Origin of the sequence: Citricoccus muralis (genome assembly GCF_029637705.1) — a bacterium.
Lineage (GTDB): Bacteria > Actinomycetota > Actinomycetes > Actinomycetales > Micrococcaceae > CmP2.
The window spans coordinates 286,774-344,444 of record NZ_CP121252.1 but is presented as its reverse complement, the minus strand read 5'-3'; the positions used below and the strand labels follow the sequence as shown (position 1 = coordinate 344,444).

Below are 57,671 nucleotides of genomic sequence, written 5' to 3'. Positions count from 1 at the left end.
TGAACTACACGCCGTCGGCGGTCTCGCAGCAGCTCTCCCTGTTGGAGAAAGAGACCGGCGCACAGCTCCTGGAACGCGTCGGGCGCACGGTGCGGCTCACCGACCGGGCACTGGCCCTGGTGACCCACACGGAGACGGTGCTGAGCACCCTGGAACAAGCCGAAGCCGAACTCGAAGCCTCCCGGGATCGGGTGGCGGGCACCCTGCGGGTGGCCTCGTTCCAGACGGCAATGGCGGTGTTGGCTCCACCGGCGCTCACCATGCTCTCGCATCAGTTCCCGGAACTACGGATCCAGCTCATCCAACGGGAAGTCACCACCGCGTACGAGGGGCTGCGCAACGGGGAGTTCGACCTGATTGTGGGCGAGGAATACCCCGGCATTCCGGAACCGGTGTACTCGAACATCGACCAGGCCGACCTCTACTTTGACGACCTGGTGCTGCTGGTGCCCCCGGAGGGCCCGTGGAGCACCCCGGCACAGCTCGCCGATCTGGCCGAGGCTTCCTGGGCGGTGGATCCGGCGAACATGGTGACGGGCGCCTGGGTACGAAACATCTGCCGCGACGCCGGCTTCGAGCCCATCGTGCAATACGAAACGACGGACCCTTTTCTCCAAGCCCATCTCGCGACGTCGGGGCACGCGGTGAGCATTGTTTCCGCGTTGATCGCCTCCAACTACGTGGATCGCACCCGGATGATGGGGCTGCCCGGGCGTCCGCAACGTCGCCTCTACACCGCGGTGCGTTCCGGGCGCAGCCAACTACCCGCGGTCAGGGCGTTCCGTCGAGCGCTGACGTTTATCGCGGCAGATATGGCCCCACCGGCTCCCCCGACGCGCCTCGACGACGCCGCGGTGAGCTAGGCCCCCGACGTCGCGGCAGCGGGCGTCAGCGACAACATGTTCTCTTCCACGAAGTCGAGGGCCAGCCGGACCGCACCGGTGACGACCGCCCCAGCCCCCAACCCCGAAACCTCCACCCGCGGCGGGTTGGGGGACAGTGACGCGAGTTCTTCGTTGATCACCGGAACCAGGGCGGCCGCCGACGTCGACACCGCGCCGGCAATCACGACCAGCTCGGGATCGACGACAGCACCGAGCGCGGCCATCACCCGGGCCATGCGGCGCGCAATCCGGTCCAGAATCCGCAGTGCCACCTCGTCGTGCTGGGCGGCGGCCTCGAAGACGAATCGAGCAGAAGCGCGGTGAGTGTCTGGACCCACCAGATCGCGGATCAGCGTCGGCTCCCCCTCGGCGAGGGCCGCACTTCCCCACTGTCGGGCGAGGCGCGCGATGCCGTCGTCGCTGATCACGCCCGAATCCAGGGGCAACATCCCCACTTCACCGGCCCCGCCATGTCGACCGTGCAGCAGCCGGCCCGAGGTGAGCACACCGGCGCCCAGACGCTCACCGGCCAACATCACGGCCAGATCATCGATCCCCTGAGCAACTCCCCGCCAGCGTTCCGCCATCGCCGCAAGATTGGCGTCATTTTCGAGCAGTACGTGCCACCCTCGGTCACCCCAGAGCTCGGTCCGCAGTCCGAGATCAAACAGGGGCGCCTGCTCGTAGCCGGCGGCGATATCTCCCTGCCGGTCCACCGCGGTCGCCACGCCGATCCCCACCGCGAGCACCGCGGTACTCTGCACCCCCGCTTCCTGCAGGGCTTGATCGACGGTGCTCTTGATCGTCTCGATGCGCTGTGCAGGTGTCGCGTCCAGGGCGCGGCCGGGAACACGCTGGGCCACGCGTGTCAGTTCCCCACCGTTGAGGTCGGCGACTTCTGCCGTGACCGTGGCGACACCGAGGTCCAGCCCAACCACACAGCCCGCGTGTTGATCAACGGTGAATCTCCGTGCCGGGCGACCTCGCCGAACGCCTGGATCTCGTTCGGGTTCGAGCTCGCGCACCCATCCCCGTCGAATCAAATCATCACAGACGGCGATGACGGTGGCGCGGGTGAGACCGGTGCGCTGAACGAGGTCCGTGCCTGTCAAAACCCCGCGGCCACGCATCACGTCCAACACGGTGGTCAGGTTCGCGTGACGCAGGGAGTGAGGTGCGGTGGTTTCAGAGTTCATCGGGTGCCTCTTGACGGTGAACGATGGCAGGGCAATAATACTAGTACCGTTTAAATTTAGATCCTAAATCAATAGGAGTCACCATGACCGCGCGCATTGCCATCAACGGATTTGGCCGCATCGGCCGCAACTTTCTCCGCGTTCTCCTACAGAAGGACGCAGACCTGGAGGTGGTGGCGATCAATGATCTCTCCAGCCCCGAGATGCTGGCGCATTTGCTGAAGCACGATTCCACGACCGGTCGGCTAGCCGAAGATGTTCGGTACCAGGACGGCCATCTGATGGTGGACGATCGGAGCATCGCCGTCTTCGCTGAACGCGATCCGGAGAACCTACCGTGGCGGGACCTCGGCGTCGACATCGTCCTGGAATCCACGGGCCTGTTCACGAATGCTGCCGGCGCTCAGAAACACCTCGACGCCGGCGCTCGCAAGGTGCTGATCTCGGCACCGGCCACGGGAGACGACCTCACGGTGGTCATGGGTATCAACGAGGGCGACTACGACGATGCCCGGCACCACATCATCTCCAACGCATCATGCACGACCAATTGCCTGGCCCCGCTGGCCAAGGTGCTCAACGACGCGTTCGGCATCCAGGGCGGGCTGATGACCACCGTTCACGCCTACACGGCGGATCAGAATCTGCAGGACGGTCCGCACCGGGACTTCCGCCGGGCCCGCGCCGCCGCGATGAACGTGGTTCCCACCTCCACCGGTGCCGCCAAAGCCATCGGCCGGGTGCTACCCGAGTTGGACGGCAAGCTGGATGGCTTCGCGATGCGCGTCCCCGTGGTCACCGGATCGGCTGTTGATTTGACCGTGACGCTGGATCGTGAAGTGACCGCCGAGGACATCAACGCGGCCTACCGGGAGGCCGCCGCCGAGGCGAATTGGGCGGGCATCCTCACCTACTCGGACAGTCCACTGGTGTCCTCGGATATTGTCACGGACCCGGCGTCGTGCGTCTTCGATTCTGGGCTGACGAAGATTCTCGGTGACCAGGTGAAGGTCGTGGCCTGGTACGACAATGAGTGGGGCTATTCGAACCGCCTCGTGGAGCTGGCCGAATTCGTGGCCGCCCACCTCGATCGGTCGAACTCGTCGGCAGCACACCGGCTGCCAGAGCTGGTGGGCTGAGGACTAGCGCAGCAGGAAGTCTCCCACCGGTGCCTCCGGGAGGTCTGTCGTACAGACACACGCCTCGTTGCCTTCGGCGTCGGCCAGCACCCAGAAGCCGGGTGCGTATGCGTCGGTGACCAGCCGGCCGCCGGCGTCGAGAGCTGCTTGAACGCGCGCTTCGGCTTGGTCGTGCGCGACGTAGACGTCCACGTGGGTGGTGGAGCGCTGCTCGCGCCGTTCCACGGAGGGCTGGAACCACAGTGAGGGCAGGATGCCGGAGGGATCGTCAAGGTAGTCGTCCTGGGTCTCGCGGTAGCCGGTGATGGCTTTCCAGAACGGCTTGACCGCGGAAATCTCGACGGCGTCGATGGTGATCACGGTGCCGCCGATGCGCTCAAGTTCGCGGATCAGACCGGCCTCTTCGACCACCGCGTCCACGGCGGCGGCAAATCGGGTGTCGCGGGCGGTGAGGGCTCCGACGTCGTGGCTGAAGACCCGCACTCGCACCCGGTTGTAGCGCAGGTCGACGTCGGGGTGGTGGTTCTGTTCTTCGGCGATCTCGGCCACGCGTTGCACGAAAGCGACTGCTTCGGTGAAGCTCGGCGCTTTGATGGCGGTTTCGAGGCGGCCGCGCACCACGCGCCACCCGGTAAGTTGCTGCTGTGTCATGGCCTCAGTGTCTCAGCCGGGCGCGGACAGAGTCGAGGGTTCGTGGGAGAACTACGATGCAGGTATGCGGAATTGGGTGAATCAGGGCGAATCCCTGGGCGCGGAAGCCGATCTGGACTACTCCTACCGGCTGTTGCGCGCGGTGCAGTCGGGAGTGTTAGAAGCGCCGCTGATCCGGGTGTACCGCCCGGAGCCCACCGTGTCTTTCGGACAGCAAGACACCCGGATGCCCGGTTTTGCGGCGGCGCAGGACCGGGCGCGTGAGCACGGGTTTGTGCCGGCGGTGCGGCGGGCCGGCGGCCGGGCGGCGGCCTATCACCGCGGCAGCTTGGTGGTGGATCATTGCTTCCCGGTGGCTGACGGAGACGATTCGTTCTCCGGGTTCCGCGAGCGCTTCGAGCACTATGCGGACCGATTCGCTGCGCTGTTACGCCGTCTGGGAGCCGACGCGAGGGTGGGCGAAATTCCGGGTGAGTACTGCCCCGGCGAGTTTTCGGTGCATGCGCGACGGTCCAGGTCCAACGGCAAGATCAAAATCATCGGCACCGCCCAACGCGTCACGAAGGGGGCCTGGCTGTTTTCGTCGTCGCTGGTGATAGAAGATTCTGCCCCGATCCGCGCGGTGCTCACCGACGTGTACGACGCTCTGGAACTGGAGTTGAATCCGGCCACCGCTGGCGCGGCCGACGATGCGGCTGAAGGGATCACGGTGGAGTCGGTGGTCGAGGCGCTGCTGGCCGATGAACTCGCCGAGGCGCACCTGGTGCCGGAGCCCGAGCCCGGGCTGCACACCCTGGACTTCGCCGAGCTGCTCGACCGGGTGCCGCGCGATCTCACACAGGAGGTGGAGAGATGAGTCGGATTCCCTCTCTGCTACCCGGCCGCGAAGACGAGGCCGCCCGGGACCTGGGCTGAGGCGTCAGTTCCGCGGGGTGGTCAGCGTCTCTCCGAAGTGGGCGCGACAGAACTCCTTGAGCCGGGCAGCGAGCTGGCGCAAGGTGGCATCCGCGTGATGGTCGTGGCGCCAGGTGGCAAACAATTCCACCCGCAGGTCTTGATCGTTGGCGCGCACCTGCAGCGGCACCAGATCGAACCAGGGGTCATCCGAGAGCACCGCCACCCCGCGTCCAGCGGCGGCAAGCGCCTGGGCCACCCGACCGTGCTGGGTTTCCACCACCCGGCGCGGCACCAGCCCGGCCACTTCAAGGGCACTGTCAAGCAGATTCCGCGCCCGGAACGAGGTGGAGGGCACCAGCAGGGTTTCGGACACCAGATCCTTCAGTCCCACCGTGCTGCGCCCGGACCAGCGGTGCCCTGGCGGGACATAGGCCCACACCGGCAGGGCGGCGATCGGCACCGAGCGCACGCCGGTGCGGGGGCGGCGGGCGCTGACGATCAGGTCCACGATCGGCAGGAGCCGGTCCAGGTCCGGAGCGCTGACCACCTCGCTGATGGAGGGCACCGGGTCGTCGTCGTCGAAGGTGGCCACGAACGGGGCGACGACGTCGATCAGGGTGGTTTCCGGGGCGGCGATGGAGATGGTGCTGAGCCGCCCCTCCACCAACTGCTGGGCCACCCTGCGGGCATGCTCCAGCTTCTGCAGCACCGCACGGGCGGCCTTGAGAAATTCCGTGCCCTCCGAGGTCAGAATCAGCCTCGAACCGGACCGGCGGAACAGTTCCAGCCCCGACGTGCGCTCCAACTGACGAATCTGTCGAGACAGGGCCGGCTGGGTGATTCCCAGCTCGGTGGCGGCTGAGGAGACGGTGCCCTCATCGACCACCGCCACGAACGAGCGAAGCAAACGTGAATCCATAACCGTAGAGCATACGCTGCCACACATATCGGCATTGGACAGTACCCAAGGGCATTAGTCAGGATCAGGGGTAAGAGAGATCACTTTTCGAACCCAGGAGTACCACCGTGCCCGTTGCCGCCCCCTCGTCCGCTCTCCCCCAGAGCCGCTCCCTGTTGACCACGCTGCCGGGCCCGCGCGCCCAGGAACTGCTGGAGCGCCAGCGCCAGGTGGTCCCCGCCGGGGTGGCCTCCACCATGCCGACCTTCGCAGTGCGCGCCGAGGGCGGGATCGTTGAGGATGTCGACGGAAATCGCCTGATTGACTTGGGGTCCGGCATCGCGGTGACCTCGGTAGGCGCTTCCGCTCCGCGCGTCGTCGCCGGCGTGCAGCAACAGGTCGAGCAGTTCACCCACACCTGCTTCATGGTCACCCCCTACGAAGGCTACGTGGCCGTGGCCGAAAAACTGGCCGACCTGACCCCGGTCCCCGGACCGCAGCGTACCGCCCTGTTCAACTCCGGCGCCGAAGCCGTGGAGAACGCCGTGAAGGTGGCACGCGCCTACACCGGCAAGCAGGCTATCGCAGCCTTTGATCACGCCTACCACGGTCGCACCAGCCTGACCATGGCACTGACCGCGAAGAACAAGCCCTACAAGAACGGGTTTGGCCCGTTCTCCCCCGAGATTTACCGGGTGGCCGGTTCCTACCCGCTGCGCGATGGCCTCAGCGGCGCCGAGGCAGCAGCCCGCGCCATTCACCAGCTGGACCGACAGATCGGCGCTAACAACCTGGCCGCCGTGATCATGGAGCCCATCCAGGGCGAGGGCGGTTTCATCGTGCCCGCCCCCGGCTTCCTCGCGGAGATCACCCGTTGGTGCCGCGAGAATGACGTACTGTTCATCGCCGACGAGATCCAGACCGGTTTCGCCCGCACCGGGCAGTGGTTCGCCTCCGAGTTCGAGGACATCCAGCCCGATCTGATCACCACCGCCAAGGGCATCGCCGGCGGCATGCCGCTCTCCGCCGTGACCGGCCGCGCCGAGATCATGGACGCGGCCCTGCCCGGCGGTCTGGGCGGGACCTACGGCGGCAACCCGGTGGCCTGTGCTGCCGCCCTGGGCGCCATCGAGACCATCATGGAGGACGGCCTGCTCGGCCGCGCCCGCGAGATTGAGCACGTGATCGTGGAGCACCTGACCTCCGTGCAGCGCAATGACGCGCGCATCGCCGAGGTCCGCGGCCGCGGCGCGATGGTCGCCTTTGAACTCATCAACCCCACGACCGGCGCTCCGGACGCCGCGCTGACCGGCGCGGTGGCTCAGGCCGCTCGCGACCAAGGCGTCATCACCCTGACCTGCGGTACCGATGGCAACGTGATCCGTTTGCTGCCTCCCCTCACCATTTCCAACGAGCTGCTGCGCGAAGGGCTCACCGTCATCACCGACGCCCTTGCAGCGACTACCATTTGACATCTTGATCGGCCCACCCCTGGGCCCCTCCGAGAGGACCTGTACATGACAACGACGATGGAGCAGCAGACTCACCACGCCGGTGAATTCAAGCGCAGCGTCAGCAAGGCCGGAATCTTCTTCCTCGGCTTCGGTTCCATGATCGGCTTCGGCTGGATCGTGCTCACCGGCGGCTGGATCGAAGACGCCGGCGCCGGCGGCGCGATCATCGCGTTCCTGATCGGCGGGGCGATCATGGCATTGGTCGGGTTGGTCTATGGCGAGCTGGCCTCCGCCCTGCCCTTCGCCGGCGGCGAGCACAACTATCTGATGCGTGGCATGGGGCCGCGCATGGCTCTGATTGGCTCTTGGGGCATCATCGGCGGGTACATCACCGTCTCGATGTTCCAGTCGGTGGCGGTGCCGCGCGCGGCGACCTACCTGTTCCCGCAGCTGCAGCAGATCCCCATGTACGAGGTGGCCGGTGAACCGGTGTTCCTCACGTGGGCGCTCATCGGCGCGGTGACCTCCGTCCTCTTGACCTGGCTGAATATCCGGGGCATAAAGAACTCGTCGCTGTTCCAGAACTCGGTGGTGATGTTCCTGATCATCGTCGCCCTGGTGATGGCCGTGGCCACCGTGTTCGGAGGCAAGGTCGAGAACGTGGAGCCCTTCTTCACCGGCGGCTCGGTGGGCATCGTTGCGGTGCTCGTGGTGGTGCCCTTCCTGTTCATCGGCTTCGACGTCATCCCCCAGTCGGCGGAGGAAGCCAACGTCTCCCCGCGAGCACTGGGCAAGCTGATTGTGCTCTCCGTGGTGATGGCGACGATCTTCTACATGTTGATCGTGACCACCACCTCCCTGGCGGCACCGACCAGCGAGATCATCAACTTCGACCTCGCCACCGGCGACGCCCTGGCCTACATGCTCGGCCACGCCTTCTGGGGCAAGCTCGTCATCGCCGGCGGTCTGGCCGGTGTGGTGACCACGTGGAACGCGTTCATGATCGGCGCCTCTCGCCTGCTGTGGGCGATGGCGAAATCCGGCATGATCCCCGCCTGGTTCGGCGTGATGCACCCGAAGAACGCGACCCCGGTCAACGCGCTGCTCTTCGTGGGCGCGCTGACCACCGTGGCCCCGTTCTTCGGACTGGCCATGCTGGACTGGGCGGTGGAGGCCGGCGGCCCGAGCATCGTGCTGACCTACATGATGGTGGCCATCGTGTTCCTGGTGCTGCGCCGCCGTGAACCAGGCCTGGATCGTCCGATGCGCGTCGGCCGCCCAGGCAACGAGTGGACCGGACGCATCGTGGGTGTGCTGGCTGTGGTGTCGACCGCGGGCATGCTGGTCCTCTACCTGCCAGGTCTGCCGGCCTTCATGGCACCGGAGTCGTGGCTGATTTTGGCCGGCTGGTGGATCCTGGGCATGCTGTTCGTGCTCAAGCTCCCGTCCGGCATCAAGGCTGGCCCCGGTGCCGAGGAGCGGTTGCTGGCAGCCTTGGCCTCGCGACGCCAGAAGTAGTAGCGGCCACCCGCTACCCCTCTACCCTAGCGGCGCTCGGTCTTCACGATCGGGCGCCGTTGCGGTTAAATGGCGCTCGCAGGAGAATCCTCACCTGTCCGGAATACCCCAAGGGGTATAATTTGTTAGCACCACGAACACCTAATAAACCTCGACAACAGCACATCAGGAGCGCACATGGCCGTCGGCAACGCAGAAGCTCAACGAAAGATCATCAATCGGCTGAAGCGAGCGCGCGGTCAGCTGGATGGCGTGATCAGCTCAGCGGAGAGCGGCGGGAACTGCCGCGACGTCGTCACCCAGCTCTCGGCCGTGTCCTCGGCCTTGGACCGTGCCGGATTCGCGATCATTGCAACAGCTATGAAGGATTGCATCGCCGACCCCGAGGGCACGAACCGAGAGGACAACATCACCGCGGAAGAGCTAGAAAAACTCTTCCTTACGCTGTCCTGACCCATACTCAACACACCCCCTCCTCCTGCACGGGCACCTCGAGCGCCTGAGCGGAAGGAGGGGGTTCTCCGTTGCACCTGGAATCATCCTGCCCCGACCCTATTCGAACCGAACTTGCAAATACCCCCATGGGTATGTCACGCTATCAATACCCCCGGGGGTATCTTCGGGCTAGGACATCAGGAAGGATCAGCCGTGCTACTTGAACGGATTTATGACGAGGACCTCGCTCAAGCCAGCTACTTCATCGGTTGCCAGGCACGGGGCGAAGCAATCGTCGTCGATGCACGCCGCGACATCACCGACTACCTCGACCTTGCCGAGCAACAGGGCATGCGGATCGTCGCGGTCACCGAAACCCACATCCACGCGGACTATCTCTCCGGCACTCGCGAATTGGCCGCAGCTACGGGCGCCGAGATCTACGTCTCCGGCGAGGGCGGCGCAGACTGGCAGTACGGGTTCGACGCGCATCGCCTCTATGACGGCAGCAGCATCACGCTCGGCAACATCACCGTCCAGGCGCGCCACACTCCCGGACACACCCCCGAGCATCTGATTTTCCTCATCACCGACGGCGCCTTTGCCGACGAACCTGGCTACATGATCTCCGGAGACTTCGTGTTCGCAGGTGACCTGGGCCGTCCCGATCTGCTCGATGAAGCCGCGGGCGGCGTCGACACCCGATTCGAAGGTGCCCGTCAGCTTTTCAAAAGCCTCCAGGAGGTGTTCCTGCCCCTGCCCGACCACCTCCAGGTCTACCCGGGCCACGGTTCGGGCAGCGCCTGCGGCAAGGCTCTGGGGGCGCTGCCCTCCACCACCGTCGGATACGAGCGCAGGCACGCATGGTGGGGCACGTACCTGGCGGACAACGATGAGAAAGGCTTCATTGACGAGCTCCTCGACGGCCAACCCGATGCTCACGCCTACTTCGGACGGATGAAGAAGGAGAACCGCGAAGGCCCCGCCCTCCTCGGCAAACGCGAGGCACTGTCCGAACTCCCCATCGAACAGGTCCGCGCCCAGCTGCAGCGCGACGCGATCACCTTCGTCGACACCCGCTCACCCGCTGAGGTACACCAGGGCACCGTGGCCGGTTCCCTCAACATCCCGCACGGATCCAAAACAGTCACCTATGCAGCGTGGGCATACAACCCCGAGACTGATGATCGGCCGCTCGTCCTGTTGGCCCCGAATCAAGAAACCGCCCAGTCCATCGCAGACAGCCTACTGCGCGTCGGCATCGATCAGACCAGCGGCTACGTCACCACGATCGACGGATTACCTGAATTCGTGCCGCCAACCATCGCTGTCGAGAACCTCGAGGACGTCGACAGGGCCGCCCTCCTGGATGTGCGCCAACGCGGCGAATTCGCGGCGGGCCATATCCCCGGTGCGAAGCAACTCAGCGCAGCACGCGTCCTGTGGCATCAGGACCAGTTGCCAGCGTCCGGCCCCATCGTGACGTACTGCCAATCCGGCATGCGCAACACCGTGGCGGCCAGCGCTCTGCGTCGAGCCGGCCACGACATCATCGAACTCGAAGGCAGCTACAACGCCTGGATTGCCCAGAACTCCACCCCGACCACGTGAAAGCAGAATCCATGAACAACAGTCAGCGCCCCACCCAACTCCCCTCCGTGTCGACCATCTCCGCAAAGGAACTGGTCGAATGGCGCAACCAGCACCCAGACGTGACGATTATCGACGTCCGCTCACCCGCAGAGTTCGAGTCAGCGCACATCCATGGCTCCTACAACGTCCCGCTGGATTCCCTCGCCGAGCACAGCACCGTGCTGGCCGACCGTATCGGGCCGCGAGCTGTGCTGGTCTGCCAGTCGGGCCACCGCGCCACTCAGGCGCAGCAGCGCCTCGCCGCGGCTGGCCTGAACACCGCCACCGTGCTGACCGGCGGGGTCCCTGCCTTCGAAACGGCGGGAGGCACCGTGGTGCGTGGGGCTCAGCGGTGGGGCATCGAACGGCAAGTGCGTTTCACAGCCGGCTCCCTCATCCTGATCAGCTTGCTCCTGGCTTTAATCTGGCCGTGGTCCCAGGTGGTCGCCTTCGGCGTCAGCGCCGGGCTGATCATCGCCGCACTGACCGATTCCTGCCTGATGGGTCGCGTCCTCTCATCGATGCCATGGAACAAGGTCAAGGCCAGCCCCAGCACGAAAGAGATGATCGAGTCCATCCCCATCGCTTCGAGTCGACTATGACACTCACGCTGATTGTCACCCTGGTTCTCGCGGGCCTCGTAGGCCTGAGCCTCGGGACACTGGGGGGTGGAGGCTCGATTCTCACCGTGCCGCTGCTGACCTATGTCGCTGGCATGCCAGCACGTGAAGCCATTGCGGCCTCTCTGTTCGTTGTCGGCATCACCTCGCTGTCCAGCCTGACCATCCACGCACGTCATCAGCGGGTGCGCTGGCGCACCGGAATCATCTTCGGAGCCGCCGGAATGGTAGGCGCTTTCGGCGGCGGGCTGATCGGTGGGCGTCTTCCTGGGACCGTGCTACTCGTGGCATTCGCCCTGATGATGATCGCTACCGCCACCGCAATGATCCTCAAGAAAAGTCGCACCAGCGACGCCCATGATGACGACAACCGGGCGACGGAGCCGATAAGGCAGCAGGACGCGACGCGCACGATCCCGGTCGTTCGCACCATCATCGACGGCGCGTTCGTCGGATTCGTCACAGGCATCGTCGGCGCCGGAGGAGGCTTTCTCATCGTGCCCGCGCTGGTCTTGCTGGGCGGGCTGAGCATGCCGGTGGCGGTGGGGACGTCACTGCTGGTCATCGCGATGAAGTCTTTCGCCGGCCTGGCGGGGTATCTCACCTCGGTGAGCCTGGATTGGCCACTGGTGCTCTCAGTGACCGTGATCGCCGTGGCCGGGGCGCTCATCGGGTCCAAGCTCTCCGGACGCGTCCCCGCGCAGACGCTACAGAAAGTCTTCGGAATTTTCGTACTGGTCACCGGAGGCCTGATTCTGGCTTCTGAGCTACCTCTAGCCGGGGCCATCGGGGTGGGCGTCGTTGCCGTGGTCGCCCTCGCCTCGTTCGCTGTCTGCCGCTTCACATCGATCGGCTGCCGTCTACCTAGACGGAGTATCAACTAGAACCGAACGGAACACCAGCCCACTGATCCAGAGAATCACGAAGAAGGGAAGAATCAACCATGTGCAGAGCAGCGAAGTGCAAAGAATGCGGAAGAACCACGTGGGCCGGGTGCGGCCAACACATCACCGAGGTCAAGCGATCCGTTCCCCCCGGGCAGTGGTGCCCCGGGCACGAACAGAGGGATGGCCACTCCGCAAAGAAAGGCCTCCTCGCCCGGCTCTTCGGCCGGTGATAAATGCGGAAAGAGGTCAAGGCCCCGGGCGCAGGCGATCTCACGCCGACAGGAAGACCCTCACCTCGTTCGACGAGCTCCATGACGAGCTGACTCACGGGTCCCCTGCGGGCTCAAGGCTACAATCACTACATGCCTACCCACGATCGCCCAGACAGCGAGCCGGGCTGGCGTGTCCACGATCTTCTCTCCAATGATCCCGATGGCCGATACATTGACCACACGTCACTCAGCCAGACGGACCGAGCCGAGATCGATGACATCATGGCCTCACTCGTGGCTCTGCGCGAGGCCGAAGCCGAGCTCTCAGCCGCTAGCCAACGCTACATGCGGCTGAACGCCACGGACATGAAGGCCATCCACTACCTGATCGCCGCTGACCATCAGGGTGAAATCGCCACCGCAGCCACACTGCGGGCACACTTGGGCCTGTCATCAGGCGCGACCACGAAGTTGCTCGACCGCCTGGAGTCGGCCGGCCATCTGCAAAGGAAGCCGCACCCGGATGACCGCCGCGCAGTGACCTTTACCGTGACGAACAGCACCCGCGAGATTGCCATGGAAACCATCGGTCGACAGCAGTTCGGAAGAGTCCGTGCTGCGGCTTCGCTCACCAGCCCCGAGCGGATCGCGGTGCGTCGATTTCTCGATGAGATGGCCCGCGCCCTCGCTCCGCGGGAGTCAGAATGGACGAAGAAGAACACGCGAAACAGTTAACTAGGAACGTTGCTCACTCGGTGAGATACTTTCCTGGTGACTACTTCTTCCTCGTCCTCGCGGCCGCCGCTCCTGACCAGACTCATCATCCCGCTGGCCCTGGTCCTCACATGGTTGGCAGTCTTCGGCGTTGGCGGGGCCAGCTTCGGCTCCATCAGTGACGTCGCCGATGACGACCGTTCATCCGCCCTTCCAGCCAGCGCCGAGTCGACGCAAGTCCAGAATCAGATCGAACGCTTCACGGACAGCGACTCGATTCCGGCGATCATCATCGTGGAACGCGAGAATGGTCTGCAATCCTCAGATCGCGACGCCGTCGAAAAACTAGGGGACGAGGCACAGACGGTCATTCCTGGGGCCGAGAGATCACCTCTCGTGGTCTCCGATGATGGCCGTGCAGCGCAGCTGATCGTCTTGCTCCCGGAGGACGTCGAGGTCGGTGAGGCAGTCACCGCGCTGGAAGTTCAAGCAGCCGAGATTCTCCCAGCTGATCTGAGTTCCTGGGTGAGCGGCCCCGCGGGCTTCACTGCAGACCTGCAGTCAGCCTTCGCCGGCATCGACGGCCTCCTGCTCATCGTCGCACTGGCAGTCGTCTTCGTGATCCTTGTCGCGGTCTACCGCTCTCCGTTGTTGCCCGTGCTCGTCCTGCTGAGTTCGATGACCGCGCTGGCCGCCGCGGTCTTCGTTAATGTTCTGCTAGCGCGTGCAGACCTGGTATCGATCAACGGACAAGTCCAGGGGATTCTCTTCATTCTGGTCATCGGTGCGGCCACCGACTACTCACTTCTGTACATCGCGCGATTCCGTGAAGAGCTCCGCGACAACGAGTCGGCGGCGCGAGCAGCCTTTGCGGCGGCCCGCGGCGTCATGGAGCCGATCAGCGCGTCAGGGGGAACCGTGATCGTCGGCCTCCTCTGCCTTCTCCTGTCAGACCTGGCCTCCAACGCCGCACTCGGTCCAGTCGCATCCGTAGGCATCGTCTGTGCCATGCTGACGTCGCTGACCTTTTTGCCCGCCATGCTGGCCATGGTGGGACGCGCCGCATTCTGGCCTCGCATCCCCCGCGCCGATAGCCCCCATCCCGCACTCACCGGACCGGAAGCACGCGGCCTGTGGGCGAAGGTCGGGCGCCTCGTCGCGGCAGCGCCCCGGAGGGTGGCAGCCGTCGTCCTCACCTTCCTGGTGGTCGGATGTGCCGGGTTGCTGACGTTACAGGCAAATGGCGTGCCCCAGAACGAGTTCGTGCTCGGAGAGAGCCAAGCCCGAGATGGCCAAGAGGCCATCGACCGTCACTTTCCCGGCGGCTCGGGCACACCCACGTACGTTCTGGCACCGGAGTCCGGGCGCGCCGACGTGGCTCGGATCATCACAGAGACGGAGGGCGTTGACTCCATCGAACTGATCGCCCAAGACTCACCCTCGGGAACACTTCCGGTGGATTCCGAGGGTGAAGTGCCACCGGAGATGGCTCAAGGACCGTTCGCCGGGATCGAACCCTCGGTCGTCGATTCATCCCTGCTTTTCTCCGTCACCTTGGACGCTCCGGCCGACTCCGCGGAGGCAGAGCGCGTAGTGCAGGAATTGAGGGAGTCGTTGGGCGATCTGGATGCCCTCGTCGGCGGGTCTACTGCAGTCGATCTCGACACAAACCAAACCTCGATCGAGGACCGTACCCTGATCATCCCCATCGTGCTCATCGCGATCACCATCATGCTGGCCCTGCTGTTGCGCTCGCTGGTTGCGCCACTGGTATTGCTTGCCACGACAGTGCTGAGCTTCGGCACCGCACTGGGCCTGAGCGCCCTGATCTTCCAGCTCATCGGCCAACCCAATTCGGATCCCTCGGTGCCGCTGTACGCCTTCGTCTTCCTGGTGGCGCTGGGGATCGACTACAACATCTTCCTGATGACGCGTATTCGCGAGGAATCCCTGGTCCATGGAACTCGGGAAGGGACTCTGCGCGGGCTCTCGGTCACAGGTGGGGTCATCACCTCGGCCGGTGTCGTGCTGGCAGCCACGTTCGCGGCGCTGGTCGTTATTCCGATTCAGTTCCTTCTCCAGCTGGCCATCATCGTCGCGCTGGGTGTGCTCATCGACGCGCTCATTGTCCGGTCGTTCCTCGTCCCCGCACTGACCATTGCGATGGGCGACCGGATATGGTGGCCCGCGAAGATCGCGCGGCTGGGGCCTGCCCGTGCCGCTAATTCGGACGCGAAGCCCTCGACGCCGGAGAAGGTGGCCGGCCGGGTCTAAGTTATGTGCGGGGCGCTCGCTTTCGCTCCGGGCCGCCATTGCCTCACTGCCACACTCCGGAGGCGCCGCGGCGATGGGAGCCCAGCAGGTGGGTGTCCACGATGCCGATGGCTTCCATCAGCGCGAACATGGTGGTGGGACCGACAAAGCGGAAACCCTTCTTCCGCAGGGCTTTGGACAGCGCCACGGATTCCGCCGACTGGGTGGGGATGTCTTCGATGGTGCGCGGCTGCGGGGTGGTCTCGGGTTGGAAGGACCAGACGAAGTCGGCGAGCCCGCCGTCCTCGCGCAGGGCGAGGGTGGCCTGGGCGTTGTTGATGGTGGCCAGGATTTTCGCCCGGTTCCGCACGATGCCGGCGTCTCCGAGAAGCCGGACGACGTCGTCGTCACCAAATTTCGCCACCGCATCCGGGTCGAACTCGGCGAAGGCGGCGCGGAAATTTTCACGCTTGCGCAGGATGGTGGCCCAGGACAGTCCCGATTGGAATGCTTCGAGGCTGATGCGTTCGAAGACGCCGTGCTCGTCACGGACGGGCATGCCCCATTCGGTGTCATAGTAGGTCTGCATCAGCTCAGAAGATGTGGCCCAGACCGGGCGGGCCAGTCCGTCGTCGCCGATGATGATGCCGGTGTCTGCCATGGTCTTGAGGCTCCTTAGGTGCTGAGTCCGGTCTCGCGCAGGGTGATGTTGATCCGGCCGGTGTCGAGGCCGCAGTGTGCGGGGGCGGTACCCGGGTACACCTGGGTGACGCCGTGATAGGCCAGCCGGGAGGGACCGCCGAAGACGAAGAGGTCGCCGGAGCGCAGCTCGAGGTCTTGGTAAGGCTTGTTGCGGTTTTCCGTGTTGCCGAAGCGGAAGCGGCACGTGTCGCCGAGGGACAGGGAGACCACGGGGGCTCGCGACTTTTCGTCACGGTCTTGGTGCATCCCCATGTGGGCGTGTTCGTCGTAGTAATTCGCCAGGGCGGCATCTGGTTGGTAGTGCGCGGCCGCAGCGGCGTCCCCTGTGGCCTCGGCGATCGCTTTTTGGCCAAGGCGGATCAGCCAGTCGGGGAAGTCCAGCACCCGGTTGCCGTTCACGTCGACGGCGTCGCGCGTGTATTGGTAGGGGCGCCAGTGCCAGCCGAGACAGACGGTTTTCACGCTCATCTCGTGGCCGCGAACGAGTGCTCCGCGCGGGGGCACCGGGCCCTGGGCCCACTCGAAGAATCGGTGCACCAACCAGCGTTGCTGTTCGGCGGTGAGCCAGCCCGGCAGGTAGTGGGCGCCCTCAGGGAGCTCGGGAACCGGTGGCGGGATGTCGGCGTCGTCGAAGAGGGAATTCATGCGGCGGATTCCAGGTCGAGCAGAGCGGTTTTGGCGTCGAGGCCGCCGAGGTAACCGCCGAGGCCGCCGTCGCTGCGCAGCACCCGGTGGCAGGGCAGCAGGATGGGGAGCGGGTTGGTGGCACAGGCGGTGCCGACGGCGCGCACTGCGGTGGGGCGGCCGACCAGCTCGGCCACGGCTTTGTAGGTGGCGGTGCGGCCGTAGCCGATCTCGGGCAGGTGCTGTTGCACGGACTGACGGAATCCGCTGGAGAGCCGGTAGTCCAGGGGCACGTCGAAGGTGCGGCGCTGCCCGGCGAAATATTCGCGCAGCTGGGTGGTGGCGGCGGCTAGGGGTTCCGGGGCGCGCAGGATGTTCGGGCCGATACGGGCGGCCAAACTATCCAGCACGGTGTCGAAATCCTCAGATTCAAAAGCGACCCGGACCACGCCGTGCGCGGTGGCGGCGACGAGCAGGGTGCCGATGGGGGTGGTGGTGAGGTCGTAGCTGACGTCGAGCTCGCCAGACTGCTCGGCGGCGGCGGCCAGGCGGTGACGCAAGCGGCTGAGGTCGGCGTCGCTGACCGGGAAGAGTGTTGCGGTGTCGTCGGTCATCTCGGGTCCTCCTGGGTCGTGTCGTGCTGCGGGGCGTAGACCGCGCGCAGTCGAGTCAGCCCGTCGGCGGCGGCGCGTCGAACTGCGGCGGGGGTGCTGCCGGTGAGTTCGGCGGTCTCGGTGTGCTTCAGCCCACCGAGGTAGTGGTACGCCAGGGCTTCCCGTTGGCGCAGCGGCAGGGCGGCGACGGCGCCCCAGAGTTCGTCGTCGTAGTGAGGAAATTCAGTGGCGTGCTGAGCTTGGTGAGAGCGTCGAGGCTGGGACAGCTCCTCGACCGGGATCGGACTCCGGCCTCGAGCGCGGTGCGCGTCAATGCACTTGCGCTGGGCGATGCGCACCAGCCAGGCCTCGACGTTGGCGGTGCTGTCGAGATCCGGCCAGGCCCGCAGTGCACCCAGGAAGGTCTCCTGCCAGGCGTCGTCGGCGTCGGCGGTGGGCCCGAGCATCGCGCGGCAGACCCGCAGCACGGTGGCTCCGTGCTGCTCGACGGCTCTCTCAAACGGCTCATTCATCCTCATCACACGGTAGACGACGCCAAGACGAGAAACGTGAGTATCCACAGGAAAATCACTTTCTGTGCGGCAGAAGCCGACGAGGTGCGGCCGACCATGCCGTCCGCCCTTACAAGAGGACGAATCCGATGATCCCGGCACCGATGACCGCAGCCCAGGCGGGCAGCTTCCAGTGGACCTGGGCGATGAACACCGCGACGGCCAGTGCAAGGGTCGCCGGTGAGGTAATGCCCTGGGTGAAGACCGGATCGTAGAGGGCCGCGGCCAGGACACCGACCACGGAGGCGTTGATCCCCAGCAGTGCCCGCCGCGCGATCCGCGAATGGCGCAGCCGCTCCCAGAACGGCAACGCACCCACGACGAGCAGAGTGGCGGGCAGGAATACCGCGACCAGGGCGATGGCGGCCCCAGCCCATTCGGTGACCTCGGCGGAGCTTGAAGCACCGAGGAAGGCAGCGAAGGTAAACAACGGACCCGGCACGGCCTGGGCGGCTCCGTAGCCGGCGAGGAAGGTCCCGCCGTCGACCAGACCGGTGTGCACCGTCTCGGCTTCCAACAGCGGCAGCACCACGTGGCCACCGCCAAAGACCAGAGCACCGGCCCGGTAAAACAGATCGGCCAACTCGAGACCAGGATGGGCTGTCAGCGCGGCGAGGACCGGGAACGCCACCAGCAACAACGCGAACAGCCCCAAGCAGAGGGCGCCGATCGTGCGGGAGACCCCGATCTCGAGATGCTCGCGACGCCCGCCCTCGGTCGTCTCGGCTCGCAACCAGGTCAATCCGAGAAGACCCCCCATGACGATCGCGCCAATCTGGGCTAGGGGGTGGCCTACGAGCAGGATCGCAATCATCGCCGCGGCGGCGATACTTGCCCTTTTCGCATCGGGTGTCAGAGATTTGGCCATGCCGAGCACGGCCTGGGCGACCACGGCGACGGCGGCCGCTTTCAGCCCATCCAGCCATCCTGTCCCCGCAGCGTCGCCGAAAGAGGCCATGCCATAGGCGAAGGCCACCAGCACGATGGCCGAGGGCATCGTGAACGCGAACCAGGCCGCGAACAGCCCGCCCATCCCGGCGCGTTGGAGACCGATGGCCATTCCCACCTGGCTCGATGCCGGCCCGGGCAGGAATTGGCACAGCGCCACCAGATCGGCGTAGACCGCATCACTGAGCCACTTGCGCCGTTGTACGAATGCCTCACGAAAGTACCCCAGATGCGCGACCGGCCCACCGAAGGAGGTCAGCCCGAGCCGCAGGAACACCCAGAACACTTCTGCGACCGAGCCCGCATGTTGACCGCCGCGACCTTCGGGCCCTGTTGATTCGTTCATCGGCACCATCCTGATCAGCCAGATTTCACTCAGTCATACAGTCAGCAAGTGAACATTGAGTGACAAGGGGCGTCCCTACACCTCGGAGTATCGTCTGCCAGGTCAAACGTGTTCCAGGCGATCACGCCAGCAGCCAGGGCGGCGACGTTCATGCGCGTAGGCGATGACCACAAGCTCGCCGTCTTTCACGCAAAAGATGAGATGGTACGGAGGCGCGCCGTCGGATGTTGGCGCCGCAGCAGCATCAGCGCCCGCGGCAATCTCACGCTCGTCAGGATCGAGCAGCTTGCCCGCCTCGATATAGTCCGCCCGTCTCGGAGTCCACCAAGACCCGTGGAACACCGATGCCTCAACTCTCAACGCCATGGCAGGAGACTGAGAGCTGAGGCATCGGTACTACGGTGGGCCCTGCGGGACTCGAACCCGCGACCAGCGGATTAAAAGTCCGATGCTCTACCAACTGAGCTAAAGGCCCGGTGGCCAAAAACGGCCGACCACCATGGTAGCGCACTGTCACGTTGCTCGGGAACGAAATGCACGGTGTCGGTGTTGCAGGTAGGGTCTGTGGTGCCCATCGAAAGGACCGTGCTTGAGTCACACCCGCTTCCACCGCCCCCGGCTGTACCCGCCGCAGAGCTTCGAACCCATCCCTTCAGGACCGGACCCCGAGATAGTCTCGGCGGCTGCCGCGCGCCTGGCGCACGCCTTGGTGAGTACCGCACATAACGAGCGAGATCGGCGCCATGCCGCACAACAACGCCCTGGACAAGACACCCCGACCACCGAGACACCCGACCACGTCGGCACCTTAGTGGATTTGGTGGAGGAAATCGGACTCGACACCATCGCTCAGCTCTGGTCCGATGCTCCTGCCGTCTCACTGGGCGGAGCACTCTGGCGACTGTACGCTCTGCGCACGGCCACGCAGCGCAACGGTGAACTCTGGGCGCGCTGGTATCGTGCCGGATTCGACGCCCAGGTGGCCCGCGCTATTGCTGGCGTCGTCGAACCCCCGGGGGCGCTCGAGCTGGAGCAGTTGACCGAGCAGATTCTCACCGGCGTCTACGACGGCGATTTCGCCACCGCCCTGGAACGAGCCGGAGCATATTGTCGTGTCACCTCGTTGGGCCAGGCCCATCATGCAGAGTCGCTGGAACAATCCAGTCCTGACCGATCACGAGATCTGTTGAATCGCGCCCGCCGTCTGCTGGGAACCGCCGAAGAATTGGAAGCATCCGCGAGCGCCTGGCGCAACGGCACCCTCGACTAAACCGGCACCTCACCGGTACGAAAAATTCGCACGGTCCGGCTGTTTACTTTGCGGCGGTATCCTGCACTCGATGAACTTCTCGTTTTCGCGCTTGTTGACTCCCGAGACCACCGGTTTGGACCATCTCGGGACGCTTGCTGACCTCATCAGCGAGTCCGTTGATCACCTCGGTCAGCTCATGGGTGCTGACCAAACATCAGCCGAACAGATCGAAACCCGGCTCGGCACCTTGGAAACCACTGCCTCCACCACGCATATGGCGTTGATGACCTCGCTGCGATCAGCTTTTATCACTCCGCTGCCACGAGAAGACCTCTACACCCTCTCCAGCTGGATGTCCCTGGTGGTCGGGCACGTGGCCACCACCGGGTTCGTGATCCGCAGCACCCAGCAGGTCAAGCTCACTGGCGACGCCATGGATCTGCTCGAAGTGCTCGGCCAGCAAGCGCGGCTGACCCAGCGCGCCTGCTCGCAGCTTCAAGAGTTCAATGATCTGGAGGAGACCTGGCTGGAGATGACCCGCCTATCTCGACGCTGCGAGCGGCTGGTCACGGCCTGGGTGTTGCAAGACGTCGAAGAATCCATGCCGCGCGCTTATCGCGGCCGCCGCGAGATCGCCCATTCCCTCGAGAAGACGCTGAACGCCTGGCGGCAGATGATCGTTCACCTCGGTGGGGTGCTGGTGCGGGAGTCATAGGCGGTGGAGCCGGGAACTCTCATTCTCTTTATTGCGGTCCTGATGGCCTCCAGTGCCTTCACCATGATCGCTGGCGGCCACGATGCCCCCAACGCCATCGCCCTACCCGTGCGTGCTCGCGCGCTGACTCCCCGCACCGCGCTGCTTCTGGCCGCACTGCTCAACGTGCTCGGCGTGGTGGTCGGATCCCTGATGATGGCTCATGTGGGCCGCGAATTTCTGGCCATTGTTCCCCACGGCCCCGCTGGGCTGATGGTGTTGCTGGCCGCGCTGATCACCGCCTTCAGTTGGGACGCGCTCACCTGGTGGCGCGGCGTGCCCACCTCGTCCTCCCATGCGCTGGCTGCGGGAGTGATCGGCGGCGGGGTAGCGCTGTTGAGCACCGACGTCGTTGAGATCGCCGCCCAGGAGATCACCACGGCCACCCTGTTCCTGCTGATTGCGTTGGTGCTCTCGCCACTCATCGCACTCAGCATGGCTTGGTTGCTGGTATTCCCTGCACTGTGGTGGACGCGAGACGCGTCCCCCGGCGTGGTCAACACCCCGGCGCGGATGGCGCTGTCCGTGACGGCAGCCGGCAACGCTTTTGGCCACGGGCTCCAATTCGGCCAACGCATGTACCTGGTGCTGGCCATCGCGGTTTCCGCGGCCGGAATCGAGCTGGGATCGGAATGGTGGATCACCGCGCTGACCGCGGCGATGCTCGGCGGGGGCACCCTTTTGGGTGGTTGGCGCATCGCGCATACACTCACGGATCGACTCGTGTTGCTGGATCCATTGCGCTCGGCCATCGCCTCGTTCTCCTCGGCCCTACTGATGTTCGTGGGATCCCTCGTATTTCACCTGCCCATCTCCTCTTCACATGCGGCCGCCGCGGCCATCATCGGTGCCGGGCAGAACCAATCGCACCATTCCGTGAACTGGCCGCAGGTGGCGCGCCTCGGCGTTTACTTCGTTCTCACGCTCGTGGTCTGTGCGGGAGTGGGCCTGGTGCTGACCGCCGCAATGACACCCCTGGTTCCCGGGCTGCGCGCCGGCTCCTGACCGGCCCCCGGAAGATGTCCGGCAGCGCCGTCGTCGCACTGGACAAACCCGGCGTGAACGCGTCACACTGGAAGCAGGTGTCGGGTCGCGGTACCCCCGGGCTCCAAACAATTTGCCGCCTAGAGCGGCCACGCGCCGTGAGGCGTCCCGACCCGGCACCCTCAGAACCCAACGACGCCCCGACCGGCCTGGTCGGGGCGTCGTTCTGCGGACCGAGCCGGATCAGCCGAAGCGGCCGGAGACGTAGTCTTCGGTCTGCTTGTTGGCCGGGTTGTTGAAGATGACGTTGGTCTCGTCGTACTCGATGAGCTTGCCGGGCTTGCCGGTGCCCGCAATGTTGAAGAACGCGGTCTTGTCGGCCACGCGTGCAGCCTGTTGCATGTTGTGCGTGACGATGACGACGGTGTAGTCGTCCTTCAGCTCGTTGATCAGATCCTCGATCGCCAGGGTAGAGATCGGGTCCAGGGCAGAGCAGGGCTCATCCATCAGGATCACGTCGGGCTCCACCGCGATGGTGCGGGCGATGCACAGACGCTGCTGCTGACCACCGGATAGCCCGGAGCCGGGCTTGTCGAGTCGGTCCTTGACCTCTTTCCAGAGGTTGGCGCCCTTCAGGGAGCGCTCCACGATCTCGTCGGCCTTCGACTTGGACATCCGAGTGCCGTTGAGCCGGTAGCCGGCCAGGATGTTGTCGCGGATCGACATGGTGGGAAACGGGTTCGGGCGCTGGAACACCATCCCGATCATGGTGCGCACCGTCACCGGGTCCACACCGGACTCGTAGATGTCCTCACCGTCAAGCAGCAGCTGGCCTTCGGCGCGGGCACCGGGCAGCACTTCGTGCATGCGGTTGATGGTGCGCAGGAAGGTGGTCTTGCCGCAACCCGAGGGGCCGATGAAAGCCGTCACGGAGCGGGGCTCGATGTTGATGTTGACGCCCTCCACGGCCAGGAAGCTGCCGTAGTAGACGTTGAGGTCAATGGCGTCAATACGCTTCGACATGGTCAGTCCTATTCTTGACGGTGGCTTTAGCGGCCGGTCTTCTTGGGGGCAAATGCTTGGGCGATCACGCGGGCGATCAGGTTGAGCACCATCACGATCACGATGAGCACCAGTGCCGCAGCCCAGGCGCGCTGTGCCGAGGGTACACCAGCCGCCGGGGCGGTCGGGTTGATGAGCTGGCGGTAGATGTACACGGGCAGTGCGGTCATCCAGCCGCTGAAGACGTTCCAGTTCACCGAGACGGCGAAGCCTGCGGTCACCAGGATCGGTGCGGTCTCACCGGTCACGCGGGCGATGGCCAAGGTGACACCGGAGGCGATACCGGAGATCGCGGTGGGGATGACCACCTTCATAATGGTCCGCCACTTGCGCACGCCCAGGGCGTAGGAGGCTTCACGCAGCTCGTTGGGCACCACGCGCAGCATTTCTTCGGTGGAGCGCACGACGACGGGGATCATCAGCACCGACAACGCGACCGCCGCGGTGAAGCCGGTCTTCACGGCCTGCAGCTGGGCCGGCGCGGAGCCGATGAACGTGGTCATGAACAGCGTCATGCCCGCGAAGGCGAACAGACCGGCCACGATCGAGGGGATACCAGTCATCACGTCCACGAAGAACCGGATGGAGCGGGAGAACAGGTTGTCGTTACCGTATTCCACCAAGTAGATCGAGGCCATCAGACCGATGGGCACCGAGATCAGGGTCGCCATCAAGGTGATCATCAAGGTGCCGACCAGGCCGTGCAGAATGCCGCCGGCCAGCGGGGCACCCTCATTCTGTGTGGCGATATCCGCGGCACCGGTCACGCCCGACATGTCGGTGGTGAAGATCCCGGGGGTGTTGATCAGCGTGGGCAGACCGTTGGCGAGCACCGTCCAGATCACCGAGATCAGCGGGATCAGGGCGATGATGAATGCGGTCCACACCAGATTGCGCCACAGCTGGTCGGTAGCGCGACGCTTGGTCTCGAGGATCCGGGTGGTCACGTACATGCCCACCAGGTAGATGATGGCGGAGAGCACGAGCCATCCGGCCACGTTGAAGTCTGCGGCACCACCAAGGATGGCGGTCAGACCGGCACCGAGGATGAGCGACGCCGCGGCGACAGCCATCCACACCCAGCCGGGCATCATGCCGGCTTTGAGCGAGTTCTTCGCTTTCTTCCGCTGAGGGGTCTCTGCGATAGCACTCATCAGTTCGCTCCTGAGAATTCTTTGTGGCGGCTGACGATCCAGCGAGCGGTCATGTTCACGGCCAAGGTGATGATGAACAGCATCAGGCCGGCAGCGATCAGCTCAGACTGGCGCATCCCGAAGGCCTCTGGGAAGTTCAGCGCAATCTCGGACGGGATGGTGGCGTGACGGCCGGAGGTGACCAGCGACCAGGTGAAGATGCCCGGGGAGAGCACCATGGTCACGGCCATCGTCTCGCCGAGGGCGCGTCCCAGGGCCAACATGACGGACGAGACGATACCGGCGCGGGCGAAGGGGAAGACGGTCATCTTGACCATTTCCCAGCGGGTGGCGCCCAGGGCCAGTGCGGCTTCTTCGTGCAGCTTCGGCGTCTGGATAAAGATTTCGCGGCAGAGCGAGGTGATGATCGGCAGGATCATCACGGCCAGCACCACGCCGGAGGTCATGATGGTCCGTCCGGTGGTGGTCACCGAGGGGTCACCGGCGAAGAACGGGATGAAACCGAGGTACTGGTCCAGCCAGCCGTAGATGGGAACCATCAGCGAGGCCAGCACCGTCATACCCCAGGCACCGTAGACGACGGAGGGGATGGCGGCGAGCAGGTCGATCACGTAGCCCACCGGGGTGGCGATCTTCCGCGGGGCGTAGTGGGAGATGTACAGCGCGATACCGACGGCGACCGGAGTGGCCAGCAGCAGCGCGATGATGGCCGCGATGATGGTGCCACCCATCAGCGGCAGCACATACTGCCAGATAGTGTCGGCGGAGTTGATCGAATCCTGCGTGGAGAAGAAGCTCGGCGCCAGGGCCGGCAGCGATTCAACCACCAAGAAGATGGCGACGAAGGCCAGCACCAGCAGGATGACGGCGCCGGCGGCCAGCGCCAGGCCGGAGAAGACCTTATCGCCGGCTGCGGCCGAGCGTCCGGCTTTCAAACCGGTGGACGGAGCCGCGTCGGTGGCGGTGGAACTCACAGTGACTCCCCTCGGAGTTCGATCATGGTCAGGGGTGGAGTGGCTACAACCACGATACCCGCAGACAGCACGCGGCAGTCGTCGATCGAGAGTCGCCCCTCGATCGACGACTGCCTACGGTGCTCTGTCTGGCGTCGTATCAGATCAGCCCTGGACGGAGATGGCGTCCAGGCGCTCGATCGCTGCGTCGCGGATGCCGTCGGTGATCGGAGCGTTTCCGGCCGACTCCTCAGCAGCGGTCTGTCCCTCTTCAGAGACAATGTAGTTGCCGAACTCGCGGACCTGGTCGGCGGTGGCCTGGTCCTGGTAGGAGTGGCAGAAGATGTGGTACGAAACCAGCACGATCGGGTAGACGCCGGCAGCGTCGGTCGCGCGGTCCAGCACCACAGCGCCCTCGGCCTCGGCGTCTTCCTCAGCGGAAGCAACGGCCTCAGCTGCGGCGTCAGCGGAGTAAGGAACGTAGTCCTCGCCCACACCCACGGCCACGGTGCCCAGGTCGCCGATCTGCGAGGCGTCGGCGTAGGTGATAGCACCCTCGGTGGAGGAAGCCAGGCCCACCACACCGGAGGTCTGCTGTGCGGACTCAGCGGTGATCTCGGATGGCCAAGCCTCAACCTCGCCGTAAGTCCAGGACTCGGAAGCAGCCTCGTCCAGGTAAGCAGTGAAGTTCTCGGTGGTTCCCGAGTCATCCGAGCGGTGCACCACGGTGATGGCGGTGTCGGGCAGCTCGGCGTCGTTCTGATCCTGGATCTGCGGGTCGTTCCACTCGGTGATCTCGCCGGCGAACACAGCGGCGATGGTGTCGGCGTCCATGTTCACGTTCTCGCCCTCGAAGTCGGGCAGGTTGTACGCCACGGCAACCGGGGAGATGTAGGAAGGAACGTGGAACACGCCGTCGGGGCCGCAGATGGCCTCGGCCTGGGACTGCTCATCGGTATCCATGGCGGCGTCGGAACCGGCGAAGGAGTACGCGCCGTTGATGAAGCCTTCACGACCGGAGCCGGAGCCCACCGGGTCGTAGGAGACGGTCAGCTCGGGGTTGGCCTCGTTGGCACCCTGGGTCCAAGCGGTCATGGCGGCTTCCTGCGAGGAAGCGCCACCGCCGATGAGGTTGCCCGAGGCAGCGGCGCCGCCGTTGCTGGCGGTGTCGGTGGTCTCCTCGTCGCCGTTGCCGCCGCAGGCGGTCAGGGCGAGGGCTGCGATGGACAGGACCGCTGCGGAGCGGCCAAAGCGACGAAGCTTCACTTCAGTGCCTCTTTCGAGATAGGTGACGAGTTCACGGATTCAAACCCGGTGGTTGTCGGTTCCGGACACGTCCTGTCGCGCGAACCAGGTTTCACGTTAAGGAGCCGACGTAACCTGATGGGCAGTTCGAGGTAAACAGAAGGTGAACACTTCGCATCATCCCGCGTTTTCGCTGTTATCTCTATCACTCGCGGCTCACAAGCGGTTTTCGTCCTAGGCTAGAACCATGACCACCTCCGGCCCACTCGGCGCCTCCGGCGACCCGCATGAGCACGACGGTCGTGCCCGTTCTCGCTGGGCACAGCTGACTCGCTTCGGCCGCCGCCGGGTGCGTTCAGGCGCCTCCCGCGCCCGGTCCGCGCTGGTTCCAGCCGCCACCTCCGCCATCGCGGCGGTGGGTGCCTATGTGTTTGCTGAGCAGGTGCTGGGCCATCACCAGCCCATTTTCGCCGCCACGGCAGCCCTGATCGCCCTGGGCTTCGGTCGTGATCCGCGGGTGCGCAAGGTGGTGGAGATCGCCGTCGGCTGCACCTTGGGCATTCTGATCGGCGATCTCATGCTCACCCTGCTCGGGGCGAACTGGGCCACAGCGCTGCTCGTGGTCTTCGTGTCCACTATTGTGGCGCGATTCCTGGATTCCGGGGTCATCTTCACCACCCAGATGTCCCTGCAGTCGGTGCTGGTGGTGTTGCTCCCGCTGCCCGCCAATGGCCCCTTCGATCGCAGTATCGACGCCACTGTGGGCGGGGTGATCGCCTTGGTCATCACGTTGCTCTTCCCGAAGAACCTGCAGCGCGAACCCGCCGAGGGGTTGCGCAGACTCTATTCCACCATCACCGAGGTACTGCGCGACTGCTCGATGGCACTGCGTACGCACGAATCCCGGCACGCGTGGATGGGGTTGGTCTCGTGTCGTGGTACGCAGAGCATCCTCGATGACCTGCGCAAGGACCTCAAGTCCGCCGTCGAGCTGGCCACCTACTCCCCCACCAAGCGGGCCTCCCGTCAGATTCTCGACGAAACACAAGACACCGTGGAAATGACCGATCTGGCCGTGCGTTCTCTGCGCATCGTGGCCCGCAGGGTCATCACGGTGGTGGACCAGGCGATGCTCGACGAGGACGGCATGGAGCGGCTCGCCGATTGGTTCGACGAGGCGGCGGATGCGGTCGCTATCCTCGGTCGGTCTCTCTCCGAGCCCGGGGTTCCCGGCCGCCACCGTTCCCTCTCGGTGGCCCGTGACGCCTTGGGCTCCGCCACCGCGCAGCTCGACCCGGCGCAGCTGGGAGCGAACACGCTGCATTCCGAAGCACTGGTGATGTTGTTGCGCCCGATGATGGTGGACTTCCTTGAGGCCACCGGCATCACACACGACGAGGCCGTCAGCTACCTTCCGCACCTGTCCTGATGTGGATGATGGGCCTAACGTGTCCGTCCGGGCGACTACGCTGAGAGCCATGGCTTCTTCGAGCTCTTCGCGACGCACCCCGAACTACCGTTGCACCGAATGCGGCTGGACCACGATCAAATGGGTGGGCCGTTGCGGGGAATGCGGGGAATGGGGCACCGTCACCGAGATCGGCACCGACCCCACGGCCGGGCGCACCACCGCCACCGCCGTGACGGAAGCGCAGCGCGCCGTACCGATTTCTGACGTCGACGCCTCGGCTGCCCGCTTCCACCCCACCGGGGTGTCCGAACTCGACCGGGTGCTGGGCGGCGGGCTCATCCCCGGCGCGGTGATCCTCATGGCGGGCGAACCGGGCATCGGCAAATCCACCCTGGTGCTCGATGTCGCCGGCCAGGTGGCCTCACAAACCGGGGAGGACGGCACACGCCGGAAGGTCCTGTACATCACCGGCGAGGAATCCGCCGCCCAGGTCCGGCTGCGCGCCGACCGCATCGGCGCGGTGGCCGACACCCTGTTCCTCACCGCGGAAACCGATCTGGGCCGGGCGCTGGGCCAGATCGAGGTGATCGACCCCGACGTCGTCGTCGTGGACTCCGTGCAGACCCTACAATCCACCGAGGTGGAGGGCACCGCCGGCGGGGTGAACCAGATCCGGGAAGTCTCGGCCGCGCTGATCAAGGCCGCGAAAACCCGAGGCATCACCACCCTGCTCATCGGCCACGTCACCAAGGACGGCTCCATCGCCGGGCCGCGCCTGCTCGAGCACCTGGTGGATGTGGTGTGCCAGTTCGACGGCGACCGACACTCCCGGCTGCGCATGGTCCGCGCGGTGAAGAACCGCTACGGCTCCACCGACGAGGTGGGCTGCTTCGACCTCTCCGATGCCGGCATCCATTCGGTAGAGGACCCTTCCGGACTCTTCCTCACCTCGGGCGCAGACCCGGTGGAGGGCACCGCCATCACCGTCACCTTGGAGGGGCGGCGCCCCCTGCTGGCCGAGGTCCAGGCCCTGGTGTCTCAGAGCGAGGGCGGCACCCCGCGCCGCACCGTCTCCGGGCTGGAGACCCCGCGGGTCAACATGCTCATCGCGGTGCTGGTCCGCCGGATGGGGCTGAATCTCACCCGTGACGACGTCTACGTCTCCACCGTGGGCGGGATGAAGATGGCCGAACCCGCTGCGGATCTCTCCGTGGCCGCCGCGATCGCCTCCTCGAAAACCGAAACCCCGATCCCTTCCGGCGCCATCGCCTTCGGGGAGATCGGCCTGGCCGGGGAGCTGCGCCCGGTGCCCGGCATCCAGCGCCGCATCACCGAGGCTGCACGACTCGGATTCGACCGGGCGGTGGTTCCGGCGACGACGGAGGGGCTCACCGCTCCCGACGGGTTCACCCTGGTGCAGAAAACAAACGTGAAGGACGCGGTGCGCACCCTATTCCGCGATCCACGCCGAGCCCAGCGCCGTGAAGCCCGCGTGGTCGAAGAGATCGCCGGGCCCTCGCACCACGACGACGCGCGCGGCTATCCGCCCTTGTCGATCATCGAATGACGCGGCGCACCCTTGATCCAGAGCTCGTGCCGTAGAATTCGTCAACAGCAGATTCCGATGCACATCAACGGAGAAAATCACTCATTATGGGAACATACGCCCAGAGAACTGCGCTGGTCGGCGAACTAAAGCGGGCGGCTATTGATGCCTGGATGCGCGATCGCTCTATCCAGGCCGCATCATCAGACCTCGTCCCTGAGTGGCACATTGAAGGTGACCAGTACGCGAGTGATGTGAACGATGGTCATCAAACCTTCGTGACCAGGCCCGGAACGGATGGTTCGGGCGGTGGTGAATGGAGTAGCAACTTCTTCATCTCAGACTGGATTCAGTCTGGATCGAAGTCTGATTCTTACCGCGCCTCATTCGATGCCATCCGGCAACGAATCGATCAAGCCGTGGCTCCCTGGTTGGATCTGCCCGATCCCAGTGACCTCGGGTCCGTACTGGGCGATTGCACCACCATTGTCAGCAAACTCGCAACGAATGTCTCCAACTATTCCAATGGCACCAGTGCATCCGCGGGATACATCGATGATTTCGAGACCGACACTGAGCAAATTCTCGGCCAGATGAGCGGTGAAACCATCGATGCGTTTCGCTATAGCTTCCTCCGACCGATGTGGCGTAGTTTCGGCGTGTACTGCGACGTGTCCATGGGACAAGTCGAAGCAGTCATCGCCCAGCAGGGCCTCTGGGAAAGCAGCCGTGAGGGATTCGTCGCCACACTCGAAGAAGCCATCCGAGTGTGCAATGCCATCGCCGAGTATGAAGCTCCTTCTCAGTGGGCAGTTTCTTTCACGGTCGTCGGATGGATCGCTGCGGCCGTTTCAACGCTGGCGACCGGCGGGCTCGCCAAAGTCGCGGGCCTCGCAGGCGTCGCAACCGACATCATCACGAGCCATCCCAGCGCATCTCCAGCGAATCAGCCCGGACCGGGCACCTATGAGGGTGCCATGGGCAGTTTCGAAGGGTCACTCTCCACACTGAACGAGGAGATCGCTGATGAGGAGGACAACATCCAGAGCCACCTCAACACCAAGCTCGCGCTGCTCGTCAACCCGAATGGCTCTGACGTCGGTTCCAACTCCGAGGAGCCAGAAGACGATGTGAACCCCACCTTGCCTTCCGTCGACCCGGACCATCTCGATATTTCCGGTCAGGGTGTCTATGTCAATCCAGAGCGGTTGTCCGATCTGTGGAGCAACAGACTTCCCGAGCTTTCGTTGTATCTCAATCAGACTGCGGACGAGTATCTTGGACTGTCTACCTACAGCGCTGTATCCCGTGACGCAAACATAGGTAATGGACCCAGCGGGCCCAGCGGAGCCTTCGCCGATGTCAACAACGCCCAATACCGCCTCCTACGCGATGCTGCCTGGGACATCGACCTCGGGGCACGCCAAATGGAATTGGCCATCGCGGAGATCGAGCAGACGGATGGCGCTAATTCACAGCAACTGGAGAATGTCATCAGCCAGAACGACGCGGGAAACCCCTACTCTCCCGATGCTGATGTGTGGGATTGGACGGATGCCGAAGATGAGCAACGAGAGCGCCGTGAAAGAGAAGAAGCGAACTGATCGTGGTGAATAGAACGGATAAGACGATGTCGTCCAAGGAGACTCAGAACACCGCCCCCCTCGTCTCGTGGGGAATCCTGGGATTGATCCTGGTCGCCCTCATCAGCCTCGGCGGACTGTACTTTACCTCGCCCGGCGAACATGCCGCTTCATTGGCTCAGGACGCCGAATCGACCGTCGAGTGTGCACCGCTCAGCACGGCATCTGGCGATACGATCCAGCACGAAGGCAACGCCGAACAGACACTCTGGACCGCAGCCGAACAACGCTTCCGCGATCTCTGCGCCGCCGATCGTGACACCCGGCAAACCCAGATCGTCCTGGTCACCGGAGGTTTTCTCGCCGCCCTCGTGTTGTTGACACGACGTCGGGACAATACCAGCGCGTCGTAGGCGCCACTAGGATCCTGCGTCGATGCGGCGGCGCACCAACCACAGCACGGACACCCCGAACACGCCCAGCCCGGTCGCCCAGAGACCGAACTGCGCCCGGACTGCCAGTGGATCTTCTTCCGGGCTCGGCGGAACCCGGCCCACCTGTGCACCGGACGCGGCTGGCGCCTGGCCGGGCAGCGCCGGACCCAGCAGTTCGGTCGACGGCGTCACGGTGAGCGCGTCGTACGCAGAAACGATTCCCCAGCCCAGCTGATCGGTGCGCTGCGACGGGTTTGCCCGCAGTCCGGTCGCTTCCAGCCGCCATTTCCACATCTCGGGACCTTCCTCGGGATGCGCAGCCGCCACCAGCGCGGCTACACCAGCAACATAGCCGGTGGCGAATGAGGTGGAGGGAGCGTCCTGCGACATCACACAGTCGCCATCACCAAAATACGTGGTAGCCACGTTCTGTGCGGGCGACACCAGGTCGACCTGTGTGCCATGAATCGCCTGATCAGATGACGCACCATCATCGGTCGCGGCGGCCACCCCCAGCGCCTGCTGGTACCCGGCCGGGTAGCGCACCCCATCACCCTGTTCGTTTTCGGCAGCGGTGGCGCGGTTGCCGGAGCTAGCGACCACCAGCGAACCCTGCTGCGTGGCGCGCTGCACGGCGGCTTCCACTGCAGGATTATTCTCCGTGCTCGACAGTGCCACGACAATCACCTGCGCTCCCCGATCGGCGGCCCAGTCGATACCTTCTGCGATCATCGGTAGATTCGGCGCCACGGCGTCGTCATCATTACCGCGGGGCTCGGTGGTGTCGTAGACCTTCACCGGCAGAATCTCGGCGTCGGGAGCGATCCCCAGCACCCCGGACCCCTCCACCGCGCGGGCGGCGATCTGACCGGCGATCGCCGTGCCGTGGCCATCAGTGTCTTCCGTGGCGGATCCTGAACCGGTGATGTTTTCGCCCGCTCGGGTGACATCACTGAGGTGAGCGTTGCTGGAGTCCACGCCCGAGTCGACGACGGCGACGAGCACCCCCTCACCGGTGCTGATCTGGTGGGCACGGTCGATCCCGAGCTGGGCGTAAGCCAGGGGGCGGTCTGCCACCCAGCGTTCTGCGCCCACCATGCATTCATCGCCGGAAGCGGTGCCGGTGGTATCAGCGTGGGCAGTTGGGGCGTCCGCTACCGGAAGCCCCCAGAGCAGGGCGCCCGTCAGCAGACCGGCGCCGCAGACTGCGCGCAGCCTCACTCAGTGGCCTCCGCCTCTGGCACGGTCGCCCAAGCTGCCTCGAGCGACAGCGACGGACCGGTATCGAAAAGACGCACCCACGCCGCCGGCACGGTGTTCAGATCCTCTTCCGTATATCCCAGCGCGGAGATCGTCTCGCCCGGGTCACCCTCGAGGCCGAAGGCCTGACCGGTGTCGGTGATCAAGTGCAGGCTGCCCACCTCGCCTCCGGACGTAGCGCGGACCAGGGCGCCAGTGCCGCCGGGCACCTCGATGCCCGCCTCAGCCGGTGCCGGGGCAGCCACGACCTCGGTGTGTGGGGCAGTCGACCCCTCGCCGCCGTCGCTGCTCGTCGACAGCACGGCGCACGCGGTCTCAGAAGCCTCCGGCAATGTTGGTACCGCCGTGGGCCAGTCCTCGGGCCCGGGGCCGGTTTCGCCCACGTCGAATCGCGCAATATCGGCCACGGAGACTCGCACGGTAGAGGAAGCCTCCACGGCGCCGCCGGTCAGGTACATCTGTAGCTGCACGGGGTTCAGCGGTTGGACCGTGTCTTCGCTCGTCAGCACGTAATGGCGGGAACCAACGGCGTCGGGGACCTCAAGCACCGTGCCCACGGTGGCGCCCGCCATCGTCTCGGGCAGGCCCGCCAGTGATTCACCCACGTTATCGACGGTCAATGGGGCCAGCTCGCTGCCCTGCTCGAACAGGTCCAGCCAGGATGCGCTGACCGGAATTGGTTCCGTGGATTCCCAGTTGAAGGCAATCCGTACCGTGCCTTCTTGGTCATCCGGAATCGCATGACGGGTCCCCTCGGCGATGAGGTAGAGCTGGTCTTGGTAGCTCACCAGGGCACCCTCCCCCTCCGCAGTCTGCGGATTCGCAGCCGTATTCACGTAGACGTCCTCGCCCACGGGGCAGGTCATCCAGCCAGCAGCGCTGAGCTGGCCCTCACCCGGCATCGAGTCGGGTGCTCCGGGAATCCCGATGGGCGTACCGCGTTCGATTCCGTCCAGCGCGTCAGAGCCCACCACCGTTGAGGAGACCGCCGAGCCCTGCAAGAGACGTGCACTGGCGGTGTTGAGCATCGGATGCAGCACCCCGTCCACGCTGTAGTACCGGGCGCCGGAGTCACTGTCGACCACGTACGTCCCGGATTCCCAGTTTTGTGGGAGGCTGGGCGCGAAACGGCCGAACAGCCAGCCGCCGAGCATGATCAGCCCGGTGAGCACGAGGCCCAGAATCAGCGGACCCCACGGCGATTTCAGCTCCACTTCGCGTCCCGAGGGGATCCCGGAGGTGAACGCGGAGATCAGCCGGCGCTTGTTGAAGCGCTGGGCGTCGAGAATGTCTTTATTACTAGCCACCGGCGATCACACCAGCCCGGTGGTCAGCGCGGCGGCGGGGACGATGACCAGCAACGCGATCACCGAGATCGTGTCAGCAATGCGTGACGCCGACGCTGAATAGCTGCGGTTGAGCGTGCCCAGCACCAACACGACGGCGGCCACTCCAATGAGCAGCCACAGCACCGCATCGAGCAGTTCGGGCTGGCGCAGCGCCACACTCACCGCGGCTTCGAAGAGCACTAGGGCGCCGGCGGCCACCCCGATCATCACCTCGTAGCGGGCGTAGACGCGACGCGTATTGAGCAGCAGCGATGACCCCAGGGCGGCCAGCAGCACGATTTCAGCGATCCCGCCCTGGAAGATGAAGGGAACGGTCAGCCCCAGCACCGCCGTGCCGCCGATCTTCACACTGATGGCGAAGCTGCGGCCGAATCGCTCATAGCGAGCCACGATGGAATGCTCGTACACCTGACGATCTCGCTGGCGCTCAGCCTCGGTGCGCGGAATGTAGCTGCGGATCGGGGTGAAGGCCAACGCCAGCCACGGGGTCATAATCAGCACCAGCGCGGTGATAGTGGCGGTAGTGCCCACCGTGAATTCGAGCGGCTGCAACAGGAACTCCATGGAGGTCCCGGCCCAGGCGGTCATGATGCCGGCGAAAATCAGCCCGGAGACGGGCCCGAGTTGGTGGCTCCCCCGCGCATCGCGCAGCGTGATCGCACCCAGCCCGCCCACGACCATGAGCGCCACACCCGTCACCAGCAGCTTCAACCCCAACGATTCAAAGAGTGCTGAAGCCCCCGCGGCCGCTAGCGCCGTCGAGGCCCAATGCACCAGCACCGCACCGAACGGGTCCTGATGCCGCACGATCACGGTGGTCGCCAGAATTCCGGCAATCGCCGTCCCGACTCCTACCAACATCGACATCAGCCCCGGGGAGAACCACAGGATGATCGCCACAACCATCAGCAGCGACGAGGAGACGATCACGCACAGCCGCATCGAATCCTTCGGCGTCCAGGCATCCTCCTGGGCATCGACGGCATCACCGAGCGCCTCGACGAGATCGTCGTAGATCTGCTCCTGGGTGCTGTCGCCGCGAGTCTGGATCGTGAGGATTTCGCCAGCTTGGATACCGATCTCACCGATTCGCGCTTCCAACTCCAGTTCCTCGCCGAGGTTGTTGCTCACGCGGAAGCCGCTGGACGCGCGCTGAGGGGTGAGAATGCCCATCTCATCGGCGATCATCGGCAACGACTCCGCCAGGCTGGTGCTCTGGGGCAGAGCCACGTCATAGGTCACCGATTCGTAGCGGAACGTGACCGGCACGGTCGCCCGAGTCGAACTCGACGGTGCTGAGGGCATGGATTCTCCACCTTCGCGCTGCTGGATGTCGTCTGCTGACGTAGCACCCCGATTCTAAGGGACGTTCTACGAAGATGGCTCCTGTGTCCCGATCTCCCGCCAGCGCCCAGTTTCAATTCAAATCTTAAATAGCATCAATCGATGGCGCAGGATTCGATCCAGGGTAAATTTTCGGTGAAAATATTCGCTGTTCTTTCCCTACTTTTTCACCCCATTGAACACGCCCCTCCCTCGCCAGCATGCGCATCGACAGGCATTACCAGTGAGTAACCATTGCTCACTTGGCGCAATTCGCCCCTGGAAAGCCGGAGATGTCCGGCGTAGTCTGTGACTCGTCTCCGTAAACGACCCTGCCCGAAGAGGGGTCCCCAACCAGAGAAGGTGACCATGGCTTTAACGTCAGAAGAAGGTGCAATCCTCCAAGGTGCACAGCACGTCGATGAGCACGAGGAAAGCCTCGAGACCATCCTGCGTCGCATCCAGGGCGACGTCGAAGCAATCTCCACCGCCCAGTTCGAGGGTCGCACCGCGCTGCGGTTCCGCACCTTGATGCAGGAGTGGAAGGCCGAGTCCAGCCGAGTCGTCAGTGTCCTGAACCAGTTCAGCACCGACCTGCGCTCCACGGTGGCCGATTACGACGACACCGACGATAGCGGCTCCGCTCGCGTCGGCAGTGTCGAGCCCACTGCCGGCTACGTCAGCTACGGCGCCTGATCGACGGTCTAATCCCGTCGAGAACCCAGCACAGAGGAGATCCCAGTGAACACCATTCGCGTCGACTACGCGGTCATCGCAACCGCTCTGACGAACCTGGCCAATGGCTACCGCGACATCAACACCAACCTGGAGAATATGGATCAGGACCTGCTTCCACTCGTGGAGCAGTGGACCGGTGAGGCGTCGGGCATGTACCAACAGTCCAAAGCCGAGTGGACTGACGGCATGAACAACATGAACGGCATTCTGGACCGCCTTCGCCAGACGCTGGCCGAGTCCGTGACGGAGCTCAGTGGCTCCGACATCCGGGGTCGCAAGCGCCTGGGCGGCTGACCCACACCAACGTTGATTCCCTGACGAATCATCAGCGCGAGTGGGTGGCGGGTTCACGATCCGTCACCCACTCGACGTCCGTCACACCCCACGACGTTTGCCGACGTTCTCGTCGGCTCCAGAGCAGAAAGTACGCGCTGCTGTGCCGAACCCCACCGAAGTCGATCCAGAGCTGATCGCGCAGACCGAGACCTCAGTCGATGAGTGCGGCGAGACCTTCTCCCGGTGCTCCACTCGCCTGTCCGACGTGCGCGGAAACCAGAACGTCTCGAAATGGACATCGATGCCCGAAACCAATCGGGGCATGAACGCCTACACGCGAACCTACGACATCTTAATTGACCGGACGACGTCGCTGACCGAACACATCGCCACGTTCCGGGAGCGGCTCACGGCAGCCCACCGAGACTTCCAGGCGGTCGATGAAGACGGGCAGGCCAGCCTGCAGCAACTGTTTCAGCACGAAGGCTGGCAAGCCAGAGAAGTCAACAGAATCCTAGGAGAGATGTTCAGCTCCCCGATCTTCAAGGCGATCCCAGGGATACCTGGACCAGTTTCCCCCTTCGTAGGGGTCCCGACCTCTGGAACCGCCGGAACCGACGGCGACTGATTCGAGCCCCAACAGTCCGGGCGATTTTCGCATCACACACTTTCTACACACACCAGGAAGGCACTCCCGATGGGTCGATTCGCTGACCGACTGGCCATGATCGCGCAGTCGCAAGTGAACCTGTTCGACATGGACAGCACTCTGTCACGCAATGTGGCCTCAGAGCTGGAGCAGGCGCGCGAGCAACTCGCAGAGATCCGCGAGATGGATCTCTTCGGTGGGCAGCTGGACCCGGCGATCCGGGCCAAAATCGGCGAATACACACGCTACATCGACAGCCTCTCCACCGCTGTCGAGCAATCAAGCGGCGCCAATGATGACGCTCGCAACGCCGTGGTCACCGCACAACAAGCCCATGCTGGCCTTCCAGCGGTGGAGCTCACTCCCTGGGAGCGCTTCTACACCACGGCAGGGGAGGTGATCGTCGGTGGAGTTCTGATGCCCGGCCCGAAATTCGGCGAAGCCCTGCTGGCACGCCGCGAGCAGGAACGCGAACAACAGGCCCTCGAAGCTTTGCGTGCACTGCAGAGCTCGGTGGATGCCTCCGCTGAGCGCAGTGGCAGCTTCGACATCCCCGAACTAGAAGACTTGCCGGATTACCACCACGAGTTCGAGCCAAACCCCACAACTACAGGTACCACTTCACCTCCGGGGACCGGCACACCTCCGGGAGTCAATCCCCCGCCTCCCGGGGTGAATGACCCGACCAATCCCGAACCGCCAACCTACGACCCGCCGGTGGTCGATCCCCCGGTCACCCCGGACCCACCCACCTTCGAACCGCCGGAACCTCCGACCTTCGATCCTCCGGTCACACCGGACCCGCCGACCTTCGAACCGCCGGTTGAACCCGATTTCCCGGAGCTCGACGATCCGGACTATGAGGTCCCCTCGGACAACAACGATTTGCCTCCCACGAAGGACTGGCCGTTGACGGTGGACCGCCCCGGAGTCTCCCAAGACGGGATCACCCGTGGCGGCTACCAGCTCCCGGTGAATCCCAACGACGCCGTCCCGCCGCGCGACCCTGCCGTACATTCCTGGCTGCAAGAGCAGCAGCGGGCTGGCATGGGAGGCCTGGGGCTGCTCTCCGGTGCCGCAATAGCTGGCGGCATCGGCGGGGCACTCGCTACACGGCCGGGATTGTCTCAGCTCGGTGCTGGCGGTATCGGCGGACGCCCCGGCATGGCGGGCATGCCCGGGGCCACAGCAGCACCGGCCAACGGCCGCTCTGCTACCGGCGGTGCAGCACGTGGTACCGGTACCACCGGTGCACGACCTGGGGCTGGTGGCATGGCCGCGCGTCCCGGTATGGCGGGCATGCCCGGGGCCACAGCAGCACCGGCCAACGGCCGCTCTGCTACCGGCGGTGCAGCACGTGGTACCGGTACCACCGGTGCACGACCTGGGGCTGGTGGCATGGGCGCGCGTCCCGGTATGGCTGGCATGCCCGGGGCCACAGCAGCACCGGCGAATTCCGCACAAACCAAGAACAGCGCGAAAAACGGTAACGGTACCGGACGTGCCGCGGCTGGACGCACTCCTGGAGCCACCGGCTTCGGCGGTCGTCCCGGCATGGCTGGCATGCCCGGATCGGCGGCGCCGGCCTCGGGCTCCCAGACCAAGAACGGCACCAACGCTACGAACAAAAACGGCGGAAAGTCCGCGACCTCCGGGCGCCCCGGAAGCGGCCGCGGCATGGTCGGGGCCCCGCTGGCCAATGCCACTCGCGCTGAGAAGAAGAAATCTGCTCGCGAGCGCACTGAATACGGCAAGTCCGGGATCGTCTTCTTCGACCATGATGAGTCCGGCGTCGACCAAGAAGTGCTCAAAGCTGGTCGCCCCGAGAACACCGTGATCCGCGTTCAGGATGAGGACGACCGCTGGTGACTCAGCACAATACGCGTGCCAGGCCTCGCGGTGGATGGCGCGTCGCCGTAGCGGCGACCGCCACGGCACTGTTCGCCCTCGGGAGCGCCGTGCCTGCATCAGCCGACTCCTCCGGGGTCGGCTGGTACATGGACGACTACGGGTTTTCGGAACTGCACGATCAAGGCTTCACCGGCGAAGGCGTGACCATCGCCATTGCGGAGTTCACTTTTGATCAGGATGCCCCGGAATTTCAAGGCGCCGATATCGAGTTCGTCCCCGTTCCCGAGGCCTGCACCGAGGGAGCCGCTCCTGAGAACCTTGACCCCCAGCACGGCACGTCAGTACTGGCCTCTCTCGTCGGCCAAGGAGACGGGACCGACGGGATCGTTCAAGGCGTCGTTCCGGACGCTCGCATCATCGCCTATGAGCTCCCTGCAGGCGAAGTTGACATCTCAGTGCCCATCAACGGCTGGAGCGAGGAGTGCCCGCAAGAAGAGTACTCGGGCCAGGCGCGTGCCATCCAGGCGACCGACAGCGGCGATGTCGACGTCGTGTCGATGAGTGTGGTGGGCGGAACCGTGAGTCCAAACAACATTCAATTGGCGTACATGCAGCTCAAGGGCCTCCCCTACTTCCAAGGATCAGGAAACTCCGCTAGAGGCGGCGCGGATCAAGTTTCGGATACGGCCACCTACGCCGGTTCCGCCGCGATCGGGTCGGCCGACTCTTCGGGCGCCGCGTCTGACTTCTCCAATCCGGGTGACGGACTGTCGCTGCTGGCTCCCGGAGAAGACATTCCCGTACGCGACGTTCACACCGGGGAATTACGGACCAGCGCGGGAACCAGCTACGCCGGGCCTATCGCAGCAGGCACCTACGCTTTGGCACGCCAGGCCTGGCCCGATGCCACCCCCGAGCAACTCCTGCAGTCCTTGGCGCGCAATGTGCGCGACGGCAACGGCGAGCTGGATTTCAAGGGCGACGAACTCGGCTTCGGTCTGATTGACCCGCGCGCCGTCGTCGCGACGGACCCCAGTGATTACCCCCGGGACAACCCGTTCGTCGAAGGTAAGACCACCTATATGGAGGACGAGGATCCGTGGCTGGCCATGGAAGACGTCCTCATCGGTGCACCGACCGACCAACAAATGATGAACGCTCAAGATTTCACCATGAATATCGGCGTAGACCCTGACTCCATTGTCTGGATTCCCGAGGAAGTCGAAGACATGGTGGGGGTCTCTGCCCAGGACCTTCTCGGGGGAGAGAGCACCTCGGACGAGAACAGTTCCGACGACGTGGATCAGGACCGTGATGGACTCCCCGGCGGGATCCTGGCCGCATTGGTCGGCGGCGGTGCTGTCATCGTGCTGCTGATCGTCATCGTCACCGTGGTGCTGCTGCGTCAGCGGCGCCGCTGACGTTCGGTCAGCGCACCACCAGACGGTGCTGGCCCAGCAGCAGCGCGTCGCCCGCCTGCAGTTCCAAGGGCTCCCCCGCGCCCAGGACATGACGCTCACCGGCCCGCTCCACGGTGGTGCCGTTGGCCGACCCCAGATCAGTGATCCTCGGACCCGCGGTGGGTTCTGAGGACGCCTCGATCACGCAGTGCGCTCGCGAGACCATCCGAGTGTCGTCGGGCACCGTGACCAACCGCGCCGGAGCAATACCGTCGGGCTGAAACGGCTTCCTGCCCAGCACCACGGGCTGGCCGCCGAGGTCGATGCGCTCACCGTCCGACAGCTCCAGCACCCGCTGCGCGCGAGGCTCGGGGATCACCGTCTCCTCCGCCGGGAAGGCCTGTGCCGGAACGACCGTCTGCTCCTGCGGCTCCTCCGCGGCGAAGGGAATGGGCTGTCGCGGTGACGGCGCATCGGCGGCGACCGGTGACGGCAGCACCTCGGGTACAGGCGCTGGGGCGGTCGGTGCAGGACGCGGCGCGGGCGCCTCGGCGTGATCCTGGCGGAACCGCGAGGGCGCTGCCGAGGCGAAACCGGCCTCAGCCACTCGCTCGGTACGGTCGTTCTGTGTCGGGGTCGAGGTGTCGTCCGCCGAGTCGGCCGTGGGCCCACCGGGGCGGCGCCAGAACAGCTGGGCGATCACGTACATCCCGGGCGTGCGGCCGCCGATGCGCCAGCACATCCACGCCAGCACGAGATACTGCACCGCGAGCAGCACGACCAGCGGCACCGAGGGGTAGAGCATCCAGGCCACCACCACGACCACCAGTAGCGCCACCGCGTCTACCATCAGCCCGACCGTTCGGCCACGTGAAGAACCGGCCCGAGGCGCGGGACGGTTGTCGGCCAGAGTCGTCGTCTGCGAGCTCATCAAGGTCACTCCTCTGCTCTAGCCCATGGTCCGGGTCAAGGTGAAAGCACCGGCTGCCACCGCCGCAGCGGGTACCGCCAGCGCCAGGCTGATCTGCCCGATGATATCGCCCAGGCGGGTCATCGCCGGGGCATAAACATTGCGAGCCAGCGCCACTCCGGTGCCGATCGCTGCCACGCCGATCGCAGCCACCGCCAGCCACCACCACACGGCGGCCGCGGCGGAGCTGAGCAGGGCACCGGCCAGCAGCACCGCCATCGCCGTGAGACGGGGCGCCCAGCGGGTGAACTGGTCCCGTGCGGTGCGCGGGTTCAACACGAACACCACCAGCCCCAACACGAAAGCAACGAGGCTGGACCACCCCTCTACCGAGTCCAGGCGGATGCGTCCGGCGGTCAGGGCGCTGCCGACCAGCATCGCGACACAGGCGAGCAGCACGGCGGTGATCCGCAGGCCATTGCCCAGTCGTACCGTGCGCCGGGCACGGGGCATGGTGACTCGCGCTGGCTCCGGCGCATCGGGGGCGTGCACCGAGTCAGTCGTCAGCATCACGGTATTGAGGTGCAGCAGCTGGTTCTCGGGGACCTTCAGCGACAGCATCGGGGCGAACGCCAGACCCATCACACCGACGGCGAGCAGCACCGGCCCGGCGATTCCGTCGGGCATCTGGGCCAGGGAAATCATCGAGAGCCCGATGGCCGGAAACAGCCACACCCGGGTAGCGGCGTCGGTGTATTCGTGGCGCTTCCACGCGCGCACCCCGAACGCCGCGACGGCCGCAGCCCAGCAGACCGCGAGCGCGAACGCCCACCCGGTGGCCAGGGTCGGAAGACTGATCAGCCCGGTCACACCGATAGCGACAGGCAGGGGTGCGGCAATGGCCCACCAGATCGACCGGGTCACCCGACCCCCTCGCACCAGCTGGGCGGACACCAACGTCAACACCAGGAAGAGCGCCACCATGACGGCGATGCTGCGGTGCTCGCTTAATACGGTGGAGAGCACGGTGGTGAGTCCGGCCAGCACCACCACCGCCACGGCGGCAGCCCAGCCCGGCATCGCCCCGGTACCGGTGCGTTCGCTGTTGCGGGCGTCGTCTCGCTGTGCCGTCGTGGCTGTGGTGTCGCGCAGATGCAATACGGCGCCGGGCGGAATCTGGGTGCCGAAGCTCTCGGTGGCCGGAACCGTGCGGCCCAGCTCATCCACCAGCTCGATGTTCCACAGAGGCCGTTCCAATTGGGCGAGCACTCCGGAGACGGTGGTGCCCACGGGCACGGAGACGTCCAGTCGCTGCGTCCCGTCCACGATCGTGGCGGTCGTCTGCTCTGTGCTCACCGGCTCCCCTGGTCGATTCTGCGACGGCTGCGCTGATGTGGATCCTCGACTCTCGAGGCAAGGGCGCGCCCTCGATATAGTGTAGGGCAGGCGCTCCCGGATCCGCCGCTGTCGGTGTTCCGGGACGCCACCGAACTGAGCGTTCCCGTCGATTCCGGAGTCATTGTGCCCACACCCCGATCTGGCCACGTCGAGGCACCGCGCCTGCCCCAGGGCACCCTGGACATCCAGTCCCCGCCGGACGTCGTCGAATCAGAGGGCCTGGGCGGCACCATCGCCATGGCCGTGCCGATGATCGGCTCGATGGGTGTGCTGGTGTTCATGGCGTTCTCCAACAACGCCAACCCACGCATGATGCTGATGGCCGGGGCCATGATCATCGCCATGGTCGCCATGGTCGGGTTCACCTCCTACCGCCAGATCTCCCAGCACCGGCAGAAGGTCACCACCCAGCGTCGTGAATACCTGGTGTACCTGGATGAGCTGCGCGACGACGTGCGCCATGCGGCCCGCGATCAACGCCGGTTCACCACCTGGAACATGCCCGATCCGCCGAGCCTGAGCGCGATCATCCAGCAGAACGAGCGCCTCTGGGAGCGCACCGAGCCCTCCGCGATCACGTACATGACCCGGGTGGGCACCGCCGATGAGCCCCTGTGTTTGGAGCTGCGCGAACCGGAACTGGCACCGCTGTCCAACGCGGACCCGGTGTGCTTGTCGGCGGTGAGCCGCTTCGTCTCCACCTTCGACACCGTCCACGACCTGCCGGCCGGGATCAGCATCGCCGATTATGCCCGCATTGAGGTGGCCGGTTCCCCCGAGCACACCCGTGCCCTGGCCCGCGCCATGACCCTATCCCTGACCACCTTCATCTCCCCGAAGCTGCTGCGCGTGGCCGTGGTCGCCGACGCCGAAGGCCTGGCCGATTGGGACTGGGTGAAATGGTTGCCGCACGCCCGCTCGGCTGAATCCGACGCCGTGGGCACCATGCGCTTGATGGGCGGATCCGTGGCCGAGGTCCTGGACCTGTTGCCCTTCGACGTCTCCTCGCGCGCCCGCTTCCGGCAGCGCACCTCCGAGACCGCGATGCCGCAGCTGCTGCTGATTCTCGACGGTGTTGAGCTGCGCGCCTCCGACCGCGAGCGCCTGGCCAAGGAGGGGGTCTGCGTGCTCTCCGTGGTGGAGGAATGGAGCCGCCTGGAGGACTACGAGTCATTGCGGATCGCTCTGCAGCCCCGCTCCGATGGCCGGATGAACACCACGCTGGTGACCCTGGTCGGGGAGAACACCGGGATCGTGGCCGATTCCATGTCGGCCGAGCTGGCACTGGCCACCGCCCGCCGTCTCACCCCCTACGAGGAGGGCACCCGGCGCTCCGCGGTCACCCCGAACGCCTCCGGCGCCAGCTCGGACCCGACCCGCCAGGAAGACCTGATGGAGCTGCTGGGCCTGGGCGACATCCGCGACTACGACCCGGACATGCAGATCGTGCGCCGGCAGGGCCGGGCCCGGCTGAACATCCCCTTCGCCGTCACCCCCGAGGGGGTGCCGGTGCACCTGGACATCAAGGAGAACGCCCAGCAGGGCATGGGCCCGCACGGGCTGCTCATCGGCGCCACCGGCTCGGGCAAGTCCGAGGTGCTGCGCACCATGGTGCTGGGCATGGTGCTCACCCACTCCCCCGAACAGCTGAATCTGGTGCTGGTCGATTTCAAGGGCGGCGCCACCTTCGCGGGCATGTCCGAGCTGCCGCATGTCTCGGCCACGATCACCAACCTCGAGTCCGAGCTCTATCTGGTCGACCGCATGGAAGAGGCGCTGCACGGTGAGATGGTGCGCCGTCAGGAGCTGCTGCGCGCCGCCGGCAACTACGCCAACGTCGGCGACTACGAGAAAGCCCGCCTGGCCGGGCAGCACCAGCATCCGGCGCTGCCGGCGCTGTTCATCATCCTCGACGAGTTCTCCGAGCTGCTCACCGCCAAGCCCGAGTTCATCGACACCTTCGTCGCCATCGGCCGCCTGGGCCGCTCCCTGGAGATCCACCTACTGCTGGCCACCCAGAAGCTCGAGGAGTCCCGACTACGCGGACTGGACTCGCACCTGTCCTACCGGATCGGGCTACGCACCTTCTCCCAGGCCGACTCCCGCGCCGTGCTCGGCAAGACCGACGCCTACTCGCTGCCGGCGGTGCCCGGCGTCGGCTTCCTGAAGACCTCCGGCGACGAGATGACCCAGTTCCGCGCCTCCTACGTGGCCGCCCCGCCGCCGGCCCGCCGCGCCGAAGCGGTGTCCGCCACCGGCGGCCCCGTGCGCTCGGCCTCCCGACTGCTACCCTTCACCGCCTCCCCCGTGCTCTCCCTGGAGGACCAGCGCGACAGCGAGGAAACCGAGTCCGAGGACGCCTCGAACACCGAGCCCGTGGTGAAGGACGGCGACGACCAGTGGGCCGACATGTCCACCCTGGATATTGCGGTGCGGAAGCTAGAACCGTTGCAGCCTCGCGCCCACCAGGTGTGGCTGGACCCGCTGGAGGTGCCGACCACGCTGGACGAGCTGTTCGGAGATCTCACCGTCACCGAGGCCGACGGGCTGCACTCGCCCTCCTGGAAGGCCAAGGGCGGGCTGACCGTGCCGATGGGTATGAAGGACATCCCCCGCGAGCAGCGCCGCGAGGTGCTCAGCATGGATCTCACCGGCGGGGCCGGCAACGTCGCCATCATCGGCAGCGCCCAGTCCGGCAAGTCCACCGCCCTGCGCACCCTGGTGATGTCGCTGTCGCTGGTGAACACCCCCGCGGAGGCACAGTTCTACATCCTGGACTTCGGCGGCGGCACATTCGCCCCGTTCCGCCACGCCCCGCATGTGGCCGGGGTGGGATCCCGCGACCGCCTCGACATCATCACCCGGATGATCCAGGAGATCGCCGGGATCATGGAGGACCGCGAAGCCTACTTCCGCGAACACGACATCGACTCCATCGCCACGTACCGGCGCGGCCGGGCCGAGGGTCGCTACGACGACGGCTACGGTGATGTCTACCTGGTGGTCGACGGCTGGGGCACTCTGAAGTCCGACGTGCCGGATCTGGACCGGACCATCCAGGACCTGATGGGCCGCGGACTGGCCCTCGGGGTGCACCTGCTGGCCGCCGCCACCCGCCTGGGCGAGTTCCGCATCGCCATGCAGTCCACGTTCGGCACCCTGTTCGAGCTGCGCCTGGGCGAACCCCGCGAGTCCGAGATCGACCGCAAGAAAGCGGCCAGCGTGCCGGAGGGCCGCCCCGGGCACGGGCTGGCGGCGTCCAAGCACCAGTCCCTGGTCGCCCTGCCCCGGGTGGACGGCGCCTCCGACGCGACGTCGCTGCCCGATGGGGTCAAGCACGCCTTCACCGCGATCGAGCAGGCCTGGTCGGGCCCGGCCGGACCGAAGCTGCGGCTGCTGCCGCGGCGGATCACCCTGGACGCGGTGCGCGAGCTCGCCCCCGAAGCGCCGAACGCGCTGCTGGGCATCAACGAGGCACGGCTCTCCCCGGTGGCGCTGAACTTCAGCAAGATCAGCCACCTCTACGCCTTCGGCGACTCCGGAACCGGCAAGTCGACCCTGCTGCGCACGGTGATCCAGGAGGTCGCCCGCACCCACGACGCCAAGAAGGCGCAGTTCCTGGTGGTCGACTACCGTCGCTCGCTGCTCCAGGAGATCCCCCCGCGCTACCAGGCCGGGTACTACACCACCCACGACGTCGTCACGGGGGCGATGAAGGAGATCCACGGGATCCTCGCCGGGCGCCTGCCCGGCCCCGATGTCACCCCGCAGCAGCTGCGCGACCGCTCCTGGTGGGAGGGGCCCGACCTGTTCATCATCATCGACGACTACGACCTGGTGGCCACCTCACGAGGTAACCCCATCGAACCGCTGGTGCCTTTGCTAGCCCAGGCTCGTGACATCGGCATGCACGTCATCGTCACCCGCCGCACCGGCGGCGCCTCCCGCGCCCAGTACGATCCGCTGCTGCGCGGGATGGTCGACATCGGCACCCCCGCGCTGCTGCTGCCGGGTGATCCGGAAGAGGGCCCCCTGGTGGGCAAGATCCGTTCCCAGCGTGGGCCCGCCGGACGCGCCCAGTTCATTACCCGTGAGCTCGGGCATCAGATGGTCCAGCTGGCCGAATCGGAGACCCTCGTCGACCTCTGAGACGGATGACAGCTGGAAGCACCCTGTCACCTGAAGCAACACCGCCGCGACGCCGGACGCCCGCTGTCATTCTCGGGCTGCTCGTGCTCTGGTGGATGGTGATAGCGGTGGTCGTCTGGACCATCGGCTCCCAGACGACGACGGTGCGGGGAGCCCGCCGGCGGGCCCCAACTAAGGAGTGATGCACTCCGAGACCGACGGCGAGGTGCGGCCGTCGGCGCCGCGGACCCACACCTCGATGCAGTTGGACCCTTCGGCCGCGGGGAACCGCACGGTGGTCTGCGACGTCGTCTGATCAATGGTTTCCAGCCCGCTGCGCTGCACCTGATAGCCGTACGTGGCTCCGGTGATTTCGGGCAGTTGTTCCGGCGCGGTCCAGGTGGCCACGATGGAGCCGTCGGATGCTTCCAGCACCAGCTGACTCACCCCAGGCACGGACTCCACCATGGGTCCCTGCGCGGAGGGTTCCGGTTCTTCGACTTCGGGAGCCTGGGTCCAGCCGCCGCCGCGCAGCATGGTCGTGACCAGCGCGCCGCCCAGCACCAGGGCGGCCACGATGACGAGGCCGATGCCCCACCAGCCCGCTCGCGAGCGGGGCGGCGCCCCCGTGGTGCCCGCGGTCGTGGATGCGGCCGGGGCCGGCTGCTCGCGGGGTAGGCCGGAGTGCTGCAACGAGTCGTGCTGTGAGAAGCCGAAGGACTCGTCGAGCGCGGACGGGGTGCTCGGGACCACGGTGCGATCGTCGTCGTCATCGAGTGGTGTTGGTGGGGCCATCCGCGCCAGGTCGGCGGGGGTGAGGGTGCGGTCGTCGTCCGGCTCGGCCAGCGGCGCGTTGGACGCGGTGGGTGAGTCAGCGGGGTCAGCGTGCAGGTCCAGGGTGGTGACGGGCAGATCGAGCTCACGCTGGATCTGCTGCAGCCGCCTGCCGACATCTGCGGCGGTGGGGCGCTGCAGCGGGTCGGCGGACATGGCCTGGGCCAGCAGGGTCTCCAGGCTGCGCGGCACCTCGCGGCGCCCGGTGGAGGGCACCGGGTCGCGCAGAATCCGCTCGGTCAGCGCCTCAGAAGAGTTGTCGGCCCCGGGGCGCTCGAAGGGCGAGCGCCCGACCAGCCAGGTCCACAGGGTGGCGCCGGCGGAATACACATCCTGGGCGGCGGAGAGGCGCTGCTCGGCGCGGGCGTCCTGGGCCGCACGGTGGACTTCGGGGGCGGCCCAGGGCACGGAGAATCCGCCGTCACCGTAGCGCACCGGCATCCCGGCCATCCCCGAGATCCCGAAATCGGAGAGCACGGGCTGGCCGAAAGCGGTGCGCAGCACATTGGCGGGCTTCACATCGCGGTGCACGATACCCACCGCGTGCACGGTGGCCAGCGCCCCGGCGAGGATCACCCCGGTGCGCAGTGCCTCCGAAAGGGCCAGCGGTTGCTGGTCCCGGTGCCACAGCGGCCCGGCGCAGTATTCCAGGGCCAGCCAGGGTAGCCCCTGAGCGGTCTCCCCGGAGGCGAACAGGGACACCACTCCCGGGTGACTCGACACCTGGGCGAGCACGTTGGCTTCGCGGCGCAACATCGCTTCGGCCCCGCCCCCGGCATCGGGGCGCAGGGTTTTGACGGCGACGTCGCGCTCCGGATGGTGCTGCCGATACCGGTGCACTTCAGCGCTGCCGCCCCGACCCAGCGGCTGAGTCCAGGTGTACCCGGGAATCTGCGGCCCCGGCTGGGCGCCTGCGGGCGGGCTGGTCCGACTCGTGCGGCTCATCGTCTCTCCTTCCGGCGTCGCACCAGCGAGCGCCAGGACATCCGGCTGCGGTGCCGGGCCAGCCACCCGGCCGGTTGCAGGCCACGGTAGCTGCGCTCGGCCAGTTCCCACGCCTGACGACTGGGGTCCTCTGCGTCTGTCCCTGAATCAGTGTCGGCGTCGGTGCCGGAGAACTCGGCCCGGCCCACGGTGCGGGCCAGTTCGGTGACCGCACCCTCGGTGCCGGTGGCGGCGTCGTCAATGACTCCCGCCGATTCGAGCACGGTGGCCGACCGCGGCACGGCGATCCCGACGTCGACAGCATAGTCGGTGACCTCGGTCCAGGCGTGGCGCACCCCGAGCCGGCCGGTAGCTTGCCGACGACGACGCCGACGCCACACCTTGTACAGGGGCACGCCAAGCAGCGGCAGCAACAACAACAGCAGGAACCCGGAGATCCCGGCGATCAGCCCCCAGGGCAGCGGTTGCTCGGGCGGCAGCGGGTCCGGGTTCTCCTCGTCGCGCAGATCGGCCGGCAGTTCCGGGGGCTCCTGAGGCGGTTCCGGGGGTTGCAGCACCTGGGGGCGGGGTACCTGCCGGGGCTCGGGGATCTCGGTCTGCGGAGTCTGGTCCCGCGGCGGCGTCGGGTCGAACGCCACCCAGCCGGCGCCGTCGAACGGGATCTCCACCCACACGTACAGGTCGCGGCCGTGCAGGGTGATGGTGTCAGCACCCGTGGCCGCATCGGGGTCCGGGTAGGCGCCCATCACCACGCGGGCCGGCATCCCCAGGGAGCGGGCGGCCAGGGCCATGGCGGTGGCGTACTGTTCGTCGTCGCCGATCATCTGCTCGGCGTCGATGAGTCGGGCAATCCGTTCGGCGGCGTGACCAGGGCGGGACGGGTTCTCGGTGGAGTTGGCATAGTAGCCGGTGGAGTGGAAGTACTGTTCCAGGGCGCGGGCCTGCTCCAGCGGGGTGGAGACGGCGGAGGTGATCTCCGCGGCCAGGGCGGGCAACGAGGAGGGCACCTGCTCCGGTTCAGGCAGCTGGGCCGAGCCTAAGGAGCGCCCGGAGAGCTGACCTTCACTCCACTGCGGTTCGGTCCAGCCCTGCAGGTGATAGTGCGGCTCGGTATCGGTCGCGGCGGTGGTGAGCAGCGACTGCAGGGTGGGGTCGTAGAACAGGGCGGCGGCGGTCGCTTCGTCGTCGAGCGTGATCTGCTCGGGGTGGCCCACACTGGGCAGCCAGCCGTCCACGCGGCGCAGCTGTTCCACCTCGACGTCGACGGGCTGGCGGGCCCCGTCGGGTACATCGGAGGGGACCTCGGGCAGGGTTTCGCCCACCTGGAAGAACCCTTCGCCCTCGGCGGGTTCGGCGATGCCCCACTGGACGCCGTCGTAGTGGTCCATGGTGGCGATGCGCACCCGAGCGTCCTCGGGCAGGCCGGTGACGCGCAGCAGCGGCTCGTCGGCGAGCTGGGCGTTGAGGTGACGGTACTGCTGCAGCGGGGTGGCCCGTTCCTGGACGCTCAGCGGCGGGGCCAGGTAGCTGCGCAGCACGGTGCGCTCCCCGGCGTTCACCAGCACCGAAGCCAGGGGCACGGCGAGGAGCGCGCTGAGGGTGAGCACGAGTGCGGCAGAGGTGAGCGTGCGGGTGCGGGCTCGACGCCGGATTCTCTGTTCGGCTTCGCCGCGGGCGCGGTGCTGCGGGTTGGGGTCGGACTCCGCGCGGTCCCAGGCAGAGCTGAGCGCCCACCAGATGAGCATGGCCACGGTGCCGGCGAGCGCCCACCATGGTTCGGCGCCGGTGAGCGGCACCGACCAGGCCGCACCCACCAGGTAGAGCGCGACGGGGGCCAGGCTGGCCAGCAGCCAGCGCCCGGAGACCACGGCGAGTCCGCCGAGCACCCCGGTGATCAGGCCCGTGACGTAGGGCAGCACGGCCGGACCGAGGAAGGCACCGGCCGGGGGCACCAGGGTGAGTAGGTCCTTCCAAGAGTGCACCACCTGCAGCACCAGCAGCTGCACGGTTTCCACGGAGGGCAGCACCCCGGCCACCGCGGTGTCGGGCAGGGCGGAGACCGCGCCGAAACCGAGGTAGACGAGCACGGTGACGGCCAGGGTGGACCACCAGCGCCAGGCGAAGGTGCGGGCGGCCACCGCCACCGCCAGGCCCAGTCCGACGCCCCAGCCGGCGGCGCGCAGCCCGGAGCCGTCGCTGAACACGGGCTCGTGGGCGACGATGCCGGGCACCATCAGTGCCAGCAGGACCAAGGTGCCCACCGCTTCCCGCAGCCCGAACCGCGGCGTCATCGCACGACCTCGGCGATGCGCAGCAGGTCGCGCAGCTGCCCGGTGCGCACCCCGTGGGCGTGCTCGAGCTGGAACCGGCTCAGCCGGTCGGCGTCGGCGGGGGCCAGGGTCTGCACGAGCAGCCCGGTGGCGGTGACCGGGATGCGCTGGGCGGCGCGGCGCAACTGCTCGGTGTCCACCCCGGACCCGGTGAACACGGTGACGGCGGAGACCTGGGGCTGTTCGCGCAGGATCCGGTGCACGCTCTCGGCCAGGCTCTCCGTGCTGGTTGAGGTCGCGGTCGACCCGGTGCGGGCGCCGTCGTCGTCTTCCACGAATTCCACCTCGGCGGCGGCGTCGAGCAGGGTCCGGGCGCTGGCCACCGGCAGCGGGGCTCCGCGGGTCAGCCACACACCGACCTCACGGTCCTGGTGGACGGCGTCGAGCCCCACCGAGATCGCCATGGACACCGCCAATTCAGCGGCTTCCCGCGCCCCGCGCCGCGACGAGGACCCACGATAAGACTCCCAGCGGGTGTCGAGCAGCACGGCGTGCTGGAAGCGGCGGGTCTCCTCGAATTGGCGCACCATCATCCGCCCGGTGCGCGCGGTGGTGGGCCAGTGGATGTAGCGGCGGTCATCGCCGGGAACGTAGTCGCGCAGGGCGTGGAAGGAGACATCCGACGGCGAGAGCCGGGGCGCCTGCACGCCCTCGATATCGCGCAGCAACCCGGTGGCGTCGTAGCCGGGCAGCACGGTGGTGGGGTGCACGTAGATCTGCACGGCGTCCGACACCACGGTGGTGCGGGTCATCAGCTGCAGCGGGTCGGCGCGCACAGCGGTGGCCGGGCCCAGGGTCAGCACCTGGCGGCGGTGGGTGGGCAGAGCGATAGAGTGCCGCCAGATCTGCCCGGGGCGCAGGCGCGGCACGGGCACCGCGGCGGTGGACTCCCCCACCGGGATCTGCAGCACCGTGGGCGGGTTCGCTTGCCGGCCGGCGTGCACGGTCACCACGGCGTCGCAGTCGCGCCCCACCACCACGCGGGCGGCGTCGGGTGCGATCTCCACGCGGTACGACACCGTGCGGAACACCATGACGATCCCGCACAGCCAGCACCCGGCCAGAATCAGCGCCATCACCGCGCCGCCCTCCCAGTTCCAGACGAGCGCGAGCAGGATCCCGACGACGAGGCCGGCCAGGCTGAGCGCCCCGGCGGCGGTGGGGAGGAACCGGGCGGAGCGGCCGGTCATTCCTCGCCTCGGCTCGGGGGCACCACCGTATCGAGCGCCTCGCTGATCACCTGGGAGGTGGTGACCCCACTGAACGCAGCATCGGGTTCGAGGGTGATCCGGTGCCCCCACACCGGCTTGGCCAGCGCTTTGACGTCGTCGGGCAGCACATAGGCGCGCCCCTGGGCGGCAGCCCACACCCGGGCGCAGCGCATCATCCCGATCGCCCCGCGCATGGACACCCCGAGCTGGGTGTGGGCGGAGTCGCGGGTGGCTTCGGCGAGCGCGGCCACATAGTCGACGACGGCGCGGTCGGCGTAGGTTTCGGCCACGCGCTGCGACCATTCCAGCACCGTGGGGCCGTCGGTCACCGGGGCCAGGTTCTTGGAGCGGTCCGGGGCGGCCGCCCCCTGCAGCGCCTCGACCACGTGCTCACGGTCGGGGAAGCCCACCGAGGTTTTCATCAGGAACCGGTCCAGCTGGGCCTCGGGCAACCGGTACGTGCCGGCCTGCTCCACCGGGTTCTGGGTGGCGACCACCATGAAGGGTTGCGGGGTGGCGTAGGTGCGCCCGTCCACGGTGACCTGCGATTCCTCCATCACTTCCAGCAGTGCCGACTGGGTTTTCGGTGAGGCCCGGTTGATCTCATCGGCCAGCACAATGGAGGCGAAGATGGGCCCGTGGTGGAAGTCCCAGCCCCGGGTCTCCTGGTCGAAGATGGTCACCCCGGTAATGTCGGAGGGCAGCATGTCGGGGGTGAACTGAATGCGGGATCCCGGGGCGGCCACGGTGGCGGCGATGGCGCGGGCCAGCGCTGTTTTGCCGGTGCCGGGTGCATCCTCCAGCAGCAGGTGCCCGCCGGCGAACAGGCAGGTCAGCGACAACCGGATCACCGAGGTCTTGCCGAGCAGCGCGGTGGAGACATTGTCCACCAGGCCCGCGTACAGTGCGGCGAACTCCCGTGCTTCTGCTTCGCTCAGTGCCATCTGTTCGTTCCGTTCTGTTGGTGCTGTCTAGTCACAGTAAATCCTCGGGGAGGAACCGTTCAGGGCCCAGTTACGGAACCGGTCGCGGTCGGTCTCATCGGTGAGCCAGCCCGGGGTGTCCTCGCCGACGCCGTCGCGGTCCAGCCGCAGACGCGTGGACTGCGATTCCGGGTCACCGGTGGGGCCGTCCTCCGGTTCAGCATCATCTCCGCTGTCGCCGTCACCGTTGTCTTCGTCAGGAAGCTCCCAGGGCATCCAATCGGGACGGTAGGTGCAGGTCACCCGGTCGCCTGCGCGCTCGACGTTCTGGTAGCTGATGGTGATCCGGCGGCAATGGTCGTCGTCGTAGCCGTCATCGCTGCGGCGGCAGGTGTCCAGCCCCAGCAGCAGTTCCGGGGGCACCTGCTCCTGGTAGGTGGTCCAGGCCGAGCAGTTGTCGTCCGCATCACAGGCGCGCAGCCGCACGTCGATGCGCTCACCCGGCCGGGCCCGGGCGATGAATTTCTGACTGTCCGCCCCGCCGTCTTGTTCAACCACGCCGTGGCGCACATCGGACTCGATCCGGGTGATGGTCCGGCCACGCTCGGATCCGGAGCGATCAGCGCGCAGCACAATCTGATCATCGGAGCGCGCGGAGGAGTTCACGGCCAGGGTACCCGGGGTGGAATACACGCGCTCGGCGGAGGTGCCTTGGGAGGTCTCCGACACCGCTTGGGTGCCCTCGGCCACGCCGACGGCGCGCGCCCGCACGGTGGCCCGCTCGCCCACCGTGAAGCCCTTCAGGGTCATGCCCGGGGAGTACTTCACCCAGTTGCCGGAGGCGTTGCGTACCTGCAGCCGGATCTCGGACGAGCGGAAACCGCCCCCGCCCCGGGACTCGACCCCGGTGACGGTGACCTCATCGACGTCGGTGGTCTCCACGGTGGGCGACGACGGCGCGGCCGGGGATCCCAGCGGTCTCACCGTGTCCGAGGTGCGGGTTTCGGAGGGCCCATACTCGGTGGTCTGCATCACCTCGGCGGAGACGGGCGTGCCGAGCTCCACGGTGAACCGCACGGATTTCTGCGGGTGCTCGACGGTGCGGGTCTGCCCGTCGGAGAGCCGGATCTGGGCGCCCCGCACCGGCCGGCCATTGCCATCGGCGTACTCCCAGCCCACGTTCACGGTGGCCGAATCCCGTGCCGCGCTGCCCTGCGACAACGAGACCGAGCGTACGGGTGAGGGGCGACCGAAGGGGATGGCCTCGGCGCTGGTTTCGGAGGACACGGACGGCCGCTCCGCATTGTTGAACGCCTGCACGGTGGCCTGGTAGCTCTGCCCGTTGGTGAGCCCGGTGAACCGGGTGGTCATCGCCCCGGAGCCGGCTTGCACGGTCTGCTTGGCACCGCCGGGCTGCAGGGTCACCTCGTAGTGGGTGATGGGCGACCCTTGAGATACCCCGGGGCTCAGGGTCACATCCACGGCCCGGTCGGCCGGGTCCAGGCGCGGTGCCGGGGGCTGCTCGGGTTGCACGTCCACGAGGATCTCGGAGGACCAGCCGGAGGGTTCGGAGGCGCCCATCTCGTTCTCGGCGGTGACCTGGAAGCTGTGCCGCTCCCCGTTGGTCAGCCCGTCCACGGTGCATTCGGTTTGGGCGCATTCGGTGACCGCCCCATCGCGAGTGCGCACCTGGAACCCGGTGATCGGTGCCCCGTTGTTCGCCCCGGCCTCGAAGCGCACGAGCGCGGTGCCCGGGCCGATCGCCTCGGCGGACACGGAGGTGGGCGGTTCGGGCTTGTCGCGCACGGTGAGGCGGATGGTGCCGATGACCTGCCGGTCCGGATCGGCGGTGGCGTCTTCGAGCACGTAGGTTACGGTCATGGTGCCCAAGAACGACGGCGACGGCGTCACCGAGATGCTCCCGCCTTGCACGTCCACGGTGCCGGAGCCGGCGGTGACCTGCGGGGAGCCCACCACGCGCAGCTCTTCTCCGGGGAACGGGTTGATGGTGTAGTCGGAGACGTCGATCGTCTCGGTCTCACCCGGCATGCCGCGCGGGATCAGCGCATCGGAGACCTGGATGAGCGGACGGTTCGAGGAGGCTACGTGTACCGGGATGGCGCCGTCGACCGCTCCGTGGCCGTCGTCGACGCTGACCTCGATCGACCCGGCCGGGCCGTTGGCTTGCGGGGAGTCCAGTCCCACCGACATCACGCAGCCGGACAGGGAGGCGGTGATGTTGTCGGGCACGGTGCCGAGCCGGTAGTCGAAAGTCTCCGGGTCGGTGCCATCGGGGTCGGTGACCATCTGGCACACGTTGACCTGCACGGGGTCTTCGGCAGCGGCCACGGTGACGGGCGAGGCCCGGAACTCCGGGGGCGAGTTCTGCTCGTCCAGCACCTGAACCGGCAGGGAGAGCCGGGCGCGCAGGCTGCCCCGATCAGCAGAGCCCTCGCCGGTACTGGCCTCGCCGTCGATGACGTCGAAGGTGATGCCGGAGGACCCCTGGAAGTCTTCGTCGGCGGTGACCACCAGCTCGGTGTCGCCGTCGTCGGCTTCGGCCACGCTCAGCCCCGGGGAAGTGCGGATGTTGTGGGAGTCGATCAGCCGTGCGGTGCGGCCGTCGCGCACGGAGACGTGGTCGGCCAGCTCCAGGGTGCGTTGTTCGCCGGCGCGGATCTGCACCCCGCCGGGCACCAGCTGCGGCCGCTCCACCTCGGAGCCGGGCACGGTGACCACCGCGTAGCCCTCGAGCCCGTCCTGATCGCGCACCCCGTACACCACCAGCCGGCGTTGCTCGGTCACCGGGATGATCAGCTGCTGGCCCTCCACGGTGACATCATCAGCGTCATCGACGCCGCCGTCGTCCACGGTGAACACCTCGAGGTCATCGCGGTCGCCGTCGGGGTCGACGTCGTTGTCCACCACGGGCACCGAGACCGCTTCCACCTCGGCAATGTCTTCCTGGGTGACCATGTCGTCCTGAGCGCGCGGGGCTCGCAACGGGGCGTCCTCATCCACGTTCACGGTGAGCGTGCCCTGGGAGGTGCCGCCGCGGTTGTCGGTGACCCGGTACCCGGCGGTGATCGAATCGTTCTGTTCGGGGGCGGAGACGACGACGAGGTCGTTGCGCAAGCTCACCCGCTCGGCGTGGCGCTCGGAGACGGTCAGCCCGTCCTCCACCAGTGCCAGGGCGTCGCCGTCGGGGTCGGAGTCGTTGGCGAGCACGTCCACGGAGACGGTGCGGCCGGGGCGGATCATCACGGTGTCGTTGACGGTGTTGGGCGCCTGGTTGGATTCCGAGGGCTGGGCCACTCCCACCCGGGCACGGCCCAAGGATTGCTTGCCCAGCCGGTCTTCCACAATGAAGGTGAAGGTGTCGGTGCCGGAGGCGCTGGCCGCCGGGGTGTAGTTCAGCGACTGGTTGCCGATCTCCACCAGCCCCATGGACGGCGGCTCCTGAATGCCCACCAGGGTGACGGAGTCGCCGTCGGGATCGGAACCGTCCAGGGCCACCGGGATGCGAGTCTGCTGCCCGGCCACCGACCAGGCCACCACGTCCTGCGGGCTCGGCGCCGTGTTGGTGCCGTCGTCTGGCTCGGTCACCTCAATGGTCACCGTGGAGGAGGCAAAGTTTCTGGCCTCATCGCGCACCGTGTAGGTGAGCCGGTAGAGCCCGGGTTCCTGCCCCGCCCGGAAGCGCACCGTCTCCCCTGAGACGAACGCGAACCCGGCTGACTCCGGGATGTCGTGTTCGAGGTGCTCATCGACCTGCAGGGGCAACCCGTTGACGGAGCGGTCATTCTCCAGCACCGCCACGGAGCCGACGTCGCCGGCGCGCACCTTCAGTCGGTCCTCTTCGGGCTGCGGCGGCGCGGAGGCGTCTTCCTGGGGCACCGGCACCACCAGCACATCAGCGGTCGCTTCATTGCTTCCGTTGGACACGGTGTAGCTGAGCCGGGTGGGCTCGCTCAGTCCTTGGGGTGCCCGGATCCGCAGCAGGTGGTGGTCTTCCAGGGTGACCTGCAGCGGTGAGCCGTCGGGCACCTGAATGCTCTGCACCACCAGCACCCCGCCACCAGGGTCGGAGTCGTTGTTGAGCACCGCGGCCAGGGTCTGCCCGCCCTCGGGCAGCAGTGCCAGGTCGTCTTGGGCCACCGGTTCGGAGTCCTCATTGCGGCCGATCACGTCCACCCGGATCACCCCGGTGGCGGTGTCGGGGCCGTCCGAGACCGTGTACCCCAGGTAATAGGGGCCGGTGGAGGATGCGGTGAACTCGACGGTGCCGGTGTCCAGGTTCGTGGTGACGTCGGTGCCCGGCGGGGCGGGCTCGACGGCGGCCAGGCGCAGCGGATCACCATTGGCGTCGGTGTCGTTGTCCAGCGGGGAAATCGTCACGGATTCGCCCTGCCGGGCCACCACGTGGTCGCCGTTGGCCACCGGGGCGATGTTGCCCACCGGACGCACATCCAGGTTGACCACACCTTCGGCGGATTTCTCGCCGTCGGAGACCACCACGGTGATCCGCTTGACGCCGGGGTCAGAGCCGAGGTCGTTGATCTGCAGGGTGCCCTCCTGCCGGAACTGCACCTG

The 57,671-nt window shown here is 66.4% G+C and carries 48 protein-coding genes and 1 tRNA gene (2 of these 49 only partly in view); 25 read left to right on the top strand and 24 right to left on the bottom strand.

Annotated elements, in window-relative coordinates; genetic code table 11:
• A protein-coding gene (locus P8192_RS01525) for a LysR family transcriptional regulator (RefSeq protein ID WP_278157936.1) crosses the window boundary here: on the top strand, positions 1 to 863 show its 3' portion. Its footprint begins 76 nt before the window's first position; only the last 863 of its 939 coding nucleotides appear in the window; its start codon lies beyond the left edge, outside the window; the stop codon is at positions 861 to 863.
• Here the strand turns inward: P8192_RS01525 and P8192_RS01520 are convergent.
• Positions 860 to 2,080 carry an ROK family protein gene (locus P8192_RS01520; protein WP_278157934.1) on the bottom strand — a complete coding sequence of 407 codons (1,221 nt, stop codon included), beginning with the start codon at positions 2,078 to 2,080 and terminating at the stop codon, positions 860 to 862. The genes P8192_RS01525 and P8192_RS01520 overlap by 4 nt on opposite strands.
• An 83-nt stretch (positions 2,081 to 2,163) precedes the next feature.
• On the opposite strand from P8192_RS01520, the gene gap reads away from it, so the two are divergent.
• Positions 2,164 to 3,219 carry a type I glyceraldehyde-3-phosphate dehydrogenase gene (gene gap / locus P8192_RS01515; protein ID WP_270106530.1) on the top strand — a complete coding sequence of 352 codons (1,056 nt, stop codon included), beginning with the start codon at positions 2,164 to 2,166 and terminating at the stop codon, positions 3,217 to 3,219.
• A gap of 3 nt (positions 3,220 to 3,222) precedes the next feature.
• Here the strand turns inward: gap and P8192_RS01510 are convergent, their stop codons facing one another.
• The gene (locus P8192_RS01510) at positions 3,223 to 3,870 is read right to left on the bottom strand and encodes a 4a-hydroxytetrahydrobiopterin dehydratase (protein ID WP_278157932.1); all 648 of its coding nucleotides are present in this window, start codon (positions 3,868 to 3,870) and stop codon (positions 3,223 to 3,225) included.
• A 64-nt stretch (positions 3,871 to 3,934) separates the two neighbouring features.
• Between P8192_RS01510 and P8192_RS01505 the strand changes: the two genes are divergently transcribed.
• The gene (locus P8192_RS01505) at positions 3,935 to 4,726 is read left to right on the top strand and encodes a lipoate--protein ligase family protein (protein WP_278157930.1); all 792 of its coding nucleotides are present in this window, start codon (positions 3,935 to 3,937) and stop codon (positions 4,724 to 4,726) included.
• A 63-nt stretch (positions 4,727 to 4,789) separates the two neighbouring features.
• Here P8192_RS01505 and P8192_RS01500 read toward each other — a convergent pair whose 3' ends face one another.
• Positions 4,790 to 5,674, bottom strand: coding sequence for a LysR family transcriptional regulator (locus P8192_RS01500; protein WP_278157929.1), 885 nt, complete (start codon positions 5,672 to 5,674; stop codon positions 4,790 to 4,792).
• 119 nt (positions 5,675 to 5,793) lie between these two features.
• On the opposite strand from P8192_RS01500, the gene gabT reads away from it, so the two are divergent.
• The 8 genes from gabT (at position 5,794) to P8192_RS01460 (ending at position 15,411) form a co-directional block, all read left to right on the top strand.
• Positions 5,794 to 7,137, top strand: a complete 1,344-nt coding sequence (gabT, locus tag P8192_RS01495) for a 4-aminobutyrate--2-oxoglutarate transaminase (protein ID WP_270106534.1) — start codon at positions 5,794 to 5,796, stop codon at positions 7,135 to 7,137.
• Positions 7,138 to 7,182: 45 nt separating this feature from the next.
• Positions 7,183 to 8,637, top strand: coding sequence for an APC family permease (locus P8192_RS01490; protein WP_278157928.1), 1,455 nt, complete (start codon positions 7,183 to 7,185; stop codon positions 8,635 to 8,637).
• Between the two features lie 177 nt (positions 8,638 to 8,814).
• On the top strand, positions 8,815 to 9,090 hold the full coding sequence (locus P8192_RS01485) for a metal-sensitive transcriptional regulator (RefSeq protein ID WP_278157926.1): 276 nt from the start codon (positions 8,815 to 8,817) through the stop codon (positions 9,088 to 9,090).
• Between the two features lie 195 nt (positions 9,091 to 9,285).
• Positions 9,286 to 10,683, top strand: coding sequence for an MBL fold metallo-hydrolase (locus tag P8192_RS01480; protein ID WP_278157925.1), 1,398 nt, complete (start codon positions 9,286 to 9,288; stop codon positions 10,681 to 10,683).
• An 11-nt stretch (positions 10,684 to 10,694) separates the two neighbouring features.
• Positions 10,695 to 11,306: a rhodanese-like domain-containing protein gene (locus P8192_RS01475; protein ID WP_278157924.1), complete on the top strand. Its 612-nt coding sequence runs from the start codon at positions 10,695 to 10,697 to the stop codon at positions 11,304 to 11,306.
• Positions 11,303 to 12,208: a sulfite exporter TauE/SafE family protein gene (locus P8192_RS01470; RefSeq protein ID WP_278157923.1), complete on the top strand. Its 906-nt coding sequence runs from the start codon at positions 11,303 to 11,305 to the stop codon at positions 12,206 to 12,208. The genes P8192_RS01475 and P8192_RS01470 overlap by 4 nt, the downstream gene beginning before the upstream one ends.
• A 365-nt stretch (positions 12,209 to 12,573) precedes the next feature.
• The gene (locus tag P8192_RS01465; RefSeq protein WP_278157922.1) at positions 12,574 to 13,158 is read left to right on the top strand and encodes a MarR family winged helix-turn-helix transcriptional regulator; all 585 of its coding nucleotides are present in this window, start codon (positions 12,574 to 12,576) and stop codon (positions 13,156 to 13,158) included.
• Positions 13,159 to 13,194: 36 nt separating this feature from the next.
• Entirely contained in the window at positions 13,195 to 15,411 is a 2,217-nt protein-coding gene (locus tag P8192_RS01460; protein ID WP_278157921.1) for an MMPL family transporter, read from the top strand.
• A 43-nt stretch (positions 15,412 to 15,454) separates the two neighbouring features.
• Here P8192_RS01460 and P8192_RS01455 read toward each other — a convergent pair whose 3' ends face one another.
• From P8192_RS01455 to P8192_RS01425, 7 genes are all read right to left on the bottom strand, one after another.
• Positions 15,455 to 16,051 carry a DNA-3-methyladenine glycosylase I gene (locus tag P8192_RS01455; RefSeq protein ID WP_278157920.1) on the bottom strand — a complete coding sequence of 199 codons (597 nt, stop codon included), beginning with the start codon at positions 16,049 to 16,051 and terminating at the stop codon, positions 15,455 to 15,457.
• A gap of 14 nt (positions 16,052 to 16,065) precedes the next feature.
• Positions 16,066 to 16,737, bottom strand: coding sequence for an alpha-ketoglutarate-dependent dioxygenase AlkB family protein (locus P8192_RS01450; RefSeq protein WP_278157918.1), 672 nt, complete (start codon positions 16,735 to 16,737; stop codon positions 16,066 to 16,068).
• Positions 16,734 to 17,330 carry a methylated-DNA--[protein]-cysteine S-methyltransferase gene (locus tag P8192_RS01445; protein ID WP_278157916.1) on the bottom strand — a complete coding sequence of 199 codons (597 nt, stop codon included), beginning with the start codon at positions 17,328 to 17,330 and terminating at the stop codon, positions 16,734 to 16,736. The genes P8192_RS01450 and P8192_RS01445 overlap by 4 nt, the downstream gene beginning before the upstream one ends.
• The gene (locus tag P8192_RS01440; RefSeq protein ID WP_278157914.1) at positions 17,327 to 17,842 is read right to left on the bottom strand and encodes an RNA polymerase sigma factor; all 516 of its coding nucleotides are present in this window, start codon (positions 17,840 to 17,842) and stop codon (positions 17,327 to 17,329) included. Before P8192_RS01440 ends, P8192_RS01445 begins: the two co-directional genes overlap by 4 nt.
• Positions 17,843 to 17,951: 109 nt before the next feature.
• Positions 17,952 to 19,175, bottom strand: a complete 1,224-nt coding sequence (gene chrA, locus P8192_RS01435; protein ID WP_278157912.1) for a chromate efflux transporter — start codon at positions 19,173 to 19,175, stop codon at positions 17,952 to 17,954.
• A gap of 102 nt (positions 19,176 to 19,277) precedes the next feature.
• Positions 19,278 to 19,541, bottom strand: a complete 264-nt coding sequence (locus tag P8192_RS01430) for a hypothetical protein (RefSeq protein WP_278157911.1) — start codon at positions 19,539 to 19,541, stop codon at positions 19,278 to 19,280.
• Positions 19,542 to 19,577: 36 nt separating this feature from the next.
• Positions 19,578 to 19,650, bottom strand: a tRNA-Lys gene (locus tag P8192_RS01425).
• Positions 19,651 to 19,764: 114 nt separating this feature from the next.
• Between P8192_RS01425 and P8192_RS01420 the strand changes: the two genes are divergently transcribed.
• The 3 genes from P8192_RS01420 to P8192_RS01410 all read left to right on the top strand — a co-directional run bounded on the left by P8192_RS01420 (position 19,765) and on the right by P8192_RS01410 (position 22,186).
• Positions 19,765 to 20,445: a hypothetical protein gene (locus P8192_RS01420; protein ID WP_270106590.1), complete on the top strand. Its 681-nt coding sequence runs from the start codon at positions 19,765 to 19,767 to the stop codon at positions 20,443 to 20,445.
• 70 nt (positions 20,446 to 20,515) lie between these two features.
• On the top strand, positions 20,516 to 21,142 hold the full coding sequence (locus tag P8192_RS01415) for a DUF47 domain-containing protein (RefSeq protein WP_270106591.1): 627 nt from the start codon (positions 20,516 to 20,518) through the stop codon (positions 21,140 to 21,142).
• A gap of 3 nt (positions 21,143 to 21,145) precedes the next feature.
• The gene (locus tag P8192_RS01410) at positions 21,146 to 22,186 is read left to right on the top strand and encodes an inorganic phosphate transporter (RefSeq protein ID WP_270106592.1); all 1,041 of its coding nucleotides are present in this window, start codon (positions 21,146 to 21,148) and stop codon (positions 22,184 to 22,186) included.
• 222 nt (positions 22,187 to 22,408) lie between these two features.
• On the opposite strand, the gene pstB is transcribed toward P8192_RS01410, so the two are convergent.
• From pstB to P8192_RS01390, 4 genes are all read right to left on the bottom strand, one after another.
• The gene (pstB, locus tag P8192_RS01405) at positions 22,409 to 23,188 is read right to left on the bottom strand and encodes a phosphate ABC transporter ATP-binding protein PstB (protein WP_270106593.1); all 780 of its coding nucleotides are present in this window, start codon (positions 23,186 to 23,188) and stop codon (positions 22,409 to 22,411) included.
• Positions 23,189 to 23,214: 26 nt separating this feature from the next.
• Positions 23,215 to 24,381, bottom strand: a complete 1,167-nt coding sequence (gene pstA, locus P8192_RS01400; protein ID WP_270106594.1) for a phosphate ABC transporter permease PstA — start codon at positions 24,379 to 24,381, stop codon at positions 23,215 to 23,217.
• Complete coding sequence (pstC, locus tag P8192_RS01395; protein WP_431521127.1) at positions 24,381 to 25,355, bottom strand: phosphate ABC transporter permease subunit PstC; 975 nt, start codon at positions 25,353 to 25,355, stop codon at positions 24,381 to 24,383. Before pstC ends, pstA begins: the two co-directional genes overlap by 1 nt.
• A gap of 144 nt (positions 25,356 to 25,499) precedes the next feature.
• Positions 25,500 to 26,600, bottom strand: a complete 1,101-nt coding sequence (locus tag P8192_RS01390) for a phosphate ABC transporter substrate-binding protein PstS (protein WP_278157909.1) — start codon at positions 26,598 to 26,600, stop codon at positions 25,500 to 25,502.
• Positions 26,601 to 26,826: 226 nt separating this feature from the next.
• On the opposite strand from P8192_RS01390, the gene P8192_RS01385 reads away from it, so the two are divergent.
• The 4 genes from P8192_RS01385 to P8192_RS01370 all read left to right on the top strand — a co-directional run bounded on the left by P8192_RS01385 (position 26,827) and on the right by P8192_RS01370 (position 31,532).
• Positions 26,827 to 28,008 (top strand): FUSC family protein, encoded by a 1,182-nt coding sequence (locus P8192_RS01385; protein WP_278157908.1) that lies wholly within the window; start codon positions 26,827 to 26,829, stop codon positions 28,006 to 28,008.
• Positions 28,009 to 28,057: 49 nt separating this feature from the next.
• Entirely contained in the window at positions 28,058 to 29,557 is a 1,500-nt protein-coding gene (gene radA / locus P8192_RS01380) for a DNA repair protein RadA (RefSeq protein WP_278157907.1), read from the top strand.
• Positions 29,558 to 29,643: 86 nt separating this feature from the next.
• Positions 29,644 to 31,140, top strand: coding sequence for a hypothetical protein (locus P8192_RS01375; protein WP_278157906.1), 1,497 nt, complete (start codon positions 29,644 to 29,646; stop codon positions 31,138 to 31,140).
• A 26-nt stretch (positions 31,141 to 31,166) separates the two neighbouring features.
• On the top strand, positions 31,167 to 31,532 hold the full coding sequence (locus tag P8192_RS01370) for a hypothetical protein (protein ID WP_278157905.1): 366 nt from the start codon (positions 31,167 to 31,169) through the stop codon (positions 31,530 to 31,532).
• 6 nt (positions 31,533 to 31,538) lie between these two features.
• Here P8192_RS01370 and P8192_RS01365 read toward each other — a convergent pair whose 3' ends face one another.
• From P8192_RS01365 to P8192_RS01355, 3 genes are read right to left on the bottom strand one after another with little or no spacing between them, the layout of a single operon-like run.
• Positions 31,539 to 32,774: a S8 family serine peptidase gene (locus P8192_RS01365; RefSeq protein ID WP_278157904.1), complete on the bottom strand. Its 1,236-nt coding sequence runs from the start codon at positions 32,772 to 32,774 to the stop codon at positions 31,539 to 31,541.
• Positions 32,771 to 34,120 (bottom strand): type VII secretion protein EccB, encoded by a 1,350-nt coding sequence (gene eccB / locus P8192_RS01360; protein WP_278157901.1) that lies wholly within the window; start codon positions 34,118 to 34,120, stop codon positions 32,771 to 32,773. Before eccB ends, P8192_RS01365 begins: the two co-directional genes overlap by 4 nt.
• Positions 34,121 to 34,126: 6 nt before the next feature.
• On the bottom strand, positions 34,127 to 35,467 hold the full coding sequence (locus P8192_RS01355) for a hypothetical protein (protein WP_278157899.1): 1,341 nt from the start codon (positions 35,465 to 35,467) through the stop codon (positions 34,127 to 34,129).
• A gap of 387 nt (positions 35,468 to 35,854) precedes the next feature.
• On the opposite strand from P8192_RS01355, the gene P8192_RS01350 reads away from it, so the two are divergent.
• From P8192_RS01350 to P8192_RS01330, 5 genes are all read left to right on the top strand, one after another.
• The gene (locus P8192_RS01350; RefSeq protein ID WP_270106603.1) at positions 35,855 to 36,181 is read left to right on the top strand and encodes a WXG100 family type VII secretion target; all 327 of its coding nucleotides are present in this window, start codon (positions 35,855 to 35,857) and stop codon (positions 36,179 to 36,181) included.
• A 45-nt stretch (positions 36,182 to 36,226) separates the two neighbouring features.
• Positions 36,227 to 36,517 carry a WXG100 family type VII secretion target gene (locus P8192_RS01345; protein WP_278157897.1) on the top strand — a complete coding sequence of 97 codons (291 nt, stop codon included), beginning with the start codon at positions 36,227 to 36,229 and terminating at the stop codon, positions 36,515 to 36,517.
• Positions 36,518 to 36,659: 142 nt separating this feature from the next.
• A complete protein-coding gene (locus P8192_RS01340) occupies positions 36,660 to 37,127 on the top strand; it encodes a hypothetical protein (protein WP_278157896.1) in 468 nt (155 codons plus the stop codon).
• A 69-nt stretch (positions 37,128 to 37,196) separates the two neighbouring features.
• Positions 37,197 to 39,017, top strand: a complete 1,821-nt coding sequence (locus P8192_RS01335) for a hypothetical protein (protein WP_278157894.1) — start codon at positions 37,197 to 37,199, stop codon at positions 39,015 to 39,017.
• On the top strand, positions 39,014 to 40,420 hold the full coding sequence (locus tag P8192_RS01330) for a S8 family peptidase (RefSeq protein ID WP_278157893.1): 1,407 nt from the start codon (positions 39,014 to 39,016) through the stop codon (positions 40,418 to 40,420). Before P8192_RS01335 ends, P8192_RS01330 begins: the two co-directional genes overlap by 4 nt.
• A gap of 7 nt (positions 40,421 to 40,427) precedes the next feature.
• Here P8192_RS01330 and P8192_RS01325 read toward each other — a convergent pair whose 3' ends face one another.
• Positions 40,428 to 41,330 carry an FHA domain-containing protein gene (locus P8192_RS01325; RefSeq protein WP_278157891.1) on the bottom strand — a complete coding sequence of 301 codons (903 nt, stop codon included), beginning with the start codon at positions 41,328 to 41,330 and terminating at the stop codon, positions 40,428 to 40,430.
• Between the two features lie 18 nt (positions 41,331 to 41,348).
• On the bottom strand, positions 41,349 to 42,665 hold the full coding sequence (locus P8192_RS01320) for a hypothetical protein (protein ID WP_278157889.1): 1,317 nt from the start codon (positions 42,663 to 42,665) through the stop codon (positions 41,349 to 41,351).
• 165 nt (positions 42,666 to 42,830) lie between these two features.
• Here P8192_RS01320 and eccCa point away from each other — a divergent pair, with 165 nt between their 5' ends.
• Both eccCa and P8192_RS01310 read left to right on the top strand, forming a co-directional pair.
• Positions 42,831 to 46,856, top strand: coding sequence for a type VII secretion protein EccCa (gene eccCa / locus P8192_RS01315; RefSeq protein ID WP_278157888.1), 4,026 nt, complete (start codon positions 42,831 to 42,833; stop codon positions 46,854 to 46,856).
• 5 nt (positions 46,857 to 46,861) lie between these two features.
• Positions 46,862 to 47,038, top strand: coding sequence for a hypothetical protein (locus P8192_RS01310; protein ID WP_278157886.1), 177 nt, complete (start codon positions 46,862 to 46,864; stop codon positions 47,036 to 47,038).
• On the opposite strand, the gene P8192_RS01305 is transcribed toward P8192_RS01310, so the two are convergent.
• The 5 genes in view from P8192_RS01305 to P8192_RS01285 are tightly spaced (at most 27 nt apart) and all read right to left on the bottom strand, a layout consistent with a single transcriptional unit that may run on beyond the window.
• Positions 47,028 to 48,614, bottom strand: a complete 1,587-nt coding sequence (locus P8192_RS01305; RefSeq protein WP_278157885.1) for a serine/threonine-protein kinase — start codon at positions 48,612 to 48,614, stop codon at positions 47,028 to 47,030. The genes P8192_RS01310 and P8192_RS01305 overlap by 11 nt on opposite strands.
• The gene (locus tag P8192_RS01300) at positions 48,611 to 50,905 is read right to left on the bottom strand and encodes a transglutaminase domain-containing protein (RefSeq protein ID WP_278157883.1); all 2,295 of its coding nucleotides are present in this window, start codon (positions 50,903 to 50,905) and stop codon (positions 48,611 to 48,613) included. The genes P8192_RS01305 and P8192_RS01300 overlap by 4 nt, the downstream gene beginning before the upstream one ends.
• A complete protein-coding gene (locus P8192_RS01295) occupies positions 50,902 to 52,134 on the bottom strand; it encodes a DUF58 domain-containing protein (RefSeq protein WP_278157881.1) in 1,233 nt (410 codons plus the stop codon). Before P8192_RS01295 ends, P8192_RS01300 begins: the two co-directional genes overlap by 4 nt.
• The gene (locus P8192_RS01290; RefSeq protein WP_270106619.1) at positions 52,131 to 53,099 is read right to left on the bottom strand and encodes an AAA family ATPase; all 969 of its coding nucleotides are present in this window, start codon (positions 53,097 to 53,099) and stop codon (positions 52,131 to 52,133) included. Before P8192_RS01290 ends, P8192_RS01295 begins: the two co-directional genes overlap by 4 nt.
• 27 nt (positions 53,100 to 53,126) lie before the next feature.
• Positions 53,127 to 57,671, bottom strand: partial view of an Ig-like domain-containing protein gene (locus tag P8192_RS01285; RefSeq protein ID WP_278157880.1) — the 3' portion only. Its footprint extends 1,662 nt past the window's final position; 4,545 of the gene's 6,207 nt are visible here — the last part of the coding sequence; the start codon falls outside the window, past its right edge; the stop codon is at positions 53,127 to 53,129.

Coding starts and splice junctions, on each gene's coding strand:
- P8192_RS01415 (WP_270106591.1), top strand. CDS start 20,516: ATGAACTTCTCGTTTTCGCGCTTGTTGACTCCCGAGACCACCGGTTTG.
- P8192_RS01385 (WP_278157908.1), top strand. CDS start 26,827: ATGACCACCTCCGGCCCACTCGGCGCCTCCGGCGACCCGCATGAGCAC.
- P8192_RS01485 (WP_278157926.1), top strand. CDS start 8,815: ATGGCCGTCGGCAACGCAGAAGCTCAACGAAAGATCATCAATCGGCTG.
- P8192_RS01475 (WP_278157924.1), top strand. CDS start 10,695: ATGAACAACAGTCAGCGCCCCACCCAACTCCCCTCCGTGTCGACCATC.
- P8192_RS01350 (WP_270106603.1), top strand. CDS start 35,855: ATGGCTTTAACGTCAGAAGAAGGTGCAATCCTCCAAGGTGCACAGCAC.
- P8192_RS01355 (WP_278157899.1), bottom strand. CDS start 35,467: ATGCCCTCAGCACCGTCGAGTTCGACTCGGGCGACCGTGCCGGTCACG.
- P8192_RS01295 (WP_278157881.1), bottom strand. CDS start 52,134: ATGACCGGCCGCTCCGCCCGGTTCCTCCCCACCGCCGCCGGGGCGCTC.
- P8192_RS01440 (WP_278157914.1), bottom strand. CDS start 17,842: ATGAATGAGCCGTTTGAGAGAGCCGTCGAGCAGCACGGAGCCACCGTG.
- P8192_RS01505 (WP_278157930.1), top strand. CDS start 3,935: ATGCGGAATTGGGTGAATCAGGGCGAATCCCTGGGCGCGGAAGCCGAT.
- P8192_RS01325 (WP_278157891.1), bottom strand. CDS start 41,330: ATGAGCTCGCAGACGACGACTCTGGCCGACAACCGTCCCGCGCCTCGG.
- P8192_RS01300 (WP_278157883.1), bottom strand. CDS start 50,905: ATGACGCCGCGGTTCGGGCTGCGGGAAGCGGTGGGCACCTTGGTCCTG.
- P8192_RS01490 (WP_278157928.1), top strand. CDS start 7,183: ATGACAACGACGATGGAGCAGCAGACTCACCACGCCGGTGAATTCAAG.
- pstA (WP_270106594.1), bottom strand. CDS start 24,381: ATGAGTGCTATCGCAGAGACCCCTCAGCGGAAGAAAGCGAAGAACTCG.
- P8192_RS01290 (WP_270106619.1), bottom strand. CDS start 53,099: ATGGCACTGAGCGAAGCAGAAGCACGGGAGTTCGCCGCACTGTACGCG.
- P8192_RS01470 (WP_278157923.1), top strand. CDS start 11,303: ATGACACTCACGCTGATTGTCACCCTGGTTCTCGCGGGCCTCGTAGGC.
- radA (WP_278157907.1), top strand. CDS start 28,058: ATGGCTTCTTCGAGCTCTTCGCGACGCACCCCGAACTACCGTTGCACC.
- P8192_RS01445 (WP_278157916.1), bottom strand. CDS start 17,330: ATGACCGACGACACCGCAACACTCTTCCCGGTCAGCGACGCCGACCTC.
- P8192_RS01335 (WP_278157894.1), top strand. CDS start 37,197: ATGGGTCGATTCGCTGACCGACTGGCCATGATCGCGCAGTCGCAAGTG.
- P8192_RS01370 (WP_278157905.1), top strand. CDS start 31,167: ATGTCGTCCAAGGAGACTCAGAACACCGCCCCCCTCGTCTCGTGGGGA.
- gap (WP_270106530.1), top strand. CDS start 2,164: ATGACCGCGCGCATTGCCATCAACGGATTTGGCCGCATCGGCCGCAAC.
- P8192_RS01510 (WP_278157932.1), bottom strand. CDS start 3,870: ATGACACAGCAGCAACTTACCGGGTGGCGCGTGGTGCGCGGCCGCCTC.
- P8192_RS01455 (WP_278157920.1), bottom strand. CDS start 16,051: ATGGCAGACACCGGCATCATCATCGGCGACGACGGACTGGCCCGCCCG.
- P8192_RS01305 (WP_278157885.1), bottom strand. CDS start 48,614: ATGAGCCGCACGAGTCGGACCAGCCCGCCCGCAGGCGCCCAGCCGGGG.
- P8192_RS01430 (WP_278157911.1), bottom strand. CDS start 19,541: ATGGCGTTGAGAGTTGAGGCATCGGTGTTCCACGGGTCTTGGTGGACT.
- P8192_RS01375 (WP_278157906.1), top strand. CDS start 29,644: ATGGGAACATACGCCCAGAGAACTGCGCTGGTCGGCGAACTAAAGCGG.
- P8192_RS01450 (WP_278157918.1), bottom strand. CDS start 16,737: ATGAATTCCCTCTTCGACGACGCCGACATCCCGCCACCGGTTCCCGAG.
- P8192_RS01520 (WP_278157934.1), bottom strand. CDS start 2,080: ATGAACTCTGAAACCACCGCACCTCACTCCCTGCGTCACGCGAACCTG.
- P8192_RS01465 (WP_278157922.1), top strand. CDS start 12,574: ATGCCTACCCACGATCGCCCAGACAGCGAGCCGGGCTGGCGTGTCCAC.
- P8192_RS01310 (WP_278157886.1), top strand. CDS start 46,862: ATGACAGCTGGAAGCACCCTGTCACCTGAAGCAACACCGCCGCGACGC.
- chrA (WP_278157912.1), bottom strand. CDS start 19,175: ATGAACGAATCAACAGGGCCCGAAGGTCGCGGCGGTCAACATGCGGGC.
- pstB (WP_270106593.1), bottom strand. CDS start 23,188: ATGTCGAAGCGTATTGACGCCATTGACCTCAACGTCTACTACGGCAGC.